Genomic DNA, 54,723 nt, shown 5'->3' with positions numbered 1-54,723 from the left:
GCCGCATCGCGGCCCGCTCCCCTGCCCCCAGCTGGCGTTCTCGCTGCCATCGAAGCCACCGCCCTTCGCTACGCTGGTCATCCCGGACTGCGCCGCACGTCGCTCTCTGTCCGAGACTGGCTGACCCTCTACCGCGCCAATATTGAAGTCGAGAGCGCCTATCGCCAGGATGCGGTCTCGAGCGCGGGAGCGATTGGCCTCGGGCAGTTGATGCCTGCGACCGCGCGTGACCTCAGTGTTGACCCGCGTGATCCGCTTCAGAACCTCGACGGCTCCGCCCGCTACCTCGCGATGATGCTGGAAACTTTTGGCGATCCGCGCCTGGCGCTGGCAGCCTACAACGCCGGACCGGATGCGGTCCGCCAGTACGGTGGCATCCCCCCTTACCGAGAAACCCAGAACCACGTGGCCCGCGTCATGGCTGTCGTGGCCCGATTGGAAGGATCAAATTCATGAGACAGATTTCAAACCTCTTTGTCGCCTCGCTGGCGCTATTCCTGCTGATTGCCGAGCCCGCCCTCGCACAGAGCATCGATCTTTCCCCGATCCAGAGCTTATTGCAAGGCATTGTCGATGCGCTGACCGGACCTCTTGGTGTGGTCATCGCCACACTCGCGGTCCTCGGCGTTTTCTTGCCCACGGGGAAGGACATGAGCATGTGGGTGGTCTGTCCGAGCTTGGGCTTGAAGCCCGCATCCCACCGCTTGGCAAAGCGCTCGGTCAGGTCCTTGATATCACCCGCCTCGAGCTTCGCCTTGCCATCCAGGAACCCGCTACTGTCCACGATATGGGTGGACTTGGTTGTGAGGTAATCGAGCTGGTTTGCGAGCTGCGATTTGGTATGCGTGCCCCCGCCCCGGATCGCCTTGAAGACCGCTGGCCGATGCCCTGCTGCCGCGCGCGTAAGCTGGGTCTGCTTGGCGACATGCAGCCCCTGCATCGAGCCCCGGACGCGGCTCCAGCCATCCCGGAAGACCTCGCCCGTGACGGCATGGACGGCATCATTCAGCCGCATGCGCAAACTCCCTCAGCGCGGCCGTGGCCTGCAGCTGCATTGCGTCCCGACGGCGGCGCAGAAGCAGATCGATCTCGTCAGCAGAATCCAGGATGAACCGCGCCAGCCCGCGCATCTGCGCAAGGCGCAATTCGGTGAACTCGGCACTCGTGCCCCCCACGGCCCCCTGCCCCCGCCTGTTGGCCTGCGTCATCTGCTTGGCGATCTGCGCGACCCCATTGCCGACCTCGTGCAGAGAGGCGCGGTAACGCGCCATCTCGGCCGCCAACTGCGCGTCCGGGACAAACACGCCGCCCGACGCCTGGATCAGCCGTCGCAGCCCCTCGGCCCGGCTCTCGATCCCCGCCTTCGCCAGCACCTCGTCGAGCGCCTCAAGCTCCGCGGCGGTGACCTTCACACTGACAGCGGAGACCGGAATAGCGGCATCGGCCTGGCGCTCGGCATCAGCTTTGAGCGTGTACTGGATCGCCCGCACCGACACGCCAAACCGTTCCGCCAACACTGAAGTGGAAACGCCTTCCGCAGCTTCGCGAACGATCTCCATGCGCTCCGCATCGATGAGGCGTTTTGAGCGAGACATGCGAAGAAAGACCCCCTATTTCCTGCCACCTTCCACCAAGGCTGCTCCCACCTTACGATAATATATCACGCTGTCAATTATATACTTACGTCGCCTTCAGTCTCAGGCAGCCTTGGTGTCCGCTTCCCCCGCGGCCCGTAGGGACGCGGGCCTGTCCCCTCGCCATCAAGAACCCCACCTGTCCAATGGGTCCCCTTCCCCAACACCGCCCGAGGATCTGGCCGAACGCCACGTGTTCGGACGGAACCGCGGGCGGGCGCAAACCCCTCCGACAGGGCGGACAGGCAGGGTCAAGGAGGGCCAGATTTGGGTCCCCAAATCTCTGCCGCAAAAACCGGGAGGCCCTAGCCGATAGGTTTTTGTGGATGGCCCCCTTGAGGCTGACTGGCCGGTCTGTCGCGGCCTGATCATTCCGGGGGGTAGTGCGTCCGTTGAATGCGCAGCGACCGGCAGCTTCGTGAGGTCGCCTCGGGCGATCTGACCGCCGGACCCGGCATCCCTGGAACAGGGATCGGGCCGCCTCGAGTTCGTCTCGGGGCGACCCATCTTCGTCAGGGGATTCAGTCCTGGGGATCCTTGGCGCTCGGCGGGAACATCACCAGCTCCGAGACCGCGACGGGAAAGTCGAGCTTGAGGCTGAAGAACTCCGATCCATCCCCGTTGCGGGTGTTGCGGAACATCGCGCCCACGCGCTGAAAACGGGTGCGCTCCTGGCCATCGGTATCGGTGAACTTGACGGGGACGGTGGCGACGTAGTGGTTGGTCATTTGGGTTACTCCTTGTTGCGATGGGGATCACCCGGCACGGGGGCAAGAGGCCCGGTCGCAAGCGCAAATGCGGAGGGTCCGCGGCTCCGCCGTGGAAGCCGTATTTGTGCTTGCCGAAGCGTCAGCGGAGGGCACGATTGGACCGACCCCGTGCGATCCACATCAATGAGCAAAAAGGAGTGATCCGGATGACCCCTGCCATCACGCCGCCACCACGATCCGCGTCTTAGTCCCGCCAAGCCTGGCCGGGGTGCTGACGGAGCCCGCCCGCGCAGGTACGATGTTCCGAAACACCACCCGAGGGACGCGCAAGTCTTCAGCCTCAAAAGCGACGTCTCGACCCCTCGCGTCTTGCCCCGCTGACGATGTGCGAGGTTCGCACCATCCCCAGCCCCTACCGATGCGGATGGGCCGAACTCTGACGGACCGGGTAGAGCGATGACGGTGCTGGCCGCCGCGAGTTGCTGATCAAGTGTGACCGATCGCACGCGCCATGAGACATGACGAAAGGGCCGCGCCAAGCGCGACCCTCTCTCTTCAATCCTGCGACGCCTTCTTCGCCGGGTCCGCAACCCGCATGACCGTCAGACCTTTCGCTTCCGCCTTCTGCCCGAGGTTCAGCTCGACCCCGTTGCCGCGATCACGCGTCCAAGCTGTCGAGCATCACCTTGGTCTCGGGCATCCGCTTCAGCGTGTTGCCGATGTGCTCGCGCCAGCGGGGGCCAACCTCCAGCGCAGTGGCATAGGCATGGGACAGTTCATCGGGACGATCCTCAGCCATCGCCTCAATCAGGAAGCCCGCCTGCTCGCGATCCTTTGCGGATTTGAGGCTGCCTGATCCGTCTCGTCGCCGATCGGCAATGATCAGCTTATGGATCGCATAGCGCTCTGGACGAGGGACCTGCACGAGAATGCCGGATCGATAAACGGCCGCGGCGTAGATGGGTTCGGCAATCAGGAAGTTGAGGTAGTTCAATCCTTGGGCGTTCACGCCCAAGGCGGGCAAATCACGGATGGTCTCATCTCCGAAGGCCGGTGTGAGGAACTCGACCAGCTGGCCACTGCCACCCTGGGCCCACCGCCAGGTCCGACCTTGGTCAAGCGCTGGCAAAGGGTCAAACTTGAGCGCCGAGAAGGTCTCGGCGAGACTCGGGTCAACCTGATCCTGCAACGCCACGCTGAGCTTCTCGAATTGCGCAATGTCGATATCGCCGGTGTTGGCCATGCCGCCCAGGGGAAGGCGAATACCAAGCTCGCCTTCAAAGAGCCGGAACGCATTCGTCCCGACGATGGTGCCGCCCAACCGGAAGGTCCCGGCTGCGGCCATGGCCGACAGTATGGAACCGGTCGCCCGGTCGGTGGGCGTCATGCCTTCGGCGCGCAAGAGCCGAACGAGCCGCGACCGTTCCGCCTGCCGATCCTTGGCGGTCGCGCGCAGCTCCTCGATCCGGTCGATGCGTGCACGCGTCTCTGCGCTGTCCTCGCCGATATAGACGAACCGCATCTCCGTTCCGACGCGTCGCGCGGCGTACCAATAGGCCTTGTCGCCACGCTCCTTCAACGTTGGTTTGCCTTCGACACCGGACAAGGCGTCGTCCTTAAGGAGCCGCACCAGATCGGTGTAGGCGCTCATTGCAATGCTGCTGAGTGGGGTCATGCCAATCATTTCCAAGTTTTGCTTGGCACACGTCTACCTATCAAAATAGAAAATTGCTAGGCACGATAATCTGAGGGCATTACCACGCCCCGTGAGACATGACGAAAGGGCCGCGCCAAGCGCGACCCCCTCTCTTCACTCCTGCGACGCCTTCTTCGCCGGGTCCGCAACCCGCATGACCGTCAGGCCTTTCGCTTCTGCCTTCTGCCCGAGGTTCAGCGCGACCCCGTTGCCGCCGAAGAGAACAACGCCTGTCGCCGCGAACTTGTCGTCCAGCATTTCGTCGTTGCACTTGAACGGTGCCGCCCGCCCGTGCGCGGACCAGCGCGGATCGAAGCGCGCCTGTGCTATCCCGCGTGCCCGGGCCCACCGAGCCGCAATCATCTCCGCCCCGTGCTTGCCACCCTTGTGGCAGAGGAAGATCTCCTGGTTGCGGTTCTGCTTGATCCGCTCGCGAACCTTGTCGAGCGTGTTGAAGATCACATCGACATCTGTCCAGTCGGTGGCACCCGAGACGATCAGGGGCACCCCCTCGACTTTCGACTTCGCCGCCGTCTCCCGGTCGTGCTGCTCCAGCAGTTGCCGCGCCTCGAAAACCGCGCCGGTCTCTTGCGCCCGGACGCTTGCGCGCGACCCGGCTGCCGGGATGAAGGCGTGGCCCGTCTCGATCTCGTAGCATTCCGCCGCTGCCTCGCTCATCACCTCGATGGCGCTGACAATCTCGCGCAGCTGCAGAAAGCGCGCCTGCGCTTCTTCGAGCGCGGTCTCGGCGATCTCTGATCCGTCGTGAGATTTTGCCAGCGCACCGATCTTGTCGGCGGTGCGGTCGACCTCCTTGCCAAGCGCCACCTTGCGGCGCTGCAGGATCGTGGCGAGCCCATGGGCCAGCGGTTCGATTTCCGCCTCGAGTCCGGTCCCACGCAGCGGACCGAGCAGAGCCTCGAAGCTTTCGCGGATGATGTGGTCGGTCAGGACGTGATCTTCCGGGATCGGGAGCTGTGCGTCCTTCTCGGTCAGTCCGAAAAGTTCGATGGTCTCGTAGGTGTTTGCATTGTCGTAAGCCATGTCTGGTCTCCAGTATTCGGTTCCTAGGCCACCACGTGAGTGTGGGGGCATGGCCGAATGCCTGGTTTCCGAATCTGCCCGGGTCAGGGACGGCGCAGCCGCCGGCTTGCCGGGCGCAAAAGTTTTCTGCGCGCAGCTCCCGACACATGCGCGCGCTCACGTATGGGACCGCCCCGCGCCACGGGCCGCGCCCTCGCCGAAAAGTTTTGCGATCCTTGACGCGGGCTGATTTGGGGGCCATCCGGAGGATATGCTTCCACGCTCATGTGTGTGTGTGTTTTGACGGTAGGTTTGCCCGACCCGAGCAGGCAAACGGCCCGACCGGACGCGGGAGACGGATGAAGCGGCGGGATCGTTTTGCCCCGCAAAACAGACCAGAGCGCAATCCGGCGGAGCGGCCAGGGAGGGACGTGCTCGCGAGGCGGGCAAACCGGGATGCCAGGTGCGACGCCGCGGTGAGGCCGCATGGCCGAATGCGCGACGGACCGAAGGGCCGTTCTCCCCTGCGACACGCGAAGCCGAGCGGGGGAGGCCGCAAGGCTCAGTCCAAGGTTGACGTGCAGGCGACTACGCGGTGATGCGGGCGCAGGTGCGGGCATGTGGGTAGTCCGGCCTCACCAGGCGGCTCAGGAAACACTAGTGGGGAATGGCGATGAAGCCGCGAACACCCGCGAGCAAGATGATTTCCGCGCAACGCGCAGATAGTTTGCGACCAATTGATTTTGAGGGTGCGTATTCTGCACGGCTTCTGGTCTGATTTTTAGGTCTCCTGCACCTGATCGAGTGCTTCGCCATGCACCACGAGATCAAAGCCTTCTTCAGCGGTCGGCGATGCGAAGTGACTGGAAAACTGGTGGAACTGTGCCTCCGTGACCGCGAAAGGATGGTCTCCCGCCGCGTTGCGCGCGCGCAGCCGAGCCAAGCAGACGTCATCTGGCACGTCAAACACATGAAGCTGGTGGGCAGCCTCAGTGCTGGCGATGATCTCCCTCATCCAGGCGCGTTGCGCGACGGTGTTTGCCGGGAAGTCGAGGACGACCGACACACCCGCGTTCAGCAAGGCGACCACATGAGGCCCCATGACACTTTGGAGCTTCGATGAGCACCGCACGTAATCCTTCAGCGAATGCAGCTCATCTGCGAAGAGCGCATTGAGCCAGGAGTCCTCAGCGATAAGAACCGTTCCGGGCGTGGCCTCAAGCTGGGCCGCCATGGTGGACTTCCCAGATGCGATCTTACCGCACAGCATGTGCAGCGTCGGAGATTTTGACAACATTGTTATGGCTCCCTCATTGCGGGTGAAAAGATTTCAGGATTAGCCCATAGCGGGATCTGATGCCAAAGTGTTGGCCTCGGCCGCCAAGGCTTTGACAGATCATGCCGCCGCACTTCTTGCTTGGTATCATACTGCTGCTCAACGGCTCACCGATTGTGGCGCCGCACTTGAACGAGCGGCCCAGCCCGGATCTTTGGCAACAAGTTCAACGGTGTTGCCATCTGGGTCGAAGGTGAAGACTCCGCGCCAACCTTCCCAATCGAAAGTTTCGACGTGGTATTCCCGACCGAGCGTCTCATACCATGCGATGACAGCGTCCTGCTCCTCCCAAGGCAGGCTGAATGCAATGTCATGAAGCGACGAGCCTGGACCCGTCGCAGGGGCCACCTCACCGGCCCGCGTCTGGCCTGCGCCTTCGGTGTCGTTACGAAACAAGGCCAACACTGCGGTGTGGCCACCAAAGCCCTCGGCGATGCGAAGGAATACGATACAGCCGTTGTTCGCATCGTTGAGCGGTTCAAGCCCGATGACATCGCGATAGAATGTGACCATTGACTCAAGATCGATGCACCGGAGGGCGATTTCGCCTAGGGCGCGGATAGTGAAACTTCGTTGAGACATGAATCCTCTCTTGGTTGATCGTGACAAGCCGAAACCGGCTGTTCCGAAATCTCCGACACGGGCGCAAGGGCACGCATCTGTTGATCGGCGGCGCATTCGATCCGGACATCTCTTGAAACGACCTTTTCAACCTGGTCCATGTTAGACTGGGTTCCTTTGCAAAAGCAGCCGGACGCAGAACGCCGTCTCAGCGAGGATCGTCAGTAGATACGCCGGTAAGAATGCCTGGGACCATTCAGGGGAAAAGAAGCGCAGTCCGCTGCCGATTATATAAACGAGTCCGGCGATCGCCAGGCCGCCCCCGAAGACCTTCGCAAAATGACCTGATCGCCAGACAAGCAGACCCATGATCAAGCTGTTGACGCCAAAGAAAAAGAGGCCGAGATCATAGCCATGACCGTGCAGATCGAGGAACATCAGCGCAAGCTCGTTGGCATCGGCAAGCTCGTTGGGGCCAGAAATCAGAAGCCACGCGGCTTGCAGGACCATGAGGTTCGCGGCGATCAGCACGGTCTGGATCAGTCGGAACACCATCGCGGACAGGGCAAGCCCCGGCGACGCGGCCCGAAAGATCAGATAAAGCAGTATGGCGAGTCCGGCATCGCAAAGCGCCATCACCAGATCGGCGGCGATGGCCAGCCGGAACTGCCCCGGGGCGGCCAGGATCGCCGCCGCGGTGCCCGCCGCATCGCCAAGGTCGATCAACGGGCCACGCAGGGCCAGCTCGGCCCCAAGGCCCGCGACGATGATCACCAGGTACAACAGGCCGGCAAGCCGGGCTTGGCGGGCAAACGCGGGCGTCAGTGCGGGAACGGTCATCTGGGCCTCCTTTCGGTACGGTTGCCAATGACGTACCGGAACGGTTGCGCGCCGGATATTGCCGGAACCGCACCGGTGCGGTTCAAGATTGTTCCGCCCGCCAGTTCAGAATTCACCTCTGGCCTTGCCGGTGCTGGTGTCGTTGGGCGGTTCGCTCGTTGACCTGTCCAGACCGAGCCAAGGACTATCAGCGCGCCGAGCCCCTGCAGCTGTGACAGTGACTGCCCCAGAACTACCCAACCCAGCAGCACGGCCGTCACCGGACTCATCATACCCAAAATCGAGACCGCGCCAGGCTCGATCCGGGCGACGCCCCGGAACCAGAGCGCATAGGTGGCCGCAGCACCGATGATCCCGAGCCAGACAAGCGCCGCCAGGTTCGTCGCTGTAAGCGGCGGCAGCGCGGGTTCCATGATCAGCGCCAGAGGAAACAGGATCAAACCCCCCGCAGTGAGCTGCCACGCGGTGAAGCTGAGCGCCGAAACGGGCGGTTGCCATTTCCGGCTGAGGACTGTGCCCGCCGCCATCGACGCGGCGCCACCAAGGCCGGCGGCGATGCCGACGGGATCGAAGCCGGCCTTGGGCGAGATCAGCAGAAGCGCCACGCCCAGAACGCCGGTGGCCGCCGCGGCAACCGCACCCGCCCGGACCGGCGTACCAAGCCACCCACGGGCCAGAACGATCACCATCATGGCCTGCAGCGACCCCAGTGTCGCCGCGACACCGCCGGGCAGCCTATAGGCGGCCACGAACAGAAGCGTCCAGAACAGCGCGAAGTTAAGACTGCCGAGCAGGAAGACCCGACCAAGCCAGGCACGGGGAGGCAGACACCGCGTGACAGCAAGCAGCAGCAGTCCCGCAGGCAAGGCCCGAAGCGCTGCAAGGGTGACGGGATACCCCGCAGGCAGCGCCTCGGTCGTGACAAGATAGGTGCTGCCCCAGATTGCCGGGGCAAGCGCCGTGAGAAGAATATCAGTTGTGCGTGACATGGGTCATGTCTCCAGAACGGGCTCACCAGAGCGGGTAAGAGGAAATGTGCGGACGTTCTGGCCAAGGCTCGAGGCCAATGTCCCGCATCATTTTCGGGGATAGGTCGCGCGGCACACCGTGCAGAAGACGCAGGCGGTGCCGGAAACCGTTACAAAAGAACGAAATCAGCATGGGTATTCCTATCAGGCGACAAGGCGGAGGGCGGCGCGCAGTTGTGCGGCCAGATCTTCGCGCGGTCCGTTGACGAGGCGGGAACCTGTCTCGCGGACGATAAGGGTTGGAATGGACCGGACCTGGAGGTTTCGGGCGTGTTGCCGGTCGGTCTCGACGGCACGTAGGGTTCTCTGGTCTTCAAAAATATCAGTGAAGGCGGCGCCCTCGAAACCAAGGTCCCGGGCGGCGTGCAGCACCGTTGCCGGATCGGCGACGTTCCGCGCCTCCGTCAGATGCGCGCACTGCAGGCGGTCGAACATGTCCCAGTGGGCAGCCTGTCCGCCGAGCCGCTCGGCCGCCTTGCATCCCAGCGCTGCTGTCATGCCATGCGGATAATCGAAGGACGCGGCCCGCATCGCGTCGATATCAACGCGTTCTGGCCGGTCGCTGACCTCGCGGCAGACCGCCCAGTGCCCGAGGATGGTCTCGCGGGCATCCTCGGGCGTGCCCCAGCGGGTGGCCATCTCGGCGCGGCTGGCTTGCAGGACGAAGGTGCGGTGCGTGATGTCGAGTTCGAATTCGGCGGCAAGCGCCCGCATCCGCGACGAGATGTTGAAACACCAGCAACAGACGACATCGTGGAAAAAGTCGATGGTCAGTGCAGGCATCACGCGGCCTCCTCTGACAGGTTGGTGCCAGCCAGCCGCGCCGCGATCCGCGCGACATGCGCACCCTGAAAACGCGCGCCGGCGAGGTCGGTCTCTGTCGGTGCGCGCGACCCGTCGGCGCCTGCAATGGTGCCCGCGCCATAAGGCGCACCGCCGACGATTCCTTCGGCCGTCGTCTGACCGGCGAAGGTGTAGGGCATGCCGGCAATTAGCATCCCGAAATGCTGGAGCGGGATCTGAGTGGACAACAGCGTCGCCTCGTGCCCGCCATGCTGCGAGCCGGTCGAGGCGAAGACGGCTGCGACCTTGCCGACCAGCGCGTTCCGCGCCCAGAGGCCCCCAGCTTGATCGAGGAAGGATTTCATCTGCCCGGCCATCATGCCGAACAGTGTGGGCGTGCCGAAGATGATGGCGTCATACGCCTCCAGATCGGCCGGCGCGGCCTCGGGCGTATCATCTTGGACAAAGCCGACCTTTTGACGGATCTCTTCGGGGACGGTTTCAGGCACGCGACGCATGTCGACATGGGTACCGGGCACGCTGCGTGCGCCTTCGACTTCGGCCTGCGCAAGGGCGCGGACATGGCCATAGCTGGAATAGTAAAGAACAAGAACGCGGGTCATGGGATCCTCTCAGTGCATTGGGTTTCGATGCCTGAGAGGATGGGGGATCGGTCGGGCCGGAATAACCCGCTGACTGTCACTTCATTCTTTACGCAGGTTGAAGAATGTCAGGACCGGAGCGCCGTGCGCAGGTGGTCGAGGAAGGCCGTGACCTTCGCGTCCATCCCCAGCCGCGAGGCCGTCACGGCGAAGATCTCCGGCGCGGGAAGCTCCCAGTCGGGCAGAACGCGCACCAGTTCACCACGTGCCTCGGCCTCGTTCGAGACGAAGTCCGGCAAGGTGCCGATGCCCTGTCCCGCGATCAGGAGGTCGCGCAGAACGAGGCTGTTGCCGACACGAACCGGCGGATCGAGGTCGATTGTGACCGTACCGGAAGGGCCAGTCAGCGCCCATGAGGTCAGGTGGTCCGCAAGCAGGAATCCGGTCACCCGGTGCCGGGCGATGTCCTGCGGGACAACCGGCACGCCCGCCTTTTCCAAATAGGCGGGTGCCGCGAAAATCCGCTGCCGCATCGTCCCGATCCTGCGCGCCACCAGCGCCGAGTCCGGCATGGCAGGCCGAATGCGGATCGAGACGTCGAACCCGCCCTCGACCATGTCCACTACCCGGTCGTCCATGGACACTGTCAGACGCAGATCGGGATAGGCGTCGAGAAACGTTGGCAGGATCGGTGCGATCACTGTCTGCCCGAACGAGTTGGAGGCGTTGACCTTCAGGTGACCGCGCACGGCCCCGGCACCATCGCGGATGCGTGTCTCGACTTGCGCCACGGCATCCAGAATGCCAGTCGCCTCGTCATAGTAGAGCCGCCCGGCATCAGTGAGCGACATGGAGCGGGTCGTGCGGGTGAGCAGCGTCGTGCCAAGACTCTCTTCGAGCAGCTTGATCTCGCGGCTCAGAAGCGCCGGTGACACACCGAGATCCTCCGCCGCACGCGCAAAACTGCCGCGATCGACGATGCGGCGAAAGGCTTGCATGACGGAAAGCTTGTCCATTCTTCTCGGTCGTTCCTCGCGTGAGCGCCCCTTGCGGGTCGAATATCCCTCAACCTTATCACGGGCACGGCAAGGCGCGAACGGTTTGCGTTCGCGCCCGCCGATGGACCGTGACCGCCGCCTAGGCCGTCTGCCGAACCGCAAGCCAGTCCAGGATCGCCCGAGTGGTTTCCTCGGGCTTCTCCTGCTGGATCCAGTGGCCGCTATCGAGGCTGAGCACCTCCACATTCGGGACGAAATCCGCGAGGTTCTCGGATGGTGGGATCATGTCATGCGCTCCGTAGATCATGAGAGCCGGCTGCCGGACGATGGGGTCCACTTCCGCCAGAATGTGCCAGTTGCGATCCATGTTCCTGTACCAATTGATGCTTGCCGTGAACCCGGTTTGCTCGAAGGCCGCGATGAAGACGGCAAGATCCGCGTCGCTCATCACGGGATCACCTGCGGGCGCTGCGGCCGTGGCGAGGTTGATCATCATGCCCGGCTCGGGCGGCGCAGGCGGCTGGTTCTTGCGGAACAGGTTGCGCAGGAAGCAATCGGTGTGGGCATCCAGCACAGCGTCTGCGACACCGGGCTGACGGTTGAAGTGGACGAAATAGTTGTTGGGCCCGAATACGCTTTCCATGAACTCGATCCATGGGACTGGGGTGCGAGGCTGGTAGGGCAGCGCCAAGTTGATGATCCGGGTCACACGAGCCGGATGCAGGAGCGCCATGCTCCAGACGACGTTTGCGCCCCAGTCATGACCAACGAAGGTGGCCGCTTCGTACCCGAAGTGGTCGAGAAGCGCTGCGAGATCGCCCGTCAGATGTGCGATGTCGTAGTCTTCCACCTTGGCCGGGCGTGACGAGTTCCCGTAGCCCCTCTGGTTTGGAACGATGACGTGGTAGCCCGCCGCCGCCAGCGCAGGTATCTGGTGGCGCCACGAATAGGCAAGCTCGGGCCATCCGTGGCATAGCAGGATTGGGTTTCCTCGATTCTCTCGACCGGCCTCGAAGACCTCGAGGTGGGAATTGCCCAGCGAAATGAGCGTAGGCGCGGGGAAATCAGCGTTTCGGTTCATGGCAGTTTATTCTTTTTTAATTGCTTCGACGCTCGCCTATCTCAAAAAGGTTTCAAATCCTGATACCTTTGTATGGTATTAAGCCTCCATGAAGAGCCGTAGCCGACAAGACGCCATCGTGCGGACCCTGCGCCGTACCGGCACGAGCACAATCGACGCGCTGGTCCGAGAGTTCAGTGCGTCGCGCAGCACGATCATCCGAGACCTGTCGGCGCTGCGCGACGAGGGCTACGTAATCCACGCCGAACAAGGCCGTGGCGGGGGCTTGTCCCTGGATCCGGGATCCGTGCAGGCGACAGTGCGTATGTCGGTCACCGAGGTCTTCGCGCTCATCATCGGCGTCTCAAGCATGCGCGCCGCCCGGACACTTCCGTTCTCAAGCCTTGCCGATGCCGGGCTTGCCAAGATCGAGAAGGCCTTGCCATCCGACAAGCTCCGCGATCTGCGCCGCCTGCTCGACTGCCTCTACGTCGGGCCCTTGGCGCCCCAAGTCGACACGTCGAACCTTGGAGATATGGAGGCCGCCCTGTTGCCCGCATTCGAGCAGTCGTTTCTCGAGCGCTTGTGCCTGAGGTTCCGCTATCGCGACGCCAAAGGGACCGAGACCGAGAGGCAGGTCGAGCCGCAGGCCGTGCTGATCTTACCGCCACTGTGGTATCTGGTCGCCTGGGATCCGATGCGCGAGGATTTTCGGCATTTCCGCATGGACCGGATCAGCCGGCCCGAAGTGGTCGAAGGCACGGCATTTCGATCGAGGCACGTCCAGTTTGATGATGGCGTGCAACCCGTTCGATACGCCTAGCGGCGGTCAGTTGGCGGCGAGGGCAGCGGAGGTCAAACGACGACGACGTTCCCGCGCTTGTGTCCCGTTTCCATGTGGCGGTGCGCATCAATCAGATCGGTCAGGGGATAGATCCGGTCGAGCACGGGCGACAAGGTTCCGGCCTCAACCATTGCCAGAAGATGTACCAGGTGGGCGCGCAGGATCTCCGGCGACTGCAGGCCCGCAGCGGCAAACAAGGCGCGGCGATGGCCGATCAGGCGGCTTTGCAGCATCGCGCCCAGAAGCGGCAGCGTCAGCACGGGGCAGACATAGCGCCCGTTATTCGTCAGCCGGGCCTTGGCTGTTCCGAAGGTACTGATGCCGAGCGTGTCGAAAATCACATCGTAGCGCTCTGGCAGAGTGGTGAAATCCTCTTGGGTGTAGTCGATGATCCGGTCCGCACCCAGTCCCGCGACAAAGGCGGCGTTTCGCGTGCTGCAGGTTGCAGCAACATGGGATCCGGCCGCCTTGGCGATCTGCACCGCCGCAGTGCCGAGGCTGCCTGATCCGCCAAGGATCAGCACGCGCTGCCCCGGCCGCACCTGCGCGACCTCGTGCAGAAAATGATACGATGTCAGCGGACCGTCGCACATCACGGCGGCGTCCTCATGCGCCAGCGCGCGGGGCTTCTTCATCAGCACGCTCGCCTCATCAAGACAGATGTGGCTGGCATTGGCCCCGAACTTCATCCCCGCCTCGCCGAAGACGGCGTCGCCCACGGCGAACCGGCCAACCTTTTGTCCGATTGCGATCACCTCACCCGAAAGCCCGGTGCCGGACAGGTTCTGGCGCGGTCGGCGCAGGCCGAGGAACGGCCGCGCAAACAGCGGCCGTCCTGCGCGCATCATGCCATCGGCTCGGGTCACGGCCGAGGCGCGGATGCGGATTAGGACTTCGCTGGGTCCGGGTGTCGGAAGCGGGCGCGTTACGGGGTTCAGAACATCGGGCGCGCCATAACGTTCGATGCTCCAGGCGCTGAGAGTGGCAGTCATGGTGGTGTCCTTTCGGTTCGATTGGCTTGTCTCTACCGGATCGAATTCCCGCCGCATATTGCCAGAAACGCGCCAATGTGGTTCATAATCGTTCCATATGGTGGATTGGAAATCTCTTCCGGCCTTTCTGGCCGTTGCGCGGGCGGGTTCCCTGCGCGGGGCTGCCGAGCAGTTAGAGGGCACCCATGCAACCGTGCGTCGGCAGGTCGAGGGGCTGGAAGCGCAACTGGGTGCCCAACTGTTCCGGCGGAGCGCAGGGGGGCTGGAGCTGTCGGCGGCGGGCCGCAAGTTGTTGCCTCAGGCACTCGAGGCCGAAGCGTCCTTGCGTCAGGGCTTCAACGCCGTTCGCGGGCTCGACAGCGAGGCGGCAGGGCGTATTCGCCTGTCGGCTGACCCGATGACCGCACATTTCCTGCTGGCGCCGGTTCTGGGCGAGTTCCTGTCGCTCTATCCCGATATTCACATCGACATGAACCTGTCCTACGCCATCGACTCGATCGAGAAGCTGGAAACCGACGTATCAATCCGTCATGTGCGCGACCTCACTGGCGATGCCGTAGGGCGTAAGCTGTTTCCGTTGTCGATCGGTGTTTTCGCTTCGCGCGGCTACATCGACAGGCACCTGCACGATGCCGGGCCGCGCGGCGACGGGCTGACCTGGCTTGGCTATGGCGAGGTGCCGGAATTGCAGGCGATGATCGCCGCTTCACCCTTTCCGCGTGCCACGGTGCGCCACGCCATCGCCGATCCGGCGATGCACCTGCACCTCGCCCGCGCCGGGGCTGGCATGACTTTTCTGGCGGCATGGGTACAAAGCGTCTTTCCTGAGATGCAGCGGGTGCCAGGAACCGAGCTTGACCAAAGCCGGTCAACCTGGGTGCTGATGCATGCCGATCTGCGTCGAGTGCACCGGGTCAGGCTCTTCGTCGATTTCCTCTATGAGAGCCTGCTCGAGCGACGCGCTGACTTCATCGGCTGATTGTCACTTCAGGCTTGATGCGCGTTTGGCCGCGAAGATTACATCTCCGGCATTGCTGCATATTGTATCCTGACCGAGCGCCTAACTTGAGCTTCTTCTTTCAACTCTTTTAATAATTTATGGCGGAGAGGGTTCTACGTCAGGCCCGCTTCCTCCAGTATTTGGACTTATCAGGGGGGTCCAATTTGCCCTGACCATCTTCGCAAAGCTGCCGTTAAAAATTCATGGTATGAGCGAACGCTAAGGGCCGAGTGTACGGCTTCAGTCCAGATCGACGCCGCCGAGGCGCGGCGCATGGACATGCGTCCGGACAAGGACTGCAGCGGCAACGCCCGCGATGGCACCGAAGAGATGCGCCTCCCACGACACGCCGGGTTGGCCCGGAAGAACGCCCCAGAAAATGGAGCCGTAGAGGACACCGACCAGTAGTGCAGCGCCCAAGGTGACCAGTGAGCGATCCACGAGGCCGCGTGCGACGAGGAAGCCAAACCAGCCGAAGACCAGCCCTGACGCACCGATATGGATGGCGGAGCTTCCGAACAGCCAGACGAGACCGCCGCCGAGGCCAATCACGATGGTATTCACAGGCAGCAAGGCCCGCGCGGTCGTGGCCACCAGAAGCCCACCCATAAACAATAGCGGCGGCGTATTGGCCATCAGGTGCGCGAAGCTTCCGTGCAGCAGGGGCATTGCGATGACGCCATCCAACCCGCTTACGTGCCGGGGGATCAGGCCGAAGGCCGGGTTCAAGCCGTAACCGATAATCCAATTGAGGAGGTGAACCGCCCAGAGCAGCGCGACAAAAGCGGCAAGCGTTGCGGCGCGCCGCAAGAAAGCGCGCATGTGATCCCGGTTCATCATGTTGGCGACAGTAGACGTCCCCACAGCGCCTTCAACAGCTTTCGCGCGCTGCACAGGGTGCCACCTTTGGGAAAGGGGGTTGAGGCGGCAAACCTCGGTACGGCTCAAGCCAAGAGAATGGCTTCGATCTTAGACAGTATTCCCCAGCCGCAGGGGCATGATTTCACGCTCAGGGCGCTTCAGGGCTTCGGCGTATTTGCGGGCATTGTCGTCAATCGTGCCGTGCCAAAGCTTGGAGACGAACGCCCGAGCGTCTTGGACCGTCATATCGTTCAGCGATGAGGACAACGCCATGAAGAGCTCATCCTCGCTGATCGCGGCGGCGCTATGCATGGCGTCCGCGTAAAATGACGGGTCGTTAAGGACCTGCTCGCTTCGCGGCATCCGCGCGAGGTTTTCCTCCGGGATCGCCATGAAGATCGTGTCCTGCAGGTCGGTCAGATACGCACGCCGCGAGGTGGACACCGGCTTTCCTGCTGCCTTGGCCTCCAAATATCCCTGCCTGGTCTTGTCGAACTTCGACTTGGCAAATGACATGATGACATCGCGCTTTCGGGCGGGTAGCGCGAATCCGGTGCAGCGCTCGATATGAGTGAGGAGATCTTCAACCTCTACCTCAACATCAAAGCTCTCGAACCATGGAACCGTCCCTGATCTAGCCGCCACGCGCCCGCCCTCGACATTACGTTAATATATTATTGTATCGCATTTGCACCAGATCGCAAGCGGGTGGCGTCCTTCACGCAAACAGACATGGAAAAAGGGGAACCGTGGTCCCACGGCTCCCCTTTCAGTTCAGGTCGTCTCCCCCTCGCGCGCCGATTAGGCGACCAAGGAGAGCCCCGCGCCTGCGTCCTGCGGCTGCTCACCGCTGTCGATGAACGGGATGATCGAGAAGGTCTGCCCGCCGCGCTGTTCTTCGTTCTGCACGGCGTTGACACGCAGATCGCCATCGGGCGTGTTGATCAGCAGCGACAGGTAGTCGTTGCCCGTGCGGCTGCTTTTCGCCATCCACGCCGAGCCGACGCGGATTGGCGTGCCCCGGGGCGAGCTGACCTCGATCCGGTAGTCGGGGTGGGTCTCCTCGGTCTTGTAGCTGTTCTCGATCAGCATGAACTCCAGATCGAACATCATGTTGGCGATGTAGCCAGTGAAAGCGTTGTCGGCGTCCATGGCGGTAAGCTCGCCCGAGATCGAGCCGGATTTCATCAGGCCGTTCGAGACCAGAGGGATGAACTCGAACACGCCACTCTGGGCCGTGCGCGCCTCTTTCGTCTGCACCGCGTTGACCCGGAAGGGGCCGAGGCCGACATCGATCTGCATCGAGATGTAGGGGTTGCCGCTGGTATTGCCGGTTTCGTTCCAGGCCGTGCCGATGCGGACCTTGCGGCCCGACTTGTTGATCGCCGTCACGTCAAAATCCGGGCTGCGTTCGGACATCTTGGCCCGCGCCTCCAACTGGATGGCGATGTCAAAGCGCGTCGAGTGGATCATGCCGGTGTACTGAGCGGCTGCGGTCTCGACATTGCGAGTGAGGGTTCCTGCGAACATGGGATGGTTCCTTTTGGATTGGCCGGTGCCTGACGTTCTTGCCAACGCATCCGGGATTGCTTTCTCGACCCCTTGAGGGATCACAAATCAGAAAGCCTGCTTTCCTTTCAGCCCCGCCCACGGGTCAGAGCTGCCGTCCGAGTGGGAATGCCCCCGCGCCTCCGGGTGCTGCGCCCCTCCCCTGACCGTCTGGTCTTGATTGGCTGCACGGATTTTCCGCGCCGTCCTCGGATCGCGCGATGAAAAACTCCGCCTCTTTTCCATTCAACTGGTGCCCGCACCGGTCGGTCAGACCGATGCAGCTGCCGTTCGGCACATAGGTGATCAGGTACTGACCGACCCGGTCCTTGTGGACAACGTAGCCTGTATTGGCCCAGTGCACGATCTGGCCGGCATCAACGGCGGCCTTGATGTCTTCGAGTGTCATGCGAACCTCCTCAAGAAGAATGGTGGGGAAACGACGCAGGAAGCCCGGTCGTCCAACCGGGCTTCCATTCAGCATTCGTTTGGCAAACGGCCGAGACCTGTCAGGCGCTTTGCGTGGCTTGCGTCGCGCGCGCCGCCATCCAATCTTTCAGGCCAAGAACCGTTCTGCCGGCTGCGACCTCGGAGGCCCAAGCAACCCTTGGGTCGCCGCAGGGCTCGGAGCCGACATGCCGGTCGATGTGGCCATTGGCCATCCATGGTTCGGGCTGGATCCGTCGCAGCCAGTCCGCCATGCTCGGGATTCGGCCCTGGCAGTCTTCGCGGACGTGCTGCTCGCCGATCCAGCGCACGGGAATGTCCCGACCTGCGCTATTGGTCAGGGTCAGGCCGAAGACACGTTCGGCCTCGAATAGGCCCTGGGCATGGTGGCGCATGGCTCGGTGCGTAAAGAGCGCGAGGTGCTCTTTCGAGGCGTCAAACCAATCGTGCACAGCCTGATAGTCAGACGGCACCCCGCCGAATTTCCGGGCGGAGCTTTCGGCATGATGAAGCGGATGGGCCATCTCAAAGACCCTCGACATAGCTGTGCGAGCATTCGACATAGCGATCCGCGTGGTCGAGGGTGATGCTGTCGCCGGTGATGTCCCAGGTCAGCGTGCCGTAGCCGCCCTCGTTGTTTTCGAACCCCAGGTGATGGTGATAGGCGAGCGACCAGGCGAAGTCGCCAACCTCTGTGGCAAGCGGCTCCGGTAGTTTGACCTCTGCAGGCTGCACCGTCACATCCTCGACATTGCCAGAGTCGCCATAGCCTTCGTATTCGGCAGTGACCTCGCTGATGCCAAGCGCGCGTAGTTGCGCGAGCAGCTCCGTTCGGGATGCCTTCAAGGTGGTTTCGCGCTCCGCGCGCCACTGAGCCGCCATTGCGGCATAATCGATCTGGGGATTGGTCATGGGTCTGTCCTCTTGTCTGAAGTTGGGGGGGCCGGGCGTGGCATTGGTCTGCGCGCGCCCGGAAAGAGCAGACCGGTGAAATCCAGATCCGCGACGCCCGACCCAAAGCCCGCTTTGACTTTTCAGGCGGCTTGTTCTGCCGTCATGGCGGCTTCCTGCCCCACGATCCGGGCCAGAATGCCCTCAGTGTCGACCCCGTCCCCATGCGGCAGGAACACCCGCAACTGGAAGGCGATGATCTCGGTGAAGCAGCCGAGGGCCTTGAGGCCATCGATCATGCCCTTGTCCGCGCCGCCCAGCTCGAGACGAATCTCGCCTGCGACACGGCGACGGGTCAAGGTGAGACCCCGGCCGAGATCGACCGGCGCCGTGGTGCCGAGCGCAGCGGTCAGCATCTCCTGCGGTGTTTGCGGGTTGGAGACGAGGAAGCGGGCGCGCAGCGCGGCCGCACCTTCCTCGCTCAGCGTGCGCCCGATCATCGCAGTCGCCCCGTCAGGCGTGACCCGGTAAATGCGTTCATTGGTGGTCGGAATGTCCTTCCAGATCGGCAACAAGAGCCCGGTCAGTAGGTAGAGCTTGGTCGTGGTGGTTTTTGGCAGGGACGCAGCCTCGGCATCCCAAAGCCTTGCAAACTCAGGCCTTCCGATGTCTTCCCAGGCCGAAGACTCGAACCGCGTCTCCTCCAGATAGCTGGACCCGTTTGGCCTCGCCGCCTTGCGCATCAGCGTGACAATGTCCTCGTCATACATCTGCATGGGGCGCGCCGAGATGAGCGCCGCGCGACCGGAGGCGCGATTAACCATCGGCAGCTTGTCCGGATTTCGCGATATGGCCTCTTCCGCGCCCAGCACATACACTGGGTCGGTCACCTCAAGCCCGATGATCCGCGTCACGGCGCCGGATTTCGGGCAGGTCCAGAGATCCTCCGTGGAGACCTGTTCGATCTTTTCGCCACGCAGGGTTTCCACGCCGAGATCGAGCGTGCCCGCCGCGCGCGCCCGCTCAGACTGATCGGCAATCCGCCTCATGAATTCCGCAAAGAGCGCGTTCTGCTTGTGGATGGGCAGGGCCAGAACCCGGTTGAGAAACCGCTGGATCGGCGGCAGCTCCTCGAGCAGCACCCCGTCCTTGTCGATCAGCCGCAGGGCTGTCCAGTCGGTGAAGCTCTCGTAGCTCATCGCCTCGGCGCGCCCGGCGGCAAGATCGGCGAAATACCCACGCAGTGCCGCCCGCGCGATCGGGCTTTCGAGATTGTCCTCCTCGCGGAACATGCCTTGCGAGCCGGTCTCGCGTTGGCCCTTGGTCAAGGCCCCCAGCTGGTCTAGGCGCTTGGCAATCGTCGAGGTGAAACGTTTCTCGCCATGCACATCCGAGGTACAGACCCGGAAGAAGGGCGCGCTGACCTGAGCCGAGCGATGCGTGCGCCCAAGCCCTTGGATCGCCGCATCGGCACGCCAGCCGGGCTCCAGCAGGTAGTGCCGCCGCCGCTTCTGGTTCTTGGCCGTTTGCGCCGCATGGTAGGATCGGCCCGTGCCACCCGCATCGGAGAAGATCAGGACATCCTTTTCGCCGTCCATGAAGGCCTGGGTCTCGGAGGAATTGCTGCTGGCGCTGCGCTTCTCGATGAAGAGATGGCCATCCTCGGCCTTGAGGGGCCGGATCGATCGCCCCGTGACCTCGGCGACAGCCTCGTCACCAAAGGCCCAGAGGATCTGGTCGAGCGCCGAAGGGATCGGGGCCAGCGTCATCAATTCCATCATGGCCGCGTCACGCAGAGCGAGCGCCTCGCGCGAGACGACCAGCGCCCCGGCCTCATCGCGCAAAGGTTCCGCCACCATATTGCCGTCGATCTCGACCAGCTTTTGCGCATGAATCGGGAAGGCCTGTTCAAGGTATCCCAGAACATAGTCGCGCGGCGTTAGCGCGCCCTCGACCAGCTCGTCCTCCGGGTCCATCGTCTCAAGCCGGCGTTTCAGCAGGCTCTCACCCGTCGAGACCACCTGGATGACGCAAGCCTTGCCCGCCGCCAGATCTTCCTTGATCGCACGGATGATGGTCGGGGCCTTCATGCCCATCAGGAGATGGTTGAAGAAGCGCTGCTTCGTGCTCTCGAAGCGGGATTTGGCCGAGGCGCGTACGGCCGAGGCATTGGTCTCCCCCGAGGCATCGTTGATGCCCGTGGCTGTCAGCGCCGCCTCGAGATTGTGGTGGATCGTGCGGAACGCGCCCGCGTATGCATCGTAGATCTCGATCTGTGCCGGGGTGAGCGCATGTTCGAGCACATCATATTCCACCCCATCGAAGCTGAGGGCACGGGCCGTGTAGAGCCCGAGCGTCTTGAGATCGCGCGCGACCACCTCCATGGCAGCGACACCGCCGGCTTCCATCGCCGAGACGAAGCTCTCACGGCTCGGGAAGGGGTATTCCGGCCCCTGCCCCCAGAGACCAAGACGCGCGGCATAGGCCAGGTTGTGCACGCTCGTCGCCCCCGTGGCCGAGATGTAGAAGACGCGAGCGCGCGGGGCGGCCAGTTGCAGGCGCAGGCCCGCAAGGCCCTGCTGGGAGGGTTTGACCCCCCTGCCCTGCTCGGACCCTGCCGCATTCTGCATGGCATGGGCCTCATCGAAGGCAAGAACGCCTTCGAACTCCGCGCCCATCCAGTCGAGGATCTGGCTCAGTCGCGTGGTGCCGCATTTGCCCGCGGACCGCAGCGTGGCGTAGGTGACAAACAGGATGCCGTCGCCCATCGGGATGGGCTGGTCCGGTTTCCATTTGGAAAGCGGCTGGATGTCGGCGGGCGAACCGCCGAGATCGGTCCAGTCGCGAATGGCGTCCTCGATGAGCGTGGCGGATTTGGAGACCCAAATCGCCTTTCTGCGTCCGGCCAGCCAGTTGACAAGGATGAGCCCCGCGCATTCGCGGCCCTTGCCGCAGCCGGTGCCGTCACCAAGGAAGTAGCCGAGACGATAGGCCCGTGCATTAGGGTCATCATCGGCGCGCGTCAGCTTGGTCTGGTCGTCATCGATCGTAAACCGCCCCGGCAGATCGCGCCCATGGGCATCATGGGCCATGATGATGGTCTCGAGCTGCGCCTCGGAGAGATCGCCCTCCTCGATCAACCGTGCGGGCAGGCGCAAGTCATCACTGCCCGCGCCTGAGGGCACCGGCGGCGCAACCGAGGCCATGGCGATGCTTTCGACCAGCGGCGTGGGATGTTCCTGCGCACCCGCGATCTCGATCCGCTGCGGACGGTAGCGCGCATAGATGTCCGACATGGGCGTGTTGTCGCGCGGGGCCTGAAGGCTCGTGAAAGTTAGCGGGACAACGGCATTGGCCCGGGCTTTGGAGGCGGTGACAACACCGGCAGCGGTCTTGCGCGGAGCAGAGGATGGTACGGTCGGCCGCCCGTGAGGGATCGCTTCACCCCCTTGGGCGGGGCGCATCTCGGGCCGGGTTGCGGCCACGGCGTCGACAAAAGGAAGGGCTTCGTCCAGATCGCACACAATGGCGCGGATCATCTCGCCATCCTCCTGCACCTTGTCGAAAACCATGAGCTGGGTTTCGACAGAGGTGCCAAGCTTGCGGTAGACCTGCCCCGGCATCGTCAGCGCCAGTCGCGGCGTGAGGAGACCGCAGGCGCGTGCCCAATGCGCGGCATCGCGTTCGGGCGTGAATCCCGGCGGCATGATCGCCACCAGCCGCCCACCGGGCGCGAGACGCTTTGAAGCCGCGATGAGATGTTTGGCGGCGATGTGCTTGTCTCGGGAGCGATCGACCGAGGAGGCGAAGGGCGGATTCATCACCACGACGTCGGGTAGAACCGGCGTCTGCAGCAGATCATCGATATGCTCGCCGTCATGGCCTGTGACCTCGGCACCGAAGAGGGCCCGCAGGAGGCGCTGGCGAAAGGGGTCGATTTCATTGAGCAAAAGCGTGGCACCGGCCCGGGCGGCGAAAGCAGCCAGGGCACCGGTGCCAGCCGAGGGCTCCAACACGGTCTCGCCCTTGCAGATCACCGCCGCCCGCAAGACCAGCGCCGCAAATGGCAGCGGCGTGGAAAACTGCTGCAGCCGGATCTGCTGCTCTGACCGGCGCGTTTCCGTCAGCAGCCGTGAGGCAAGCAGCTTTGCAGCGGCGATGTCACCTGCCGCGCCGTCCCCACGCAGCAGCACATGGACAGCCGCGGCCTGCATCAGGTCATAGGCCATGCGCCAGTCCCAGGCACCGCCAGCATCGCTGCCATGAAACGTCTCGCGCATGATGCGCGCGAGCGCTGAGCTGCGCAGGGGTTGGTGGTCGACCTCCGCGCCGATCTGCGCGAGGGCAGAGGCGAGGTCAGGGTGGGAGATTGAGAGAGCCGGATTTGCCGGTTTGGGCTTGGTCATGGGGATTTCCTTTGGATCAGGGTCTGAGTTCCAAAGGACAAAAAGCCCGCTCTACACTTTGAAGGCGTAGAGCGGGCAATTTTTTAGCGGAGGGCCTGCACGCCGATCATGGCCACTGCTGCGCAGCATGAAGTACGCGCAAAATGGTCACCATCTCAGGGCTTTCAGCATAAACCACGATGTAGTTTGGCCGAACAACCATCTCCCGGGTCCCATCGACACGGCCCGCGCGGTACATTTGAGGGCGTTCTGGAAGGAGGGACGTCTTGTGTTCAATCTCATCTTTGAGAACTTGGGCGGCATCCGGGTTGTCATCGGAAATGTAGTCAATAATTGCCAGCAAGTCGGCGATGGCCGTGGCTTTCCATTCAAGATCGGGCCCATCAAGATTTGGCAAGGCGCTTCCCGTCAATCAATGCTTGGGCGTCTTGCATCGCCTTGGCATGGGGCGTTGTGGGGCTTGGATCGTCCAGCGCTTCCTGTACCTTCGCCCGGAACCAGGCGTCATAGGCATCCGGATCAGCGGTCAATCCGGCAGGCAATCCGCCTTCTGCGGCTACGCGGGTCAGAAGAATACGCACCGCATCGGAGAGCGTCAGACCGACGCCCGCAAGTGCGTCCGAAGCCTGTGCTTTCAGCTGATCGTCAACACGGACATGAAGCATGGATGTTTGGGCAGGCATGGATGGTCCTCCAGTTGATGGGAATGATGTATCTCATTTGAGATACGATTTCAAGTCGGCAGTATGTGTGCGCGTGGTCCCGTGGTGTTGTCTCAGCGGGAAACTCAGCCACCCTGCCCCGCCAGGAACTCCGCCAGCACAGGACTGGCCTCGCCCTTTGCGGAGCTGAGCAGCTCCGAGCCGGCAAGCGAGGCCTTCGACAGGCGTACGAGCCCACCGGTTTCCTCGATGCGGTAGCAGCGGCGTTTCTGCCGGCCCCGCCTGTAGTGCGTCGCGGTGACGATCTGGCAGGTGCTGCCATCGGTGAGCGTCACCGGTGTTGCGAGCTTGATCTTGTCGCCTTCCTCGTAGTCCGGGATCGCAGCCCAATCCCGGCAGCGCTGGCGCCAGTCCTGGGCGTAGCTGTCGGGGTCTTTCAGATCGGAGAGGAGCTCGATCAACCCAAGGGGAGCGCGCGACTCGTTCGGGCCAGCGCTTTCCTCCATGTCCTTGTAGCCCCAGCAGCCATCGTCGTACCGGGTGAGGAAGACGGCTCCGAAGGTGATCGAGCCGTCCGCATCGGTGACATAGGTCGCATCCTCGACAGGGGTGCCGTCGAGATTGGTGACCCTTGCCGCCGCATACCAAGTCGAGCCGACCTTGCAGGCCTTGACCAGTTCGGTTTTGCGCCTGTCGCCTTCGAAAGTGCAGAGCCGTGTGATCTCCGCTTTCTCATCCGCGTAGGTTTGGACGCGACCGTCGGTGTAAAAGAGCCAACCCATTATGCCGCCCTCCGGTCATCGATCTCCATCAGCGCATCGAGGGGCACGCGGTAGGGCTGCATCGCGTCGAAATCCTCGCAATTGCCGCAGTTCTGCACGATCGCGAAGGTGTCGCAGGCATCCTTGAGGATGACCCGGAAGGTGCCGCCGAGGCCCGAGGGCACCTCGTAGGTCCCGCCGATGAGATAGTCCGAGGCCCGGCGCACGAAGACGCGGATGCTGTGGCCATCGGTGGCGAGCCGGATGGCCCCCCGCCCCCGGTCGATGAGCACCTGCACGTCATCCAGGATGTCGGTGTAGAACTGGCCGGTCAGATCACGAAACGCCATGCGGCGCTGCGCCATCCAGTCGGTATCCCGAAACGGGTTCATGCCATTGGCGAAAGCAAAGGAAGGATCGGCCTGTTCGGTGGTGACGATACGGGTGGTCGTGCCATCGATGCCATTTGAGCGCAGATGTACACCATTGCCGACGATGAGGATCAGGGCGGGCCTGTCCACGGGCCCGTTCCAGTTGGGCAGGAAGGTTTTGCAGGCGCGCGCATGCGCGATTTGCGCCGCGACAGCGGACGCAGAGAACTTGAGAATAGCCATGGGGATGTCTTTCTGTTCGGTGTGGGAAAGGGTCGACCCGCGCGGTGTTTGAGCCTTGCGCGGGTCGCGTGATGACTCAGGCCGCTTGCGCGACCTCGCTGTCAGGCTCGGGGGTTTCCGCAGTGGGCTCCGCCTCATCACAGGCAACACCGGCGGTCTGCATCATCGGCGGGCACCAGGCGGCCACCGCGGCGCGCTGCGCGTCCGTGAGCGTGGCGAAGGGCTCGGCGAAGAGCTTGTCGCAGAAGGCGACGATCTCCTTCTTGCTCGACGAGGCTAGCGTCACAGCCTCCTGGGCGAGACCCAGATCCTCGCCGAGGATCTTCAGGAGCCAGGCCTTCTTGAAGCGATTGAAGAGCGCCGCGTTCGGCGTCCAGTGGGCGCGAATGTCGGGCATGATCTCGATCTCGAACGCATGCATCAGGCTGTCGCGCCGAGGATCCCGTGCGAAGCAGGACTGCGTGGTGCTGGCGGTGGCATAGGCGACCAGCTTGGCCTTCTCCCCTGCCTCCAGCGCGCGAAACGCCGCGAACTGATCGGCGGGCGCGCGGGCGTCATCGAGCCACGAGAGGTCAAGCGCATCATGCGCCGCCGCCACCTGCTCGAGGGAGGTCTCGTCGATCTCGTCCATCTTGGCATGGCTACGGTATTCCTTGCGGGCATCGATCTTGATCGCCTGCGTGACACTCATGCCGCTGGCCAGAACATCACTGACCAGCTTGAAGAGAGTGAGATCGAGCGTGGCCTCCGGATGCAGCGCCATCGCAGCGCCAAGGGCCATGGCCCGCTCGGTCTTGAGATCCTCAGCCAGCGAGGCCGGATAGGTGATTTCGCCGGCATCCGGGGCCTCCTCCCCAGTCGGGTTACTCGAGGAGCCGTGCGCGCCCTCCTCTTTCACGGTGTCCTCCGGGCGGACGAGGCCCACATGGAGGGTCACCTGCCCGCCCGACCAGGACGCGATCACCCCAGACCGCGCGAGGTCCTCGGCGCTGTAGGCCTCCTGCAGGTCGCGGGCTTCCTCTTCCAAGGCGTCCACGCGCTCGTAAAGGGCATTGTAGGCACCGTCCTCGAGCCCCTCATCTTCCATCTCGAGCTGCAATTTCTCAAGCTCGGCGGCGATCTCATCGATGCGCTTCCGGGCAGCCTCATCCGGCTCGATCGGGCCGGGATAGACGCGGCCGTAGTCGGCCATGGTCGCGTAATCATAGCGCACCTTCGCATCGGCCCAGGCAAAGCCCAGCCTCATACGAGCCTCTTCGGCAGCAGCACCGAGCTTCTCGAGCAGGATGGTCTCGACCAGCGCCGCATCCTCAAGAACGGAATGTTCTTCCAGAAGGTCAGCCGCGACGGCGCCGCCGCGGGCCTCGTAGTCCGCGCGCACGAAAGCCCCGATATCATCGCTGACCTGCACACCGCGGGATTTGAGCGCCTGTCGAACGGTATAGGCCTGCAGATAGCCGCCGTCCTTCGTGAGCGCCTCAAAGATCTCGCGCTGCGCCTCCTGGCTCGGGTGCTCGGCGAAGGCCTTCATCGTATCGAGCGTGATCACCTTGGCCCGGGCCGCGGCGCGGATGTCGGGGTGGATCAGGCCATAGCGCAACCGGCCTTTCACGGCGGCCACCGTAGTGCCGAAGGTCTTTGCGATGGTCTCGGGCGTCTGGCCGTCGACCTCCATCATCCGGGCGAAAGCCTCGAACTCGTCGATTGCGTTCATCGGTGCCTGGGTGATGTTCTCGGCGAGCGACAACGCCGTGGTGACGTCGCAGTCGTCAGGGACAAGGCGGCAGTCGACCTTGGTTTTCGCCGTGAACCCCTTGCTGGCCTTGTCAGCGATCAGCTCCTTCAGGGCTGCATGGCGCCGGCCACCGGCGAGGACAGCATATTTGCCGTCGATCTTCTGAACGAGGAGCGGCTGGAGGAGACCCAGCACCGCGATGCTGGCTTTCAGATGTACGATGTTCTCGGGATCATAGGTTTCCGGAGAGTTGCTGCGCACATTGGCGGGATGCGGGACCAGATCGCCAATGGCGACGGTGAGAGGGGCAAAGCTTGTGGTCATGGGATATCCTTCCAGGTGGGTGAGGTGTGGCCCGCGCGTCCACGCGCGCGACCAATCCCCGGCTTCAGGGATCACCACGACAAAAGGCCCACTCTCCCTTTGAGGGGTCAGTGGGCCTTCATCGCTTGCAGTGTCAGGAGGGGGTGTCCCCTGCCCTACCAGTCGCGCGCCAGCATGATGGTCAGCACGCGCATGGTGGTGGCAGGATTGTCCGGGGTCTCAGCCCCGTAGCGAAAATCCGAGTCTGCTTCATAGAGATCGATTTTCCAGAACACGGTCTCGCCCCGGATCTCGACCGCCCCGAAATCGTGCCATCCCTCGGGATCATTCTCAGGCTCGAATGTATCGAACGCACCGGTGGCCTTCACCGCCTCGGCCATGAAGCCATCGCCGGCCTCCATAAGCGAGCGGGTGACATGCATGCGGCCCTGGATGGGTTGCGCGGGCGGCACCCCAAGGCACGCAAGCTTGCGAAACGCGTCGTTCTGCGCTGCGATCACACTCGGATCAGGGCGGTCTGTCTGGGGCTGTGCAGTGATGGTCATGGGGATCTCCTTTGCGAAGTTGAAACACCCTTCCCAAAGCCTGCTTTCACTTTTCCACTTGGTAGAGGATCCCGTCGAAACCTGGCCGGACCAAACAGTTCCAATAGTCCGCTAAGCGGGACTAAACGGACCTTCGAAAACCATTTGATGGTTCGTACTGCATCCCAAAACGCCAGTTCGAATTGCCGTAATTTGCTAAATTGATCTTGCCTTGCCTGCCGCCGCCAGAAGCCCGTCACTGATTGTCTTGGACAAGGTTGAGCGCTCCATTGCAATTAGCCCGGCGGCAGTCGTCCCGGCATAATCAATCATCCAACGTACATGATCGGCAGGGCTGGCTTTGTCGGCAGCTAGCATTGTTCCGCCAGCAAGGAAAAGTTGACGAATGGCCCGGTCAGCCACATCAGGTGCTATACCTTGGCTTGTGGCATGATCCACCATGCATTTGGCAAAATAGGCGACAAAACCGGGTACCGGGCCAGTCATTGCGGTGAAGTGATCGAGCTGCTGCTCGTCGAAAACCTCATCCGTTGTCCCGCACGCCCCAAAGATTTTTCTAATGATATCTCTGTCGTCTGACGTAATCTCAGCGCTTGCTTTCCAAGGTGAGTACGCCAAGGACAAGGAAGCGGCAGGACTGCTCATGGCCCGTACGACACGAACAGCCGCTGTCTTTGATTTCATTTCATCAATCGTCACTCCGGCCATAACTGAAATGACCAATCTGTTGGGTGCGCGGATGTCGATGTCAGGAAATCGAGCAGGCGGCACACACAAAATAATGACATCGCAGGCGTCCACCAACTCCTGATTGTCCTTCGTGACGTGAATAATCGAACTTTGTTCAACCCCAGAAGCATTGCCACTTCTGTTAGAAACCCAGAAATTCGATTGTTCAAACGCCTCGCTTCCAAGAAGTGCACTCGAAATCGCCGATCCGAGCATTCCTGAACCACCGATGATACCGATGGTGTTGCCAGTGGGTGCCATTGAATTTCTCTCTTTGCGTTTAAGTCACAGCTTCTGAGAAAACTCTGGTTCAAGTCAAATGTTAACAAAAGAGTGGTGGTCAATACGGGCTCTAAGCTGCCATTTTCTGCTTCGCAGCAAAGCATAGTCAGGCGGCCTCGGCGCTGCCCCCTGCCCTACCCGCCTCCGATCTGGCGATCAGGTAGTCGCAGGCGCGCTGCGCATCTGCGGCGTGCTTGAAGATCGCGCCCTTGTCCGACCGAAGAACGCGCAACCAGTTGTGGAGATAGGCGGCATTCATCTCGAGCGTATGCGCCGTGAAGCCGAGCGACTGACCCAGGAACACCGAGGCCAATTCCGCGACGATCTCCTCGCGCGCATAGGACGTGTTGCCAAACTTCGAGAACCCGAAATCACGGTTCAGTCGATGGGGGGCCTTTGTGGCATGGGCCAGCTCATGGGCCCAGACCCCGTAGAAATTGCGCGGGTCCTGGAACCGCGTGATGGACGGCATGTAGACCTTGTCCACGGGCGGCAAATAATACGCTTCCGTTCCTGTGAAGACGGTCGTGATGTCGATGGCGTCAAAAAACGCCTGCATGTGCGGGATGGGCTCGGACGGGGGATGTTCAGGCGCTGGCTGCGGATCGGGGTAGAAACTGTCGGGCAGGCCCTCAATCTGGCAGGCGTTGAACACGCGGTAGGATTTCTGGAAGCGGAAGATGCGGGCTTCCTCGGAGCGATCATCACCATCGCTGCGGTCGTCCTCGCCGCCCGCGTCTTTCCGGCTTTGACCGTAATAAACGACGACAGAGGACTTCTCGCCCTTGCGGACCTTTGCGTCCAACGCATTGGCCTGCGGCAACGTCATCCAGAAGGGAGAGCTGTGGCCCGCCATCACGGTCCGCATCGTCAGCAGGAAGTTGTTCACTCCCTGGTAGGGTTCTCCGCCCACGCGCAGGGGACGAGAGCTGCCACCTGCGGTCCATGGCTTGCGCCACGGCAGGACGCCGCGCTCGATGATGCGGATGATTTCGTTTGTGATGACCTCGGAGGCATCGAATTTGGGCGTGCGGGATCGGGCCATGACTGGCCTCCTTTCGAGTTTTGGTGAGAGGAAATGGGGATCAGATTGACTGACGGAGGCGTGGATCGTTGGCGATCCTGGCACCAAGGGCTTCGACCATGTCGATGTAGGTGGTCAGCGACACGGACCTGCCGGGACCCCTAGGTTCAGAGTCGTCCGATTCGTACCGCGCCACCCGCGGCAGGTTCGCGAAGGCAATCACATCGGTGACGGGTCGGATATCGATGAACGGGGTCCCTCGTGCGACCGCAAGAGTGGCCAATGGAAAGCGCTCGATCGGCGCGAGAGTCGAAACGGTGGTCCAGCCGAGATGCAGGAAAGTGCCACCCTCCCCGCAGATCACATGCGCGTCCGGCAATGTCGCCGCCTGCCTGAGATAGCCAAGGTCACGCTGGACGGTCTGGCGTTCGAGCTGCTGTGCCAGCGCCGTCTGGCCAGTTCGGCGCAGTTCTCTATGCCGCCACCAGGAGGCAGCGGTCGCGCGCAAGACACCTGTTTGCATGGGAATGCCTTCATCAGGAACGTCAGACCGGAACCCGGCCCGGACCCGTCCGAGGCACCCCAAAGGCCCTCATCCGTCAGTCACAAAACCCGAAGTCCACTTTTACTTTCCACCAGCCAACTGGTCTGAGGTAACTGTCAATGGCCCGACACCACCGCGGACCCCAGTGACTGCATGCAACAAGTGCCGGTTCTGGTCCAAGATCGGCAAGCCATATCGGCAAACCCGGTCCGACTGCCGCAGTCTTTGGCATATTTTCAATAACTTATCTGATGTTCTCGATCGGCAAAAAACGCTCCTTCGGCAACTTCTCAAGCCCAAAATTCAAGATTTCCGACGCTCAGAGCTATAAAGCGTTACGGATTAGCATGGGAAACGAAGGCACAGAACCTCCTGACAGCTTGAATTTCAGCAATATTGCCGCTATATACCGTCAGTATCACTGTAGGAGCATAGATCATGCACATCACGAACTTTGCTGAAGCTGGGCAATTCGAACCGCGCAAGATCGCCGCGGTGCTACGCACATCAGCAGAAGAGATCGCATTGACCGTCGGCTTGGGCAAAGACGCGTTGCAGAGGCGAACCCGCATCGGTTCGGACAAGACGCAGCGCCGCCTGCGCGAATTGGTAGAGGTGCTGAACAAAGTCGAACCCCGCTTCGGCTCGGAACTGATGGCCTATGCATGGTACCGGTCAGAGCCCCTGCCCGGCTTTGATGGCCGGACTGCCATGCAGCTGGTGCAGGAAGGCAAAGCGCAGCAAGTTCTGGAATACATTGATGCGGTCGATGCGGGCGTCTTTGCCTGATGCCGCTGAAAGATGGACGCTACACAGGGCCACTCTATCGCGCCCTGAACCCGGTCTATGCCCGTGAACCTCTATCCGGACGAGGTGCTGAACTCTATGGAGGGCGCTTCAACGCCAAGGGCACCCCTGCCCTCTACACCTCGCTGGATCCCGCGACTGCTCTTAGAGAAGCCAACCAGGTCGGCAGCCTGCAACCCACGATCCTGGTGTCCTACAAGGCCGACCTTGGGCCAATTTTCGATACCCGCGATCCGGGCGGACTTGACCGGTATGATGGCGCGACAGCGGCGATGCTTGCCGACCCTGCATGGCGCATGAAGATGCTCGATGGCCAACCTGTGCCGACACAGGATTTAGCAAGCGCCCTCATTGCGGATCGATTTGCAGGGCTTCTGATCCAGAGTTTTGCGAAGGGCGCGTTGTCATCGGACTTCAACATCGTGTTGTGGGCCTGGACTGGCAATAAAGGTTCTTTGGAAGTGGTGGATGACGAAGAGCGGCTGTCACGTATGTGACGTGATTGGCTGACATGTTCACGGGGGGGGCAGTTTTGGCGTATCGCGCCTGTGACAAGGTTCTTTACGTCGCTGCCAGCGAATAGCTAGTGCTGCGTCCACCAGCAACATCTTTCTCAAGGGCGCCCAAGTCCATCAGATCGAGGATGTCGCGATAGGCTGTGTCTTGTGAGCATTTTTCGATCTTCGCGTATTTCGACGTCGTGAGTTTTCCTTCAAACCCATCCAGCAAGCGGTTGAGCATGTCCCGCTGCCGGTCGTTCATGTTCGCCGCTCCATATTTCTCCCAGAACCGCGCCTTCCGGAACACGGCCTCAAGGATGATCTCGGCACCATCAAATGCGCGATCAAGGCAAGCCAGAAACCAAACGAGCCACGCCGTAACATCAAGCCCGCCTTTCTGCGTCGTCTCGAGCATGTCGTAATAGTCGCTCCGCTCCTGCCGAATTTGCGTCGACATGCTGTAGAACCGCTGCGCGCTGTCTTCGGATCGCGCCAACGCCATGTCTGCGATCGCGCGCGCAATGCGCCCATTGCCATCATCGAAGGGGTGGATGGTGACAAACCACAGATGGGCGATGGCGGCATGAATGACGGGATCTGTTTCGGGGGGCTGGTCAAACCATTCCAAAAACCGCGCCATCTCGGCTTCCAGCCGGTTGGCCGCAGGCCCTTCAAAATGCACGCGTTCGCGGCCATAGGGTCCTGATACAACCTCCATGGGACCGTCACGCCAATTTCCCACCCTGATCCGGGTCATTCCGCTTCGCCCGGTCGGAAAGAGAGCCGCATGCCAGCCGAACAGACGCTCCGCATCCAGTGGCTGGTCATACGCTTGGGTCGCGTCCAGCATCATCTCGACGACACCATCAACATGGCGATCAGACGGGATCAGTCCACCAATCTCCAGACCCAACCGCTTTGCGATAGATGAGCGAACCTGATCCTTGTCGAGCGTCTCCCCCTCGATCTCGCTGCTTTTGACGACATCACTGGTTAGTGTTCTGAGCATCGCCTCGTTGCGAAGATCGAAGCCAAGACCCTGCATGCGTCCCAAGAGCTTGCCTTGGCGGTGGCGGACCGCAGCAATTTGTGACGAAAGTTTGGCCTTGTCCCGGGTAAACTGGGGCCAATCAGGGAGTTCGTGAATGTAGGTCATATTTTACGCATTCCTTGCGGAGATTATACGGCACAATCTCCGCAAGACAACAACAAACACCGCAGAAGGCGCGGAGAATAAGGGCGACAATCTCCGCATACCAGATCTGGAAGGTCAAACGCAGGACAACTGCTTCACTTCCCATTACGCCGCCTGTCCGCTCAACCGGCCATAGAAACTGCGCTCGAGATGCAGCTCCCCTGCCCCGGCCTTCTCGATCATACCCCGCAGATATCCACCCGGAGACGCCACTTCGCCGGCGCAATGCTTGTCAAACGTGAGAACGAGCGCTGCTGTCGCGACTTGGGGCCCGAGACGGTCCTGTGCGAGGTTCCAAGCGTGCTCTGAGACGCCGATCATCGGCCTGAGCTGCCCGACAACGCGATGAAGATCGCCCCAATCCTTCAGATACCCGCCCATATTGCGTGCCCAGGACGCGAATTCAGGACAAGCCTGCATCACAGTTGGCAAATCAAGCGCTGCACCACGTTTCTTACGTGTTTCAACCACCCAGTCTTCCAGCTCCCTATCGACCTTCTCTTCCGGTGGGGCATTTGGCACCATGGCTGCCGCTTGCTCATTTTTTGAGCGATTACAGGTTACAGAATTAAGTTGATTTGTAATTAGTATATGAGGTTCAGAAATGACCTCCCTGGGGTTCACTTCTTGAGTCTTTTCACTGACTTGTTCGGTGGCTTCAGCGGCGTTTTCCACAACCTCATCCGCTCGAATTGCTTTGAGATAGTTCGTCTCAACACGCTCCTGAAGCTCCCTGAACCATGCCAGAAGCCGCGCAAGCGTCTCAGAGGCCGTGTTCCGGCGTGGCAGGCGGTCCAGAAGATCCTCAAAGAGGCGTGAGATCTGTGTCCAAGGGCCTCTCAGAGCACCGCTGAGGGCCGCTTCGATCCTCGCGCGGATCATTCGGCGCGCAACTGTGATCTGGCGCTTCAGGCGCTGGCAGAGTTCACGTTCAGCCTGCAGTTCAGCACGTAGCTGCTCAAACTCTTCGGCGCGAGCCGATAGCGGCGATAAATCAAAGCCATAGGCCTCGATGATACGGCCGTCAGCGTCCCTGTGGCCCCACCGCTTGCCATTAGGGCTGTCCTTGAAGGCAATCACGCCGATCTCGGCCAGGCGCCGGGCATGGCGCTTGAGCGCCGAGAGCGAGAAGCCTGTTTGCTCCATCAGATAAGAGTTGGATGCCCAGACGATCGGGCGCTGCCCTTCTTCCCAGTCCTGAGCCTGTGTGAAGGCCCCGAGCGTGTCGAGAAGCAGCATGTCGCCAGCCTTGAGGCCTATATGCGCACCAACGCGTTTCACAGCGACAAAGGCCTGTGTCTTGGGCACGGCTGCTCTTTCACCAGCTTGTGCGTGTCGTTCAGCGACCGCGAGTCCTGCCGTCGCTTTGCGCCACCCCGAGGGTTGGTTGATATTGGACACACCTCCACCGTTCTGAGGCATGACTGTCCCAGTCGCTCCATGCGGAGCATCATTCAATTTTGTCATTTTATGTCAGCGGCAAAGAAATCCCATTCGCTCAGAAGCGTTTTCTCTTGTGTGGTGATTCGTTGGCTGCTAGATTCTAGGTGTCTAATCTAAGAATTGCGCTCTGCGCAGCAGCCCTCGAAGCTCCGGTTTCGGGGGTTTTCTTTGTTTGCCGTTCCTCCTTTCTGCTCGTCCTCAGTCGTCATCCACTGAATTTGCATCTGTAAATTCAGCATAGGATTGCTTGATTATTTCCGCGAGATTGCTCTCAAGCCAGGTTGCAAACTCAGCGTTTGCGCCAGACTTCTTCACCGAAAGTGACAGTATTGCGCGACCAGCTTTGATCGTCACTCCCTCTATGGGCGTGATCTCCCGAGTTTCGCGCGAGTTCTTCGCGCCGCGCTTAGTCGCTTCCTTAATGAGCAATTCAAGGCGCTCGTCTGAATTCGATGTTGCCCTGATCTTAGCTAGGATATCGAGTGCCGTACGTTCAGTGAGCTTCCTGGCGAGAAAGAGCTCGGCCAACTCCGTCCACCTCGGGCGGCCGGACTTTGGTGCCGCGCCAATGAGGTCACCGATCTTGACTGGGACATTCTGCGTCACCTTCGTAAGGTGTGACTGACCTGACGCCGACAGGTTTAGAACCTGCCGAACAGTTGCTCCATCGTGGCCGGCATTTTGGATGGCCTCGGCGAACCTTGCCTTCTCGTAGAAAGACAGGTTGCGGCGCGCTGCATTTTCCAATCCTTTCGCCAGCAAGGCCGTCGCATCATCAATGTCTTGGACGTTTGCACGAACCTTTATGCCGAGTTCGCGGCAGGCCTTTAGACGGCGCCTCCCGTAGATTGCCTCAAAGCGCCCTTCAGCGGCTTTTGACCGCCGAACGAGAATAGGCACTTGCTGCCCGCCTTCGCGAATGCTGCTCTTCAGTCGTTCGAAGCTCTCGTCGTCGTCTTCGACGTTTACAGCTGTAAATTCCTCAAGCCGGTCTATTGGCCCCCAATCGTCGATCAGATTGGGATCAATCTCACGAATAGATGCCAAAGAGCCTTGAAGAGCCCCCAAAGCCGGAGCGCTGGCTTTTGGCGGTCTCTCTGGCTGTGATCCGCCGGAACGGGCGATTGTGTTGGCAATTCCCGACATTTCGCGAAGAGATTTCCTAGCCATTACTTACGCCCCCAAGATTGATGGATCATCGTTTCCACTTCGAGCCCAACCGCATCCATCGAGCCCTTGGCCCGATCATATGTGGCGCGTGTCATCTCCGAACGCACCACTTCATAAATCGACTGCTTGAGCATCGTGGCATCACTGATTGCTGTGCTCTTCAAAGCAGTTGCCGACATGACCCGGTCTTGAAACAGAGCCCGCATGAAAGAGGTCAACTGCTGAGAAGGTACGTCCGTTGGTTCGTCTCGGGTGATGAGAAACTTAAAGAAATCATACTGCAGAGATGCGCCAGCATCTTCGATCACACCCATGTAAGCTCCAGCCAGCTCGAGAAACTGAGCTGTTGAAGAAACATCCAACATCGATGGAGTTAGAGGAACGATCAGGGAGCTGGCGGCAGCCATCCCTGCAATGGTCAAGAAACCCAGTTGTGGTGGGCTATCCATGAGGACAATATCAAAATCATCCTCGACCTGCGCCAAGGCATTTCGGATGCGAGTAAAGAATGGCTGGTCCGGGTTCGAATGAACGGCCGACTCCGTCTCAAATTCCGACAACATCAAGCGTGAAGGCGCAATCGAGAGCCCGGGAAAGTATGTCTGAACGACAACGTCCGCCATGCTGACCGGATCGTCGTAGCGGATCGCATCATAAACGGTCAGTCCATCAAACTCGATCTCGGGGCTAATCCCACACATTGATGTAAGCGACCCCTGCGGATCCAAGTCCAATGCTAAGACCCGATAGCCCCGAAGAGCAAAGTAGTGAGCGAGGTGGACGCTCGTTGTACTTTTACTTGAACCGCCTTTAAAATTCATCAGCTGCCAAATCTGCAGCTTTTCCTCTCCAGAGCGGCGAGGCATATACCGGCCCTTCTTCCGAGAGGTTTTTTCCAGGATTTCGCGGGCATCCCAAATCTCCTGGGCTCTGTAGTAGCGTCTGCCACCCCGGATATCTTCGGGCTCTGGAAGTGTCCCTTCGGCGTGGACCTTTCGCATGAATTGCCCGGACACACCCAAGAGTTCAGCAGTCTCTGGGGCCGAAAAAGAACGTAGCGTTTTCGAATTGTCTGGGGCAAAAGCAGAGAGTAGGTGCTCCCTGATGGCGGCGTTGAGCCGTTCGGATATCTCGGTCGCAAGTGCCGATGGGCGCTCATTTGCCAATGGTGTCACGGGAATCATCTGGTTGCCTCAATTTCCAAAATGTGGCCTTTTTCACGCCACTTGAGGATAAAAGCAGCGATTCACGCGGCTAAGTCAAGATTTTTCCTCTATTTAGTGTCTAAACATGCGCCATGAAACTATATCGACGAACGCAATCTAGGTCGAGTTTACAGCTGTAAACGTGGTGACAACGAGCATTGTACCTTTTCCTATCCGCCCTCACGCCTTTCAAACCTCGCATTGTTCCTAGAGATAAACGTCGAAGTGCAGCCCGCCGACCGTGGTAACACCGATCTCTCCACCCTCTGTCGTCGCCCTAATCGTTCATTGGTTGCGTCTCGATGCGCAGCAGCCAGGTAGCTGACTGAATATCAGCCACGCAGGACACGGAGCGCTGCGGGGCAGGGAGGGGGAGTCAACGACAACTGATTAGGAACCGACGACTTCAGAGACACGTGACTAATGCGACCCGGCCACGTCGAGGGCGAAGGTCGTCGTCCACGAATGACTGCCATTCAACCGGAGATCATGCCAAGTAGCGGAAGCCGACTCATGGACGAAGTTTGATGCGCCATAGAACAGTACCTAACGGGCAGAACCTGCGTTGCCCCAACGAACATGAGGGGAGTTCTTTGAACGACCCAAAGCTTGCCTTTTGATGTTTTTAGATATACATACTCGGATGTTTATCCACACCTGAGAGGACGAGATGCAAGTTGCCAAATGGGGAAACTCCCTTGCAGTCCGGCTACCCGCGGATCTTGTGCGGGAACTCGGCCTAAAGGAAGGCGATCAGATCGACCTGGTAAAGGACGATAGAACCATTCTGGTCAAGCGCCAACCTCGCGCCGATGAAGTCCTGCAAGGGCTAAGACGGTTTCGCGGACAGCTATCCAAGGACGCACGCCTGAGCCGCGACGCTGCGCATGAGCGCTGAATTCGCGGATACAAATGTCGTCCTTTACCTTCTTGACGACGGCCCAAAGGCGGATCGGGCGGAAGACATCCTGGGGCAGGGGCCGCGGATCAGTGTGCAGGTCCTGAACGAAGCGATGGTCAATTGCCGGAGGAAAGCCGGTCTCAGTTGGGAGGAGACCGGCGCCTTTCTAGCAGGGGTCCAATCCTTGTGTCCAGTCGAGGACCTGTCTGTGCAAACCCATCTTGTGGGCCGAGCTCTGGCAGAAAAATATCAGCTTTCGGTCTATGACGCGATGATTGTGTCGGCCGCTCTTATTGCTGGATGCACGACTTTGTGGAGCGAAGATATGCACGACGGATTGCTGGTCGAAGATCAGTTGCGCGTCATGAATCCATTCACCTGACCAGAAAATGGGCTGCAATCTTGCAATGGTTCCATAAGTTGGAAGATTTGCAAGGTCGTGTTTATTGCGCGGGCTTCAGCAAGCCCAACTTCTCTGCGCGTTCCAGCAGCATCCTTACGGACGACGGCTGCCAGCTGGCGCGTCCGCGCGGGGTGCGTTCGCGCATAGATTCCAGCCGTTCACAGATCGCTTGAAGCGTGATGTCGGGATCTGCGCCCTTGATGCCAGCAATAATGGCGGGCAGACGATCGTCCGTTTCGCGGCGCCCGGCGCGGGCCAGCACCTCGGTAGGCAGGAAGCCGTCGCGGACATAGGCCTTCACAGCGCGCAAGAGACGGCTTTGGGTCCAGCGACGCGCCTCGGGCAGGGGGCCGTTGATGATGCGCACAACGTCTTCCCAGGCCAAGTCGGGGCGCAACCGGCGCACTTGGGGCACCCAGTCTTGAGCCGTCTCGTTCAGCCGCTCCATGTAGCCGTCTTGCCGCGCGAGCCGCACCTTGCGGAGCGCCGCTGGATCGCGGGCGCGTAGGCCCGGGTTTCCGCTGACCCGGCCCTTAGCACGGGCACTCGCCAGCCCCGCCTTGGTACGTTCGCGGATCAACGCCCGCTCGAACTCGGCCGCGGCGCCCAACACCTGCAGCGTGAACTTGCCTTGCGGGGATCCGGTGTCGATCGGGTCCTGGATCGAGCGGAAGAAGGCACCCTTGGCCTCCAAGCGCTCAATCACCTCGAGAAGGTGCGACAAAGATCGCGCAAGCCGGTCGATCCGTACGACAACCAGCGTGTCGCCGCTCTGGACACGTTCGAGCACCCGCGCAAGCACCGGACGAGCGCGATTGCCGCCTGAGGCGTGTTCTTCGAAGATTTCGGCGCAGCCAGCAGATTGAAGGGCCTCAGACTGGGGCAGGGGGGTCTGATCCTCCGTCGATACGCGAGCATAGCCTATGAGGGACATGAAAACGGGCCGTTTGCAATTTAAGATATCACTAATAAACGACCCTTTGGCGCTGATTGGGTAAGCGACCCTTGCCGTGTGGCAAACTTTGCCATAGCCTCTTTTGCAAAGGAGACCGCAGATGGGAACCATGAACATATCTTTACCCGACCCGATGAAGAGCTGGGTTGAAGATCAGACCAAGGCTGGTCGGTATGCCAATTCCAGCGACTATGTGCGCGACCTGATAAGACGCGACCGTGCTCGGCAAGAAGCCATCTCGGAACTGCAAGCGGAAATTGACCGCGGCCTTGCCAGCGGACCAGCGAAGCGGCTTGATCAGCAAGCCTTCAAATCCGTAATGCGTTCCAAATATGCCCGCAGATAGAGGGTGGACCGTTCGGCCTGCCGCTGAGACTGATCTGTCCGACATCTGGATATACGGTTCAGATACTTTGGGCATAGATCAGGCGGATCGTTATACGGATGGTCTGTTTGCACTTTTCGGCTTGCTGGCCGAATTTCCGGAGATGGCGCGCGAGCGGACTGAGTTCTCGCCGCCTGTGCGCATCCATTCCAGTGGCAAGCATCTGGCGGTCTATCAAATCACGGGGCAACGGGTTGAGATCATCCGCATATTGCATGCTCGGCAGGACCTGAGAGCCTATCTGATGGAGGCTGACGGCCCTCAGGAATGACGTGTTATAGCCCTGCGGCCTTGGTCAAATTCACCCGGAACCGGTCCCGGCGGCGTTGATAGCGCCGGGTCATCTCGGCGCTGGCATGGCCGAGTTGCTTCTGGATGTAGCGTTCATCGACCTCAGCGCCACTGGCTAGGCCAGCGCGTAAAGAATGGCCGGAGAACAGCGCGAGCCGATCCTTTTCTGGCAGGTCGGCGCGGATACCAGCGGCCAGCACGGTCTGCTTGATTAGTCGTGCAACATGCTTGTCGCTCAGACGCCTTTCCATCGCCTTCTTGCCATCCCGCGAGGTGCGCGTGAACACTGGTCCGAAGTCGATCCTGCCGAAGTGCAGCCACTGCTTCAGTGCATGAACAGGGCAGGTCTGGTCGCTCGACCCACGGCCAATCTCGACCTCGCGCCAGCCGGTCTTGGCATTCAGGGTAAGAAGGGCGCCTTTCTCGAGGATCTCGATCCAGCCGCCGCTGTCAGGCGTGTCATCCTTTTGAACATCGAGGCTGACAATCTCCGAGCGCCGCAGCCCGCCGGCGTAGCCCAAGAGCAGGATCGCCCGATCCCGCAGGCCACGCAGGTCGTGGGGCAGGGTAGCGACCATCGCGAGGATGTCCTCGGCTAGGATCGCTTCCTTCTGCAACGGCGGGCGGGCATGTCTGCGTTTGATCCCGGCGAGCACCGTGGCGATGTGGCGGTTCTTACGGTCAAGTGAGAACCCGCGCTGTGCATAGTTCCAGGCAAGGCCAGAGAGGCGGCGGTTAATCGTGTTGACGGTCAGGGCAGGGGAGGGGCCAGTCGGGCTGGCGAGGTCGGTCAGGTAGAGGCCGATCATCTCCGGCGACGGAGGCAGGGCATCCGTACCTTTCAGCCTGCACCAGCGGGTGTAGTGCTTCCAGTCAGTGGCATAGGCTTTCAGCGTGTTGTCAGAAGCCGCGGCGCGCGCATAGTCGCGCGCCGCGTCCACCAGCCGATCAAGGGCGCCTGTTCCTACGATATAGGAGGGGAGTTTCAGAGCTTCGCCGGATGCAGTGTCTCCCTCGTTGTCTTCGTTGATGGAAAAGCCATTTCGAGCCTTTGAGCGCGGTTTCTTGCTGTTCTTCGACATATTGCCGAGCATAATTTGTTATGTCCGATAAGGCAAACTTATTGGACATAACAGGAGCGGGCAGAGCGCGGCGGTTTATACATCATCTGGTGGACGAAAGCGCCGTTTGAGATTAGTGTTGTGACATGACATACCAGCCGACAGCTATCCCGGACGACCTAAGGTCCCTACCGCTGCCGCCCGCATGGATCACCCCGGCGGGGTCGGAAACCTCTGGGATTGTGGCATTTCGGTCGGGGGCAACGCTCATGGTGCTGGATCAGTTGATCGGCGATAGCAGGTATGGCGTGCCACTGAAACTACTCGCCAACCGGCTGGCGCTGAGCGCTGCGATGGCGACCTCGAAGTTGGAAGGGCGGCTGGCGCGGGAGGAAGATATCCGGGATGCCTACCACCTGACGCCACCGGGCGAGGCGCGAGGGCCGGATGGTGACCTGCTGGCTTACTGGCGCGATGCTGTGCGCTTGCGGACGGATGGGGTGGCAGGGTTTGCCGACTTGATCGGCCCGGTTCTCGCCGGGGAGGTGGTCGGTTGGCTGGACGCGGGGCAGGCGCGCGTCTGGACCCACGGGCCGTTGGCGGGTTGCGTGTCTGTTATGCGCGCCGTTCTCAAGGCCGATGATCGGGCGGAGCGGATCGCTTGCCTGCTTTCGGACTTGGTGTTGGCGCGGGCATTGAACTGGAAGGTGGTACTGCCGGTCACGGCGCAGCGGATCACCAAGACGATGCTCTGCGAAGTGGTTGCGGGTAAGCCCAAGGCCGAGCTGGCGGTTCAGTCCCAAATTCTCGAGTCCATCGAAGAGACGATCCGGCTGACGCGGGACGTTGCCCGCCGCGCAGAGGCGCTTCGGAGCGTGGCGCCGAAGCTGCGCGCGAAAGGGTCGGACGCGGCGGTTAATCTGTTTCTCGCCGAAGACGCCGTGGCACCGGCCCCGATGCTGTCGCCGCGCATCCAAGGGACCTCGACCGCCATGACAGACCGAGCAGCGCGACGGTTTTGCGACCGTCTGGTCGATCTGGGTGTGGCACGGGAACTGACCGGACGCTCGACCTTTCGCCTTTACGGGATCACGCCGTGACCGCGATGGCGCACCAGAAGCGCACGAAGGGGCAGGGGGGCGACACGCGATGACGTGTTCGACCGCGAACTCGACGATATGCCACCAGAACTGCGCTGGCGCGAATGGATGGGTCGGATAGAGGCGGTCCTGTTCGCCAACCCGACACCGGTCGGGCGAGAGGCTCTCGCGCGTGTGGTGGGGCAGGGAGCCTCGGTCGAGATGCTGATCGAGGACATCCGGGCAGAGTTGGTCGGCCGGCCATTCGAGTTGGCCCAAGTGGCTGGCGGCTGGATGTTCCGCACGCGAACGCAGTTTGCTGATGCTATCAAAGCCGCCGCCGAACCGGGCGGCCAGACCCTCGGCTTCACCGAGATGGAGATGGGCGTGCTCTGCGCCATCGCCTATCATCAGCCGATTGATCGGGCGGGGCTTAAGGACATCTTCGGCAAGGAGGTCAGCCGCGATCTGCTGGCCCGGCTGCGCTACAAAGACCTGATAGCGAGTGGGCCTCGGTCACCGCGGCCGGGGGCGCCGCATACATTTGTGACAACAGAGACGTTTTTGGCAACCTTCGATCTGCAAAGTTTGCGTGATCTGCCGGAGCTCGAGTTGGTTGTTGACGAGGCGAACTAGCGGTCCCGCACCCGCCGATTGGAAGGCGGGCACTTTCAATCAGTCGGACGTGTGGTTCCCAATCAGACGCCGTATAGTGTTGATTTTCGCTGAGAAGTGATCTGGTAGGCATTGCCAAGTTGTTTGCCGTTTTTGACTTGGGTAACAGTTGAGGCATGAAAATACCGCCGTCAATGCTGCGCCTGAAGGGCTTTCGTTTTCCGCGCGAGATCGTCGCCCATGCGGTCTGGGCCTACCATCGCTTTGCGCTCAGCACCGCGGATGTCGAGGACCTGTTGGCGGAGCGCGGCGTCATCGTCAGCCGCGAAGCCATTCGCCTTTGGGTCAACCGGTTTGGTGCGCATTTCGCCGCCTGCATCCGCCGGGACCGGCCGCGCCCTAACGACAAATGGCACCTAGACGAGGTCGTGCTCCCGATCAACGGCGTGAAGCACTGGCTCTGGCGGGCCGTCGATGGCAACGGTGATACTCTCGACATTCTTGTGCAAACACGCCGCAATGCCAAAGCCGCCAAGCGATTTCTGACAAGGCTGATCGCTCAATTCGGCCAGCCAAGAGTCGTCATCGCCGACAAGCTGCGCAGCTACATCAGGCCGATCGCTCAGCAAGCTCAAGGCGCCGATCACCGAGCCCACAAGGGCCTTAACAACCGGATCGAAGGAAGTCATAGGCCGACGCGGCGACGAGAGAAAATCATGGGCCGGTTCAAGTCGCCCAGACAGGCACAGCGTTTCCTTGCCGCACATGACCAGATCAACACGATCTTTAAACTCCGCCGGTATCGCCTCACCGCCACATCCTATCGCCACGCCCCGGGCAGATGCATTCAGCCTGTGGGCAGACTATGCCGCCGAAATGAAACCATGACTTGCCAAACGTAGACAAATCTCAGCATCGGCTGAACAACTTGGCAATGCCGTTCGGCTGTTTATGCGTGTCCTTCCCTCAGTGATAACAGCGACTTGGGGGGGAGACAGTTCATCCTCCTGGGTCAGTTCGAAAGAAGGGCAGGAATACCGACGAAAGCTACTGCTGACGCATTTGAATTTGCGATTTTAATATTCAAAAAAATTCGTTTTATAAATCGAAGCTGGCCTGTACATTTAGGCGGCACCTTGTGGTCGTCGAAGGGAGTGCGGGACTGGAGCTGAGCAATGTATCGCACAACGTCATAGTGAAATCGACTTGTTTACCCGATGACAGCCACGAGCCAAAGCGCCCCAACAATATACCGCGCGGAATGCCAATAGAATCTTCAAGGGATTGATTATATGATACCGAAAGACAAACATCGACGTATCTTGCTGGTGGCCATCGCGTCCAGTGTTCTAGGTGCGGCCGGTCTGACAATGACCACCGGATATGCTGCGGCGCAGGAAGGCTGCGTAGAGATCTCCGGTACCGACCCCATCAAGGAAACTCAGACCATGGACCCCGCGTTCCTGTGGGGCGATGACGATGCCATGCACATTTGGTCTGTCTATGAGCCCCTGATCCACCTCGACGAAACGTTTCAGCCGATGCCGCGTCTGGCAGAGTCGTGGGAAGCCAATGCGGACGCAACGCAATGGACGTTCCATTTGCGCAAAGGCGTCAAGTTCCATGATGGTTCAGCGTTTGCGGCCAAGGATGCCGTCTACAGCATCAACCGCCTGACCGATCCCAATGTCGCGTCCCCAGCCGCGCCGGCCATGAGCTTTATGGAAGGGGCCGTTGTCGAAGCAGTCGACGACCACACGCTCAGCATTACAACGCAAAGCCCAGTTGTCGAACTGCCCGTTTTGCTGTCCTCGAAATTCGCGCTCATGGTCAAGGACGGTACGCCATCGACGGAATTGGCGCAGACTGCCAACGGAACCGGCGCGTTCATGGCACCGGATTATGTCCGCGCGGCGGATGTTCGCAAGCTGGTGGCCAACCCTGATTACTGGGACCCTGAGCTGCCGAAGAGCGATTGTCTGTTGATTACGGTCAAGACTGATCCCTTGGCAATGACGGCCGGGTTGCTCTCGAATGAAGTCGATTATGCTCCAGTGATTGATGGCTCGACCGCAAGATCACTGCAAAAGGCTGACAATGTTGAATTGCTGGCGTCCAAGCAGGGTTCGTTTCTGACTTTCGCCATGTGGACACAAACGCCGCCATTCGACGATGTGAGGGTACGCCAGGCGCTGAAGCTGGTGATCGACCGGCAGGTCATGGTGAACGCAGCATTGCTGGGCTTCGGGGTTGCGACGAACGATCACAACATTCCGCCCTTCTTCCCCACGGCGGCGCATAGCACGGTGCCTGAGCAAGATATTGAGCGTGCCCGTGAATTGCTGAAAGAAGCGGGCTACGAGGATGATCTGGAAATCGACCTGTTCTCGTCTGAGATCCAACCGGGCCTGACGAAGATGTCCACACTCTTTGCCCAGATGGCGAGCCAGGCGGGAGTAAAGGTGAACGTCGTCACCATGCCATCGTCGAGCTTCTGGGATGAAGTCTGGAACAAGCGGCCTTTCTACACCAGCAGCTGGGGGCTGCGTTCCACGGCTGATGGCCTCTCGGTGGCGCATCGTAGCGACGCGGGCTGGAACGAAACCCAGTGGCAGCGCGAAGATTATGACGCGCTTCTGGATAAGGCCGCACAGACGGTTGATCCCAAGGAACGCACCGAACTTTACCGCCAAGCCCAGATCATGCTGGAAGAAGAGGGTGGTACGATCAACCCCGTCATGGCCACGGCCGTCGCGGCTGTAAGCAAGGATTGCGGCGGGGTGCGTCTTTACGCTACCCAGACACCGGATTTCCGTTACCTGTACTGCGACCGGTGAACTGAGACCAGTGTTGCCTGCCTTGGGCGGGCAACACTTTATCTTGCTCCCTTAAATAGACGGAACATTGTAAATGATCAGCAAATTGATCGTTACGCGGATCTTTTACGCGCTTGTTACGCTGCTGTTGGTCTCCGCTGTGATTTTCGCAGCAGTCGAGATTTTGCCGGGTGATGTGGCGTCCCGAATTCTTGGTAGGTCTGCCACAGAGGAAAGCCTGGCCGAGCTGCGGCGGCAACTGGGCTATGATCAGCCTGCGCTTGTGCGATATTTTGAATGGCTGGGTGGAGTCGTGCAGGGCGATTTCGGAAATTCGATCTCGTCCCAACGCCCGGTGTCCGAGATTATCGGGCCGAAGCTCCTGAACACGGCGATCCTTGCAACCTGCGCCTTCTTGTTGTCGCTGCCGATGTCTCTCATCCCTGCGGCGTTGCAGGCGGTAAAGCCAGGGTCGCTCGTCGATACGATCATTTCGAGCGTCAACTTTGTTTTGTTGTCGATACCGGATTACCTTCTGGCGAGTATCGCGCTCATAACCTTTGTGGTGGCCTTTCCGATCCTCCCATCGACATCAATGGTCACCGAAAACTCAAGTTTCGGAGACTGGGTTGTTGCTCTGCTCATGCCGACTGTGGTGCTTGCCATATCCGTGTCGATCTACACGGTGCGCCTTTTGCGTGATGGTTTGATTGAGGTTCTGTCGCAGGACTATGTACGTATGGCGGAGCTGAAGGGGATGCCGCAGCGTATTGTGCTCTGGCGGCACGCGTTCCCGAACGCTCTTGGCCCGTCGATCAACAACATGGCATTGAATATTTCCTACCTGATCGGCGGTGTGATCATCGTTGAAGAAGTGTTCACATATCCAGGGTTCGGCAGCGTCATGGTGAACGCGCTGACAACACGTGATGCGCCGGTTGTCGAGGCGACCGTGCTGATCGCTGCGGCCATCTATATCTGCGCAAACACGCTTGCCGATATTGGGTCGATCCTTTCCAACCCAAGGCTTCGGGGCAAACATTGACCATGACGTCGAGCAGTCAAACAATATCGCAACACGGGATAAGCATAATGAAGTTTCGGGCACTGCCGCTGAGCATGCGGTTCGGTCTCGCCATCCTTGCCACGCATGTTGCGATCGCAATTTTGGGAATTTTCTGGACGCCGTTTCCGTTCGACAAGATTGGCGCGGGCATTCCTGCGACCGGGGCGAGCTGGGCACATCCCTTTGGCATCGATCAGTTGGGACGAGACGTTCTCAGCCGCATCATGTACGCGTCGCACATCGTTTTGATGATGACGATCACGGGGACGCTGATCGGAATGGTGCTGGGCACGACGCTCGGGTTGTTGTCGGCGCTTGTCGGCGGGTTCTTTGATACGATCTTGCAACGTTTTTTCGAGGCTCTGATCTCTATCCCCTTCCTAGTCCTCGGCCTGATCGCGATCAGTACCGCCGGTCCTAACCTGTCCGGTGAACCGATGCTGATTTCAGCTGTCGTCGGTTTTGTATTCTTTCCGCGCATTGCTCGGATCGCCCGTGCAGCGGGCTTGCAGGTGGTCACGAAGGACTACGTTGTGGCCGCCCGCCTGCGCGGGGAATCCTATCTGGCCATCGTCGTGCAGGAAGTGCTGCCAAATTGTTCTGGTCCTTTGCTGGTCGAACTGGCGCTGAGAGCAGGCTATGCGCCGGTGCTCATTGGTGCGTTCGGCTTTCTCGGCTTTGGCGTGCGAGCGCCGCTACCGGAGTGGGGGCTAATGTTGAGCGAGAACCGGGATCTGATTTTGCTGACGCCCATCACCACGATTGGGCCCGGCATCGCCTTGGCAACGCTTATCTTTGGCTTGAATCTTTTTACTGACGGGCTGGCGCGGATGCTCGACCGTTCGGGGGCGCGCGACCAATGACGGGAGACTACGTGAATCAAATCGATAAACAGGACAAAACGGCGGCCGACAGCTTGGTGCGAATTTCGGGCTTTGGGCTTGGTTACCAGATCGGGTCGCAGAATCTTCTCCAGATACTCCGGCATATTGATCTTACTATTCAAAAGGGCGACGTTGTCGGGTTGGTGGGTGAATCCGGCTGTGGCAAGTCCTCGTTGGCCTATAACCTGCTGGGGTATAGGGCAGGCAACAGCCGCATCATCAGCGGCCACGTCATGCTGGATGATGTTGATGTTACCACGCTGAGCCGGACGGAACTGGATAAGGTTCGCGGTCGCAAGGTGGCGCTGGTTCCGCAGGACCCGACGACCGCGCTGAGCCCGCATATGCGGATCGCGTCACAGCTTCGCGAGGTGCTGATTCAGCACGGCTATTCATCAAAATCCGTTGATACCGCGGGACGGCTGCGCGATTTGATGATGCTGATCGGGCTGACCGACACGGATCGTATTCTGAACAGCTATCCGCACGAGTTGTCGGGCGGCCAGCAACAGCGGATCGTCATTGCGATGGCGCTTTCCTGTGATCCTGAAGTCGTTGTTCTGGACGAGCCGACCACGGGTTTGGATGTCACCACCCAGGGCCAGATCATCCGCCTGCTGCGTTCATTGAAGGTAAAGCTTGGCACAGCGATGCTTTATGTCACGCATGATCTGAATGTTCTCGCTCAGATAGCGGACAGGGTCGTCGTGATGTATGCCGGATGTGTGGTCGAAACCGCACCGGTTGATCTGCTGTTTGAACAACCGGGTCATCCATATACCCGCGGATTGATCGGATCGATCCCAAGCATTCGCCAAACCGCCCGGAATGAAATGCGGTTGCAGGGTATCCTGCGGCGCTCGGAACTGGGGAATGGCTGCCCGTTTGCAGCGCGCTGCCAATATGCAACAGACAGATGCGTCCACGAAATGCCGGAAAGGGAACAGGCTGCGGCTCTACACGAGCTTGCCTGTCACCATTGGCGTGATCTGCCGAAATATGCCGCCTACGTATCCGCCGATGCGAAAACGGAAATTGCGAGCGTGGCGGACAGGAAGGACGTCTTGACCGTCGAGGACTTAGATATCAGCTACGGCTCGACCGGGTTTTTTTCGCGATTGCTGAGCCGTGGGACCGCGCCGGTGGTCAAGGGCTTTTCCCTGACGATCAAACGCGGTGAGATCGTATCGCTGGTCGGGGAGTCCGGCAGTGGAAAATCCACGATTGCCAAGGCGATCACCGGAATGATCGAATCCGTCAGCGGCAGTATCAAGTACATGGGCGACCAGGAGCTTGGGCTGATTGCTGCGCGTAAGAATGACCTTCTTCGCGAAATTCAGTATGTGTTCCAAAACCCGGACTCGTCACTCAATCCGAGACGCACAATCAGGGCGACCCTCACGCGTCCAATTCGCCGTTTTCAGCCCGATCTCACTGCCAACCAGCGGCTTGAGTTGATGGTGAGCGCCCTGCGCAATGTGCAATTGGACGAGTCTTACTTAAGCCGCTACCCTGGCCAGCTATCGGGGGGAGAGCGCCAGCGCGTGGCGATTGCACGTGGCCTGGTGGCAAACCCGTCACTTCTGTTGTGCGATGAGATTCTGTCGGCGCTGGATGTTTCGGTACAGGCCAAGGTCATCGACGTGTTGCTGGACCTGCGCAAGCAGGGCGACATCGCCATGCTGTTCATCAGCCACGACCTGTCGGTGGTGCGGGCCATCTCGGACCGGGTTGTCGTTCTGTATAAGGGGGCGGTAATGGAACAGGGCAAAACTGACCGCATCTATGAGCCACCTTACCATCCTTATACCCACGTGCTGCTGAGCGCCGCACCTGAACCCGGTCGGGCGCTTGGAGAAGGCGAGCCCGTTGAGCTTCCCAAACTTAGCGGGGAGGGCTGCGTCTTTGCCAACCGCTGCCCTTGGAAGAAGGGCGAAATCTGCGATCGGGAAACGCCGGCCGTGCGCCAGACCGAGGATCTGACGATTCATTGTCACCACGATCTGGAAACACTCGGAAAACTGGCAACCTGGCATAAGATGTGATCCCGTTGCGGACAGGCGGCGGGCCACAAATGCTAATCGTAGGAAACGACATGATCACTGGAAATGTGACGTGTCGCACCGCGCCTAGGTCGCGAATATCAAGCGCTGGTCGTGACGGAATGCGTTTGGCGAGCCATTTTGTGGCGCGGCGATTAAACGAAAGCCTAATATAACAATGGATTATTGGCCGGTGTCCTTAGGGTTGCTCAGGACACCGGCTAGAGTAGAGTGAACCGGTCGCGCGCAGGGCGCAGGCCCTGCACGAGTTTACCAACCGCTGATGGATTTGATCTCCAGAAATTCTTCCAAGCCCCAAATGCCGCCTTCGCGCCCATTGCCGGAATGTTTTACACCGCCGAACGGGCTTGTCGGGGCGCGTGCCGCATCGTTGACTATCACCATCCCGGACTGAAGTTTCCTTGCCAATCGCCGCGCTTTGTCGGGATCGCCGGTCTGGATGTAGTTTGTCAGCCCGAAATCGCAGTTATTGGCGAGCGCGATCGCGTGCTCTTCGGTGTCGAAGGGGGTCATCGCAAGGACCGGGCCAAAAATTTCCTCTCGGAAAATCCGCATGTCGGGGGTTACATTTGCAAAAACTGTGGGGCGCACATAGTAGCCCCGCGTGATCCCTTCGGGCCGTCCTGCGCCGCCGGCAACGAGGCGAGCACCTTCATCGAGGCCCGATTGTATCATTGCCTGTACCTTGTCATACTGCGGCCTGAGTGCCAGTGGACCAATATGCGCGCCGGATTTATCGGGTGCGTCGATATCGGTTTCTCGTGCGGTTTGGGCCGCAATCTTGACCGCTTCGTCAAAGCAGGACCGCTCTACCAGCATCCGGGTTGGTGCGTTGCAGGTTTGACCGCTGTTGTTGAAGCATTGCTTCGTGCCCTTGGCCACTGCCTGCCTGTAGTCACTGTCGGCAAACACGATGTTCGCTCCCTTGCCACCGAGCTCCAGCACGACGCGTTTGAAGGTGGGAGCGGCGGTCTCGGTGATGGCCTGTCCTGCGCGCCCTGAACCGGTCAGCGATATCATCCGAATGTCTGGGTGTTTTGACAGCGCGGCGCCAACACCCGGTCCGTTGCCATTGACGAGGTTGAACACGCCGTCTGGAAATGCAGCCTCGTCAATGAATTCGGCAAGGAGCATTGCGGAAAGTGGCGCGACTTCGGACGGCTTGAGGATGCATGTGCATCCGGCGGCCAATGCAGCGCCTACTTTCTGCGCGATTTGATTCATCGGCCAATTCCATGGCGTGATCAATGCGCTGACGCCGATCGGTTCGCGAATGATATGATCACGCTCGCGATCGGGCGTCAAAGGATGTTCGAATGCGTAGTTTCGCAGCACGTCGACAAAGGTTTTGATGTGACGCAGGGCAATGGCCACCTGAGGGCCTTTCGCCAGATCGATCGGGGCGCCCATCTCCATTGAGATGGTGCGCGCCATTTCGTCCTGCCGACGTTCAAAGATGGCCGCGAGGTTTTCCAGCAGTTCGATGCGCTGTTTTGCATCGGTTTGCGCCCAGCTTTCGAACGCATCTCTGGCCGAACGAACTGCGTGGTCAACATCCTCTTGTTCGCCAAGAGATATAACAGCACAGACGTCTTCGGTTGCGGGATTCACGACATCAAACTTGGCAGTGCCATGCGGGGCGACCCAGCTTCCGTTGATGTAGAATTGCTCGGAGTCAGGCATTGGTTTTCGAATCCTCTTTGGTTTGCAATCGTGGAATTTTCTGCCGGGTCAGAGATCAGAACACTGCTGGCCAGGGGTTCGAAACATCGATACCGTCCTTGTATACCGCGCGTATGCCACCCTCGCGGCGAAGAACGCCGATGTCCTCAAGCGGATTGCTGTTGAGCAGCACGACGTCGGCAATGGCATCCTTTGTGAGCAGGCCGGTCACGTCTTCCCGCCCCAAGGCCTCTGCGGCACGAACGGTCGCGGTTTCCAGTGCCTCAAGGGGCGACATGCCGAGTTCGACATAGAGTTCGAGCTCTCGAGCGTGGTTTCCGAACGGGCACAGGTTGCCAGACGAATCCGTGCCCATCGCGATCTTTACACCGGCCTTGATCGCCTTCTTGAGATTGCGCCGCCGGACCTCGCGAACCTCTTTCATTTTGGTAATCCCCTCGGGGCGCGCGCCGCTACGCTCGCTGTTGTGGATAACGAAATCGGAAATTGACAGGGTCGGCACCAGAATCGTGTCCTGTTTTAGCATTGTTTCGATGCAGCCGTCGTCCATGAAACTGCCATGTTCGACCGTATCTATGCCTGCCGCCAGAACCCGCCGGATGCCTTCAGTGGAATGGGCATGGGCCGCGACTTTCATGTCATAGTCATGCGCTTCGGACACGATGACTTTCATTTCTTCGAGCGTATAATTCGGCCAATGCACTTTGTCGCCTGCCGATTGGGTGCCAGCGCTGGCGGTGAACTTGATGAAGTCGGCGCCCAGCTTGCGGTGTGCGCGCACCACTAGGCGGCATTCGTCGACCCCGTCGGCGGTATCAAGAGGCTGACGAGCCCAGGCCGCAGGATAGAACAGATCGCCGCGACCACCGGTCATCGAGATGACCCAAGGCGCGACGCTGAGACGTGGGCCGGGCAACAGACCGCGGTCAATACAATTGCGCAGCTCGATGTCACCGCTGTCGCGGTGCCCCATGATCCGCAGTGTCGTGAAACCCGCAGCCAAGGCACGCAGCCCGTTGCGCACCCCATGCAATAGCTTCTCCGTTCCGGGCACCATCGCGCGATAGGTGGCATTGTCGACAATTCGACTCATGTCGGAATTTGTAGTCAAATGGACATGGACGTCTGACAAGCCCGGAATGGCGGTCACGCCTTCGCAATCGACAATCGTCGCGTTTTGTGGTGCGACAAGCTTTGCTGCGGGACCGATCTCTGCGACCCGCCCGTTCGTGATGAGTATCGATACCGCCTTTTGGATACTAGGGCCTTCACCCGGCCACAAATCCACGTTCATTAGTAGCGTCGAAGTCATGTTGTTCGCTCCTGATCAAGCTTCGGCTGAGGTCGCGCTTTTTTGCGAAATTGAGAAATGCGGCATCACTTCTTCCACAATGCACTGGATTGTTTCCATGGTCTCTTCCTGAGAAGGGCCGAAGTTCATGTTCAGGCTGATCCGATCGATTCCTAAATCCAAGAACTGTCCGAGACGGTCCACCATTTCTTGGGGTGGGCAGATCAGAAGGTTCTGTTCGAGTTCTTCGATCGTTTGCGTGCGAGGCAACGAACGGACCGTGCCTGCATCGACGATGACCGGGCCAGTGAAGATGTTGTCGAAGCGGCTGAAGTGGTGGTGCGCTTGCTCCAGTTTCTTCTGCTTCTGTGCCTCTGATGTTGCAATATGGCCGGAACGGGACACGATCAGTTGCAGTTTATCGCCTTGCTCCTCCAGTTCTTGCTTGCCGCGATTGAATGCATCCACCTGCGCCTTGAAATGGATCTTGTCACCTGCAAGCGGCGTGGTCAGGATGTTAAACCCGCGCTTACTGCAATGGTAGATAGCTTCGGGGTTGAGCACCGCCATTAACATGGGTGGGCCACCCGGTGTTACTGGTCGCGGCATGACCGTCAGGGGGGCGAATTTGTAGTATTTCCCGTCCCAGGACACTTCTTCTTCGGACAAAAGCGCCTGCAAGATATTGAGCGATTCATCGAACCTCTCGCGGGCTTCATCCATCGGAACGTCCAGCCGCTCCATCTCAAACTTGTAGGCGCCGCGACCTACACCAAGGATCAAACGGCCTTCGCAGAAAATATCCGCCACGATCACCTCACCGGCATAGATGCGCATGTCGTGAAGAGGCAGGACAACCACGCCGGTGATGATCTCAAGGTTTTTCGTGTGGGCTGCAATCTTGACCGCTGCCGTCAGCGGCGCAGGCATGACGCCGATTTCCAAAAGGTGATGTTCGGTTACGGAAACAGATTTGTATCCCAGCTTGTCGGCCAGAATGGCTTGATCAACCATGTCCTTGTAGATGCGATCGCCACCGTGAGATTTGTCATGGTAGTCCATAGTGAAATGAAGATCGAATTCCATTTTTTCCTCGTTTGTAAATTCGCTTCACGCGATCGGCCGGACGTACGAAAAGATATTGATGGGATTGCTAGTTTGTCGCGAACGGGGTGGTGAAATGCAGCCCGCGATAGGCTCCGTCATGATAGGTCAGGGGCGGTTTCCGAGCCGAAACAACATGAGCGACCTCACCGATGAAAACCGTATGGCTACCATGGTCTATGGCCTTTACTATCTTGGCCGTGAATATGGTGGCGCTTTCAATTCCCGGTGCGAGCCCGGCCAGCTCGAGCAAGTTCAACCCCTCGAAACGATCAGGGTAATCCGCATCGAATTCGCCGGCGAATGTACGTGCTATATCGCGGCATTCCTCGGGCAGAACGTTCACTGTAAAACAGCCATTTTCCGTAACCATCTGGCTGATGCGGCTATCGCTGCGCAGGCACACCAGAACAGTTGGTGGGTCAGCGGAAAGGGAATTGAATGCACTGACGGTTGCGCCATGCCGCCCGGCGTTGCCGTCCGTTGTGACGACGGTGACTGAACACGCGACATCGCGCATGGCTTTGATGAATTGATTTCGATCCGCGTTCACAATTGTCATGTCAGTTCTCCACAGTATCAGGCCCGTTGAGGCGAGACGAGATTGCGTAGGCGATTGGGGCCAGGTTCGGCCAGCTTGGGACGTCATCAAGGTGGTGAGGGCACCAGCGCATTGAGATCAATGAAAATATACTGCGTCAGAATTGATCTTTAAAACGAAACTTTTGCGCCCGAAAAATCAACTATTCCGATTTGTCGGGTGCCGATATTTCTGCGGAAAATGGAGCTATCGAAATAGATTTCGCCCCCATGAACATTGGAAAGTGAACTGTCGAATATCTCTCAGTGAGAGGGCGATCACGGTGGGATATAAAGCACATTTTACGGCGGAGGTGCTGCTGGAGCAGCTGTGCTGCGCCCGGGGTGGGCAAGACTGCGGCACGGCCAGACCACGGGTACTAACGCGCGCAGTCAGAATATTGCCGGCCAGGGGTTTGTCACGTCAATCCCGGACTTGAAGACGGCTCGCAAACCACCCTCGCGGTTCAGTAATCCAATGTCATTCAGTGGGTTGCCGTTCACCAGCACGATATCAGCATATTTCCCTGTTTCGACAGTGCCGATTTCATCTTCCATACCCAGCGCCTCGGCGGCGACAGACGTTGTCGTCAACAATGCCTCGGCAGGGGACATGCCAAGCTTGACATAAAGTTCGAGTTCACGCGCGTGTTCGCCGAACTCGCACAGATTGCCTGAAGAATCGGTGCCCATGACAATCTTTACGCCCGCATCCTTTGCCCTGCGTACATATTGCCCGGAACTATC

55 protein-coding genes and 3 pseudogenes (2 of these 58 running past the window's edge) are annotated in these 54,723 nt (G+C 60.2%); 17 read left to right on the top strand and 41 right to left on the bottom strand.

The features are described from left to right. Nucleotides 1-456: the 3' portion of a lytic transglycosylase domain-containing protein gene (locus N7U68_RS00535; protein WP_263046773.1), read on the top strand. Its footprint begins 159 nt before the window's first position; 456 of the gene's 615 nt are visible here — the last part of the coding sequence; its start codon lies off the left edge, out of view; its stop codon occupies nt 454-456. Next, nucleotides 453-635 (top strand): annotated as a pseudogene (locus N7U68_RS00530) (TrbC/VirB2 family protein); the annotation flags it as partial. The gene N7U68_RS00535 and the pseudogene N7U68_RS00530, both read left to right, overlap by 4 nt. Nucleotides 636-1,001: 366 nt before the next feature. On the opposite strand, the gene N7U68_RS00525 reads toward N7U68_RS00530, so the two are convergent. The 13 genes and pseudogenes from N7U68_RS00525 to N7U68_RS00470 all read right to left on the bottom strand — a co-directional run bounded on the left by N7U68_RS00525 (nt 1,002) and on the right by N7U68_RS00470 (nt 12,292). Next, complete coding sequence (locus tag N7U68_RS00525) at nt 1,002-1,595, bottom strand: helix-turn-helix domain-containing protein (protein ID WP_263046772.1); 594 nt, start codon at nt 1,593-1,595, stop codon at nt 1,002-1,004. Between the two features lie 560 nt (nt 1,596-2,155). Further along, nucleotides 2,156-2,362 carry a hypothetical protein gene (locus N7U68_RS00520; protein WP_007120662.1) on the bottom strand — a complete coding sequence of 69 codons (207 nt, stop codon included), beginning with the start codon at nt 2,360-2,362 and terminating at the stop codon, nt 2,156-2,158. Nucleotides 2,363-2,899: 537 nt separating this feature from the next. Then, nucleotides 2,900-2,998: pseudogene (locus N7U68_RS20945) on the bottom strand (DUF2493 domain-containing protein); the annotation flags it as partial. A gap of 4 nt (nt 2,999-3,002) precedes the next feature. Next, nucleotides 3,003-4,019, bottom strand: coding sequence for a nucleotidyltransferase family protein (locus N7U68_RS00515; RefSeq protein WP_263046771.1), 1,017 nt, complete (start codon nt 4,017-4,019; stop codon nt 3,003-3,005). Nucleotides 4,020-4,154: 135 nt separating this feature from the next. Continuing rightward, on the bottom strand, nt 4,155-5,084 hold the full coding sequence (locus N7U68_RS00510; protein WP_263046770.1) for a DUF2493 domain-containing protein: 930 nt from the start codon (nt 5,082-5,084) through the stop codon (nt 4,155-4,157). Between the two features lie 760 nt (nt 5,085-5,844). Continuing rightward, entirely contained in the window at nt 5,845-6,360 is a 516-nt protein-coding gene (locus tag N7U68_RS00505; RefSeq protein WP_263046769.1) for a P-loop nucleotide/nucleoside kinase family protein, read from the bottom strand. A gap of 138 nt (nt 6,361-6,498) precedes the next feature. Further along, nucleotides 6,499-6,981 carry a VOC family protein gene (locus N7U68_RS00500; protein WP_263046768.1) on the bottom strand — a complete coding sequence of 161 codons (483 nt, stop codon included), beginning with the start codon at nt 6,979-6,981 and terminating at the stop codon, nt 6,499-6,501. Nucleotides 6,982-7,122: 141 nt separating this feature from the next. Next, nucleotides 7,123-7,800 carry a DUF4386 domain-containing protein gene (locus tag N7U68_RS00495; protein WP_263046767.1) on the bottom strand — a complete coding sequence of 226 codons (678 nt, stop codon included), beginning with the start codon at nt 7,798-7,800 and terminating at the stop codon, nt 7,123-7,125. Further along, complete coding sequence (locus N7U68_RS00490; RefSeq protein WP_263046766.1) at nt 7,797-8,789, bottom strand: EamA family transporter; 993 nt, start codon at nt 8,787-8,789, stop codon at nt 7,797-7,799. Before N7U68_RS00490 ends, N7U68_RS00495 begins: the two co-directional genes overlap by 4 nt. 183 nt (nt 8,790-8,972) lie before the next feature. After that, on the bottom strand, nt 8,973-9,611 hold the full coding sequence (locus N7U68_RS00485; protein ID WP_263046765.1) for a DsbA family oxidoreductase: 639 nt from the start codon (nt 9,609-9,611) through the stop codon (nt 8,973-8,975). After that, a complete protein-coding gene (gene wrbA / locus N7U68_RS00480) occupies nt 9,611-10,234 on the bottom strand; it encodes an NAD(P)H:quinone oxidoreductase (RefSeq protein WP_263046764.1) in 624 nt (207 codons plus the stop codon). The genes N7U68_RS00485 and wrbA overlap by 1 nt, the downstream gene beginning before the upstream one ends. A gap of 107 nt (nt 10,235-10,341) precedes the next feature. Further along, entirely contained in the window at nt 10,342-11,229 is an 888-nt protein-coding gene (locus N7U68_RS00475) for a LysR family transcriptional regulator (protein ID WP_263046763.1), read from the bottom strand. A 121-nt stretch (nt 11,230-11,350) separates the two neighbouring features. Continuing rightward, a complete protein-coding gene (locus N7U68_RS00470; RefSeq protein WP_263046762.1) occupies nt 11,351-12,292 on the bottom strand; it encodes an alpha/beta fold hydrolase in 942 nt (313 codons plus the stop codon). A gap of 88 nt (nt 12,293-12,380) precedes the next feature. Here N7U68_RS00470 and N7U68_RS00465 point away from each other — a divergent pair, with 88 nt between their 5' ends. Beyond that, entirely contained in the window at nt 12,381-13,094 is a 714-nt protein-coding gene (locus N7U68_RS00465) for a helix-turn-helix transcriptional regulator (protein WP_263046761.1), read from the top strand. 32 nt (nt 13,095-13,126) lie between these two features. Here the strand turns inward: N7U68_RS00465 and N7U68_RS00460 are convergent, their stop codons facing one another. Continuing rightward, nucleotides 13,127-14,107 carry an NAD(P)-dependent alcohol dehydrogenase gene (locus N7U68_RS00460; protein WP_263046760.1) on the bottom strand — a complete coding sequence of 327 codons (981 nt, stop codon included), beginning with the start codon at nt 14,105-14,107 and terminating at the stop codon, nt 13,127-13,129. A gap of 97 nt (nt 14,108-14,204) precedes the next feature. Between N7U68_RS00460 and N7U68_RS00455 the strand changes: the two genes are divergently transcribed. Then, complete coding sequence (locus tag N7U68_RS00455; RefSeq protein WP_263046759.1) at nt 14,205-15,086, top strand: LysR family transcriptional regulator; 882 nt, start codon at nt 14,205-14,207, stop codon at nt 15,084-15,086. Nucleotides 15,087-15,347: 261 nt separating this feature from the next. On the opposite strand, the gene N7U68_RS00450 is transcribed toward N7U68_RS00455, so the two are convergent. The 16 genes from N7U68_RS00450 to N7U68_RS00375 form a co-directional block, all read right to left on the bottom strand. Beyond that, nucleotides 15,348-15,929, bottom strand: coding sequence for a rhomboid family intramembrane serine protease (locus N7U68_RS00450; protein ID WP_263046778.1), 582 nt, complete (start codon nt 15,927-15,929; stop codon nt 15,348-15,350). A gap of 147 nt (nt 15,930-16,076) precedes the next feature. Beyond that, nucleotides 16,077-16,484: a hypothetical protein gene (locus N7U68_RS00445; RefSeq protein ID WP_263046758.1), complete on the bottom strand. Its 408-nt coding sequence runs from the start codon at nt 16,482-16,484 to the stop codon at nt 16,077-16,079. A gap of 285 nt (nt 16,485-16,769) precedes the next feature. Continuing rightward, entirely contained in the window at nt 16,770-17,498 is a 729-nt protein-coding gene (locus N7U68_RS00440) for a DUF736 family protein (protein WP_263046757.1), read from the bottom strand. Between the two features lie 124 nt (nt 17,499-17,622). After that, on the bottom strand, nt 17,623-17,925 hold the full coding sequence (locus N7U68_RS00435; RefSeq protein ID WP_263046756.1) for a hypothetical protein: 303 nt from the start codon (nt 17,923-17,925) through the stop codon (nt 17,623-17,625). Between the two features lie 100 nt (nt 17,926-18,025). After that, nucleotides 18,026-18,487, bottom strand: a complete 462-nt coding sequence (locus tag N7U68_RS00430) for a DUF6915 family protein (protein WP_263046755.1) — start codon at nt 18,485-18,487, stop codon at nt 18,026-18,028. Between the two features lies 1 nt (nt 18,488). Then, on the bottom strand, nt 18,489-18,875 hold the full coding sequence (locus N7U68_RS00425; protein ID WP_263046754.1) for a DUF6878 family protein: 387 nt from the start codon (nt 18,873-18,875) through the stop codon (nt 18,489-18,491). 122 nt (nt 18,876-18,997) lie between these two features. Then, nucleotides 18,998-23,260 carry a strawberry notch family protein gene (locus tag N7U68_RS00420; protein WP_263046753.1) on the bottom strand — a complete coding sequence of 1,421 codons (4,263 nt, stop codon included), beginning with the start codon at nt 23,258-23,260 and terminating at the stop codon, nt 18,998-19,000. A gap of 106 nt (nt 23,261-23,366) precedes the next feature. Continuing rightward, nucleotides 23,367-23,657 carry a type II toxin-antitoxin system RelE/ParE family toxin gene (locus N7U68_RS00415; protein WP_263046752.1) on the bottom strand — a complete coding sequence of 97 codons (291 nt, stop codon included), beginning with the start codon at nt 23,655-23,657 and terminating at the stop codon, nt 23,367-23,369. Next, nucleotides 23,644-23,943 carry a type II toxin-antitoxin system RelB/DinJ family antitoxin gene (locus N7U68_RS00410; protein WP_074838673.1) on the bottom strand — a complete coding sequence of 100 codons (300 nt, stop codon included), beginning with the start codon at nt 23,941-23,943 and terminating at the stop codon, nt 23,644-23,646. The genes N7U68_RS00415 and N7U68_RS00410 overlap by 14 nt, the downstream gene beginning before the upstream one ends. A 104-nt stretch (nt 23,944-24,047) precedes the next feature. Continuing rightward, nucleotides 24,048-24,704 carry a DUF6927 domain-containing protein gene (locus N7U68_RS00405; RefSeq protein WP_263046751.1) on the bottom strand — a complete coding sequence of 219 codons (657 nt, stop codon included), beginning with the start codon at nt 24,702-24,704 and terminating at the stop codon, nt 24,048-24,050. After that, nucleotides 24,704-25,297: a regulator gene (locus N7U68_RS00400; protein WP_121068269.1), complete on the bottom strand. Its 594-nt coding sequence runs from the start codon at nt 25,295-25,297 to the stop codon at nt 24,704-24,706. Before N7U68_RS00400 ends, N7U68_RS00405 begins: the two co-directional genes overlap by 1 nt. Before the next feature lie 76 nt (nt 25,298-25,373). Next, nucleotides 25,374-27,356, bottom strand: a complete 1,983-nt coding sequence (locus N7U68_RS00395; protein ID WP_263046750.1) for a ParB/RepB/Spo0J family partition protein — start codon at nt 27,354-27,356, stop codon at nt 25,374-25,376. A 155-nt stretch (nt 27,357-27,511) separates the two neighbouring features. Next, entirely contained in the window at nt 27,512-27,901 is a 390-nt protein-coding gene (locus N7U68_RS00390) for a DUF3768 domain-containing protein (RefSeq protein WP_263046749.1), read from the bottom strand. A gap of 195 nt (nt 27,902-28,096) precedes the next feature. Further along, nucleotides 28,097-28,891, bottom strand: a complete 795-nt coding sequence (locus N7U68_RS00385) for a pyrroline-5-carboxylate reductase family protein (protein WP_263046748.1) — start codon at nt 28,889-28,891, stop codon at nt 28,097-28,099. A gap of 127 nt (nt 28,892-29,018) precedes the next feature. Continuing rightward, the gene (locus tag N7U68_RS00380; RefSeq protein WP_263046747.1) at nt 29,019-29,957 is read right to left on the bottom strand and encodes an ArdC family protein; all 939 of its coding nucleotides are present in this window, start codon (nt 29,955-29,957) and stop codon (nt 29,019-29,021) included. 40 nt (nt 29,958-29,997) lie between these two features. After that, nucleotides 29,998-30,459 carry a hypothetical protein gene (locus N7U68_RS00375; RefSeq protein WP_263046746.1) on the bottom strand — a complete coding sequence of 154 codons (462 nt, stop codon included), beginning with the start codon at nt 30,457-30,459 and terminating at the stop codon, nt 29,998-30,000. Nucleotides 30,460-30,918: 459 nt separating this feature from the next. Here N7U68_RS00375 and N7U68_RS00370 point away from each other — a divergent pair, with 459 nt between their 5' ends. Further along, complete coding sequence (locus N7U68_RS00370) at nt 30,919-31,269, top strand: MbcA/ParS/Xre antitoxin family protein (RefSeq protein WP_005617048.1); 351 nt, start codon at nt 30,919-30,921, stop codon at nt 31,267-31,269. Beyond that, on the top strand, nt 31,269-31,784 hold the full coding sequence (locus N7U68_RS00365) for an RES family NAD+ phosphorylase (RefSeq protein WP_263046745.1): 516 nt from the start codon (nt 31,269-31,271) through the stop codon (nt 31,782-31,784). Before N7U68_RS00370 ends, N7U68_RS00365 begins: the two co-directional genes overlap by 1 nt. Before the next feature lie 64 nt (nt 31,785-31,848). Here the strand turns inward: N7U68_RS00365 and N7U68_RS00360 are convergent, their stop codons facing one another. The 4 genes from N7U68_RS00360 to repA form a co-directional block, all read right to left on the bottom strand. Further along, nucleotides 31,849-32,943 carry a Fic family protein gene (locus N7U68_RS00360; RefSeq protein WP_263046744.1) on the bottom strand — a complete coding sequence of 365 codons (1,095 nt, stop codon included), beginning with the start codon at nt 32,941-32,943 and terminating at the stop codon, nt 31,849-31,851. A 144-nt stretch (nt 32,944-33,087) separates the two neighbouring features. Further along, complete coding sequence (repC, locus tag N7U68_RS00355) at nt 33,088-34,404, bottom strand: plasmid replication protein RepC (protein ID WP_373322916.1); 1,317 nt, start codon at nt 34,402-34,404, stop codon at nt 33,088-33,090. A 219-nt stretch (nt 34,405-34,623) separates the two neighbouring features. Continuing rightward, the gene (repB, locus tag N7U68_RS00350) at nt 34,624-35,595 is read right to left on the bottom strand and encodes a plasmid partitioning protein RepB (protein WP_263046742.1); all 972 of its coding nucleotides are present in this window, start codon (nt 35,593-35,595) and stop codon (nt 34,624-34,626) included. Beyond that, the gene (gene repA, locus N7U68_RS00345) at nt 35,595-36,779 is read right to left on the bottom strand and encodes a plasmid partitioning protein RepA (RefSeq protein ID WP_263046741.1); all 1,185 of its coding nucleotides are present in this window, start codon (nt 36,777-36,779) and stop codon (nt 35,595-35,597) included. Before repA ends, repB begins: the two co-directional genes overlap by 1 nt. 691 nt (nt 36,780-37,470) lie before the next feature. Between repA and N7U68_RS00340 the strand changes: the two genes are divergently transcribed. Together N7U68_RS00340 and N7U68_RS00335 are read left to right on the top strand one after the other, a co-directional pair. Then, nucleotides 37,471-37,698: an AbrB/MazE/SpoVT family DNA-binding domain-containing protein gene (locus N7U68_RS00340; RefSeq protein ID WP_263046740.1), complete on the top strand. Its 228-nt coding sequence runs from the start codon at nt 37,471-37,473 to the stop codon at nt 37,696-37,698. Beyond that, nucleotides 37,688-38,083 carry a PIN domain-containing protein gene (locus N7U68_RS00335; RefSeq protein ID WP_263046739.1) on the top strand — a complete coding sequence of 132 codons (396 nt, stop codon included), beginning with the start codon at nt 37,688-37,690 and terminating at the stop codon, nt 38,081-38,083. The genes N7U68_RS00340 and N7U68_RS00335 overlap by 11 nt, the downstream gene beginning before the upstream one ends. A gap of 61 nt (nt 38,084-38,144) precedes the next feature. Here the strand turns inward: N7U68_RS00335 and N7U68_RS00330 are convergent, their stop codons facing one another. Beyond that, nucleotides 38,145-39,038 (bottom strand): recombinase family protein, encoded by an 894-nt coding sequence (locus N7U68_RS00330; protein ID WP_263046738.1) that lies wholly within the window; start codon nt 39,036-39,038, stop codon nt 38,145-38,147. 121 nt (nt 39,039-39,159) lie between these two features. On the opposite strand from N7U68_RS00330, the gene N7U68_RS00325 reads away from it, so the two are divergent. After that, nucleotides 39,160-39,405: a type II toxin-antitoxin system ParD family antitoxin gene (locus N7U68_RS00325; protein ID WP_165198351.1), complete on the top strand. Its 246-nt coding sequence runs from the start codon at nt 39,160-39,162 to the stop codon at nt 39,403-39,405. Then, on the top strand, nt 39,392-39,715 hold the full coding sequence (locus N7U68_RS00320) for a type II toxin-antitoxin system RelE/ParE family toxin (RefSeq protein WP_165198350.1): 324 nt from the start codon (nt 39,392-39,394) through the stop codon (nt 39,713-39,715). The genes N7U68_RS00325 and N7U68_RS00320 overlap by 14 nt, the downstream gene beginning before the upstream one ends. A gap of 4 nt (nt 39,716-39,719) precedes the next feature. Here the strand turns inward: N7U68_RS00320 and N7U68_RS00315 are convergent, their stop codons facing one another. Next, entirely contained in the window at nt 39,720-40,829 is a 1,110-nt protein-coding gene (locus tag N7U68_RS00315; protein WP_263046737.1) for a tyrosine-type recombinase/integrase, read from the bottom strand. A 113-nt stretch (nt 40,830-40,942) separates the two neighbouring features. Between N7U68_RS00315 and N7U68_RS00310 the strand changes: the two genes are divergently transcribed. The 7 genes and pseudogenes from N7U68_RS00310 (at nt 40,943) to N7U68_RS00280 (ending at nt 49,301) form a co-directional block, all read left to right on the top strand. After that, a complete protein-coding gene (locus tag N7U68_RS00310; RefSeq protein WP_263046736.1) occupies nt 40,943-41,896 on the top strand; it encodes a DUF1403 family protein in 954 nt (317 codons plus the stop codon). Nucleotides 41,897-41,974: 78 nt separating this feature from the next. Then, nucleotides 41,975-42,511: an SMC-Scp complex subunit ScpB gene (gene scpB / locus N7U68_RS00305; RefSeq protein WP_263046777.1), complete on the top strand. Its 537-nt coding sequence runs from the start codon at nt 41,975-41,977 to the stop codon at nt 42,509-42,511. A 155-nt stretch (nt 42,512-42,666) separates the two neighbouring features. Next, nucleotides 42,667-43,378: pseudogene (locus N7U68_RS00300) on the top strand (IS6 family transposase). A gap of 404 nt (nt 43,379-43,782) precedes the next feature. Continuing rightward, a complete protein-coding gene (locus N7U68_RS00295; protein ID WP_263046735.1) occupies nt 43,783-45,327 on the top strand; it encodes an ABC transporter substrate-binding protein in 1,545 nt (514 codons plus the stop codon). A gap of 73 nt (nt 45,328-45,400) precedes the next feature. After that, nucleotides 45,401-46,351, top strand: a complete 951-nt coding sequence (locus N7U68_RS00290; protein WP_263046734.1) for an ABC transporter permease — start codon at nt 45,401-45,403, stop codon at nt 46,349-46,351. 47 nt (nt 46,352-46,398) lie between these two features. Continuing rightward, nucleotides 46,399-47,235 (top strand): ABC transporter permease, encoded by an 837-nt coding sequence (locus tag N7U68_RS00285; RefSeq protein WP_263046733.1) that lies wholly within the window; start codon nt 46,399-46,401, stop codon nt 47,233-47,235. A gap of 11 nt (nt 47,236-47,246) precedes the next feature. Then, nucleotides 47,247-49,301: a dipeptide ABC transporter ATP-binding protein gene (locus N7U68_RS00280; protein WP_263046732.1), complete on the top strand. Its 2,055-nt coding sequence runs from the start codon at nt 47,247-47,249 to the stop codon at nt 49,299-49,301. Between the two features lie 267 nt (nt 49,302-49,568). Here N7U68_RS00280 and N7U68_RS00275 read toward each other — a convergent pair whose 3' ends face one another. From N7U68_RS00275 to N7U68_RS00255, 5 genes are all read right to left on the bottom strand, one after another. Beyond that, nucleotides 49,569-51,002, bottom strand: a complete 1,434-nt coding sequence (locus tag N7U68_RS00275; RefSeq protein ID WP_263046731.1) for an aldehyde dehydrogenase family protein — start codon at nt 51,000-51,002, stop codon at nt 49,569-49,571. Nucleotides 51,003-51,057: 55 nt separating this feature from the next. After that, the gene (locus tag N7U68_RS00270) at nt 51,058-52,314 is read right to left on the bottom strand and encodes an amidohydrolase family protein (protein ID WP_263046730.1); all 1,257 of its coding nucleotides are present in this window, start codon (nt 52,312-52,314) and stop codon (nt 51,058-51,060) included. 15 nt (nt 52,315-52,329) lie between these two features. Continuing rightward, nucleotides 52,330-53,379: an LLM class flavin-dependent oxidoreductase gene (locus tag N7U68_RS00265; RefSeq protein WP_263046729.1), complete on the bottom strand. Its 1,050-nt coding sequence runs from the start codon at nt 53,377-53,379 to the stop codon at nt 52,330-52,332. 67 nt (nt 53,380-53,446) lie between these two features. Then, nucleotides 53,447-53,959, bottom strand: coding sequence for a flavin reductase family protein (locus tag N7U68_RS00260; RefSeq protein WP_263046728.1), 513 nt, complete (start codon nt 53,957-53,959; stop codon nt 53,447-53,449). Between the two features lie 410 nt (nt 53,960-54,369). Beyond that, nucleotides 54,370-54,723, bottom strand: partial view of a metal-dependent hydrolase family protein gene (locus tag N7U68_RS00255; RefSeq protein WP_263046727.1) — the final stretch only. It continues 993 nt past the right edge of the window; only the last 354 of its 1,347 coding nucleotides appear in the window; its start codon lies beyond the right edge, outside the window; it ends in the stop codon at nt 54,370-54,372.

The sequence above is a fragment of the Roseovarius pelagicus genome, assembly GCF_025639885.1.
Classification (GTDB): Bacteria; Pseudomonadota; Alphaproteobacteria; order Rhodobacterales; family Rhodobacteraceae; genus Roseovarius; species Roseovarius pelagicus.
Note: the sequence above shows the minus strand (reverse complement) of the source record. Positions and strands in the feature narration are given on the sequence as shown.

What these genes read in the sequence shown, in the direction of transcription:
- N7U68_RS00410 (WP_074838673.1), bottom strand. Translation starts at nt 23,943, where the DNA reads ATGCCTGCCCAAACATCCATGCTTCATGTCCGTGTTGACGATCAGCTG.
- N7U68_RS00475 (WP_263046763.1), bottom strand. Translation starts at nt 11,229, where the DNA reads ATGGACAAGCTTTCCGTCATGCAAGCCTTTCGCCGCATCGTCGATCGC.
- N7U68_RS00405 (WP_263046751.1), bottom strand. Translation starts at nt 24,704, where the DNA reads ATGGGTTGGCTCTTTTACACCGACGGTCGCGTCCAAACCTACGCGGAT.
- N7U68_RS00340 (WP_263046740.1), top strand. Translation starts at nt 37,471, where the DNA reads ATGCAAGTTGCCAAATGGGGAAACTCCCTTGCAGTCCGGCTACCCGCG.
- N7U68_RS00320 (WP_165198350.1), top strand. Translation starts at nt 39,392, where the DNA reads ATGCCCGCAGATAGAGGGTGGACCGTTCGGCCTGCCGCTGAGACTGAT.
- N7U68_RS00425 (WP_263046754.1), bottom strand. Translation starts at nt 18,875, where the DNA reads ATGACCAATCCCCAGATCGATTATGCCGCAATGGCGGCTCAGTGGCGC.
- N7U68_RS00455 (WP_263046759.1), top strand. Translation starts at nt 14,205, where the DNA reads ATGGTGGATTGGAAATCTCTTCCGGCCTTTCTGGCCGTTGCGCGGGCG.
- N7U68_RS00510 (WP_263046770.1), bottom strand. Translation starts at nt 5,084, where the DNA reads ATGGCTTACGACAATGCAAACACCTACGAGACCATCGAACTTTTCGGA.
- N7U68_RS00365 (WP_263046745.1), top strand. Translation starts at nt 31,269, where the DNA reads ATGCCGCTGAAAGATGGACGCTACACAGGGCCACTCTATCGCGCCCTG.
- N7U68_RS00515 (WP_263046771.1), bottom strand. Translation starts at nt 4,019, where the DNA reads ATGACCCCACTCAGCAGCATTGCAATGAGCGCCTACACCGATCTGGTG.
- wrbA (WP_263046764.1), bottom strand. Translation starts at nt 10,234, where the DNA reads ATGACCCGCGTTCTTGTTCTTTACTATTCCAGCTATGGCCATGTCCGC.
- N7U68_RS00430 (WP_263046755.1), bottom strand. Translation starts at nt 18,487, where the DNA reads ATGGCCCATCCGCTTCATCATGCCGAAAGCTCCGCCCGGAAATTCGGC.
- N7U68_RS00265 (WP_263046729.1), bottom strand. Translation starts at nt 53,379, where the DNA reads ATGGAATTCGATCTTCATTTCACTATGGACTACCATGACAAATCTCAC.
- N7U68_RS00335 (WP_263046739.1), top strand. Translation starts at nt 37,688, where the DNA reads ATGAGCGCTGAATTCGCGGATACAAATGTCGTCCTTTACCTTCTTGAC.
- N7U68_RS00485 (WP_263046765.1), bottom strand. Translation starts at nt 9,611, where the DNA reads ATGCCTGCACTGACCATCGACTTTTTCCACGATGTCGTCTGTTGCTGG.
- N7U68_RS00450 (WP_263046778.1), bottom strand. Translation starts at nt 15,929, where the DNA reads ATGCGCGCTTTCTTGCGGCGCGCCGCAACGCTTGCCGCTTTTGTCGCG.
- N7U68_RS00330 (WP_263046738.1), bottom strand. Translation starts at nt 39,038, where the DNA reads ATGTCCCTCATAGGCTATGCTCGCGTATCGACGGAGGATCAGACCCCC.
- scpB (WP_263046777.1), top strand. Translation starts at nt 41,975, where the DNA reads ATGCCACCAGAACTGCGCTGGCGCGAATGGATGGGTCGGATAGAGGCG.
- N7U68_RS00295 (WP_263046735.1), top strand. Translation starts at nt 43,783, where the DNA reads ATGATACCGAAAGACAAACATCGACGTATCTTGCTGGTGGCCATCGCG.
- N7U68_RS00275 (WP_263046731.1), bottom strand. Translation starts at nt 51,002, where the DNA reads ATGCCTGACTCCGAGCAATTCTACATCAACGGAAGCTGGGTCGCCCCG.
- N7U68_RS00315 (WP_263046737.1), bottom strand. Translation starts at nt 40,829, where the DNA reads ATGCTCGGCAATATGTCGAAGAACAGCAAGAAACCGCGCTCAAAGGCT.
- N7U68_RS00290 (WP_263046734.1), top strand. Translation starts at nt 45,401, where the DNA reads ATGATCAGCAAATTGATCGTTACGCGGATCTTTTACGCGCTTGTTACG.
- N7U68_RS00470 (WP_263046762.1), bottom strand. Translation starts at nt 12,292, where the DNA reads ATGAACCGAAACGCTGATTTCCCCGCGCCTACGCTCATTTCGCTGGGC.
- N7U68_RS00525 (WP_263046772.1), bottom strand. Translation starts at nt 1,595, where the DNA reads ATGTCTCGCTCAAAACGCCTCATCGATGCGGAGCGCATGGAGATCGTT.
- N7U68_RS00260 (WP_263046728.1), bottom strand. Translation starts at nt 53,959, where the DNA reads ATGACAATTGTGAACGCGGATCGAAATCAATTCATCAAAGCCATGCGC.
- N7U68_RS00445 (WP_263046758.1), bottom strand. Translation starts at nt 16,484, where the DNA reads ATGTCATTTGCCAAGTCGAAGTTCGACAAGACCAGGCAGGGATATTTG.
- N7U68_RS00500 (WP_263046768.1), bottom strand. Translation starts at nt 6,981, where the DNA reads ATGTCTCAACGAAGTTTCACTATCCGCGCCCTAGGCGAAATCGCCCTC.
- N7U68_RS00465 (WP_263046761.1), top strand. Translation starts at nt 12,381, where the DNA reads ATGAAGAGCCGTAGCCGACAAGACGCCATCGTGCGGACCCTGCGCCGT.
- N7U68_RS00435 (WP_263046756.1), bottom strand. Translation starts at nt 17,925, where the DNA reads ATGACACTCGAAGACATCAAGGCCGCCGTTGATGCCGGCCAGATCGTG.
- N7U68_RS00370 (WP_005617048.1), top strand. Translation starts at nt 30,919, where the DNA reads ATGCACATCACGAACTTTGCTGAAGCTGGGCAATTCGAACCGCGCAAG.
- repB (WP_263046742.1), bottom strand. Translation starts at nt 35,595, where the DNA reads ATGGCTAGGAAATCTCTTCGCGAAATGTCGGGAATTGCCAACACAATC.
- N7U68_RS00420 (WP_263046753.1), bottom strand. Translation starts at nt 23,260, where the DNA reads ATGACCAAGCCCAAACCGGCAAATCCGGCTCTCTCAATCTCCCACCCT.
- N7U68_RS00380 (WP_263046747.1), bottom strand. Translation starts at nt 29,957, where the DNA reads ATGGCCCGATCCCGCACGCCCAAATTCGATGCCTCCGAGGTCATCACA.
- N7U68_RS00360 (WP_263046744.1), bottom strand. Translation starts at nt 32,943, where the DNA reads ATGACCTACATTCACGAACTCCCTGATTGGCCCCAGTTTACCCGGGAC.
- repA (WP_263046741.1), bottom strand. Translation starts at nt 36,779, where the DNA reads ATGATTCCCGTGACACCATTGGCAAATGAGCGCCCATCGGCACTTGCG.
- N7U68_RS00390 (WP_263046749.1), bottom strand. Translation starts at nt 27,901, where the DNA reads ATGACCATCACTGCACAGCCCCAGACAGACCGCCCTGATCCGAGTGTG.
- N7U68_RS00385 (WP_263046748.1), bottom strand. Translation starts at nt 28,891, where the DNA reads ATGGCACCCACTGGCAACACCATCGGTATCATCGGTGGTTCAGGAATG.
- N7U68_RS00310 (WP_263046736.1), top strand. Translation starts at nt 40,943, where the DNA reads ATGACATACCAGCCGACAGCTATCCCGGACGACCTAAGGTCCCTACCG.
- N7U68_RS00440 (WP_263046757.1), bottom strand. Translation starts at nt 17,498, where the DNA reads ATGTTCGCAGGAACCCTCACTCGCAATGTCGAGACCGCAGCCGCTCAG.
- N7U68_RS00325 (WP_165198351.1), top strand. Translation starts at nt 39,160, where the DNA reads ATGGGAACCATGAACATATCTTTACCCGACCCGATGAAGAGCTGGGTT.
- N7U68_RS00460 (WP_263046760.1), bottom strand. Translation starts at nt 14,107, where the DNA reads ATGACTGCCACTCTCAGCGCCTGGAGCATCGAACGTTATGGCGCGCCC.
- N7U68_RS00375 (WP_263046746.1), bottom strand. Translation starts at nt 30,459, where the DNA reads ATGCAAACAGGTGTCTTGCGCGCGACCGCTGCCTCCTGGTGGCGGCAT.
- N7U68_RS00495 (WP_263046767.1), bottom strand. Translation starts at nt 7,800, where the DNA reads ATGACCGTTCCCGCACTGACGCCCGCGTTTGCCCGCCAAGCCCGGCTT.
- N7U68_RS00490 (WP_263046766.1), bottom strand. Translation starts at nt 8,789, where the DNA reads ATGTCACGCACAACTGATATTCTTCTCACGGCGCTTGCCCCGGCAATC.
- N7U68_RS00285 (WP_263046733.1), top strand. Translation starts at nt 46,399, where the DNA reads ATGAAGTTTCGGGCACTGCCGCTGAGCATGCGGTTCGGTCTCGCCATC.
- N7U68_RS00400 (WP_121068269.1), bottom strand. Translation starts at nt 25,297, where the DNA reads ATGGCTATTCTCAAGTTCTCTGCGTCCGCTGTCGCGGCGCAAATCGCG.
- N7U68_RS00505 (WP_263046769.1), bottom strand. Translation starts at nt 6,360, where the DNA reads ATGTTGTCAAAATCTCCGACGCTGCACATGCTGTGCGGTAAGATCGCA.
- N7U68_RS00395 (WP_263046750.1), bottom strand. Translation starts at nt 27,356, where the DNA reads ATGACCACAAGCTTTGCCCCTCTCACCGTCGCCATTGGCGATCTGGTC.
- N7U68_RS00270 (WP_263046730.1), bottom strand. Translation starts at nt 52,314, where the DNA reads ATGACTTCGACGCTACTAATGAACGTGGATTTGTGGCCGGGTGAAGGC.
- repC (WP_373322916.1), bottom strand. Translation starts at nt 34,404, where the DNA reads ATGCCTCAGAACGGTGGAGGTGTGTCCAATATCAACCAACCCTCGGGG.
- N7U68_RS00520 (WP_007120662.1), bottom strand. Translation starts at nt 2,362, where the DNA reads ATGACCAACCACTACGTCGCCACCGTCCCCGTCAAGTTCACCGATACC.